Source organism: Streptomyces sp. NPDC051740, assembly GCF_044453165.1.
GTDB classification, from domain to species: Bacteria; Actinomycetota; Actinomycetes; order Streptomycetales; family Streptomycetaceae; genus Streptomyces; species Streptomyces atrovirens.
On the sequence record NZ_JBITCL010000001.1, the window covers coordinates 111962 to 168318 of the forward strand.

General features: G+C 72.4%; 51 protein-coding genes, 1 tRNA gene and 1 riboswitch (2 of these 53 running past the window's edge). Of the genes, 28 read left to right on the top strand and 24 right to left on the bottom strand.

Annotated features, from left to right (window positions below; genetic code table 11):
- From ACIA6T_RS00550 to recQ, 3 genes are all read left to right on the top strand, one after another.
- Positions 1-1028 carry the 3' portion of an NADH-quinone oxidoreductase subunit M gene (locus tag ACIA6T_RS00550; protein ID WP_399444386.1) on the top strand. 544 nt of this gene lie to the left of the window's left edge, so only the last 1028 of its 1572 coding nucleotides appear in the window; the start codon falls outside the window, past its left edge; its stop codon occupies positions 1026-1028.
- Positions 1025-2674: an NADH-quinone oxidoreductase subunit NuoN gene (gene nuoN / locus ACIA6T_RS00555; RefSeq protein WP_399444387.1), complete on the top strand. Its 1650-nt coding sequence runs from the start codon at positions 1025-1027 to the stop codon at positions 2672-2674. The genes ACIA6T_RS00550 and nuoN overlap by 4 nt, the downstream gene beginning before the upstream one ends.
- 174 nt (positions 2675-2848) lie before the next feature.
- Positions 2849-4786 carry a DNA helicase RecQ gene (recQ, locus tag ACIA6T_RS00560; protein WP_399444388.1) on the top strand — a complete coding sequence of 646 codons (1938 nt, stop codon included), beginning with the start codon at positions 2849-2851 and terminating at the stop codon, positions 4784-4786.
- Between the two features lie 179 nt (positions 4787-4965).
- On the opposite strand, the gene ACIA6T_RS00565 is transcribed toward recQ, so the two are convergent.
- A complete protein-coding gene (locus tag ACIA6T_RS00565; RefSeq protein ID WP_399444389.1) occupies positions 4966-5904 on the bottom strand; it encodes a M56 family metallopeptidase in 939 nt (312 codons plus the stop codon).
- A 169-nt stretch (positions 5905-6073) separates the two neighbouring features.
- Positions 6074-7288: a fumarylacetoacetase gene (fahA, locus tag ACIA6T_RS00570; protein WP_399444390.1), complete on the bottom strand. Its 1215-nt coding sequence runs from the start codon at positions 7286-7288 to the stop codon at positions 6074-6076.
- 244 nt (positions 7289-7532) lie between these two features.
- Between fahA and ACIA6T_RS00575 the strand changes: the two genes are divergently transcribed.
- Both ACIA6T_RS00575 and ACIA6T_RS00580 read left to right on the top strand, forming a co-directional pair.
- Positions 7533-8792: a DegT/DnrJ/EryC1/StrS family aminotransferase gene (locus tag ACIA6T_RS00575; protein WP_399444391.1), complete on the top strand. Its 1260-nt coding sequence runs from the start codon at positions 7533-7535 to the stop codon at positions 8790-8792.
- Positions 8785-11496 (top strand): lipopolysaccharide biosynthesis protein, encoded by a 2712-nt coding sequence (locus ACIA6T_RS00580; RefSeq protein WP_399444392.1) that lies wholly within the window; start codon positions 8785-8787, stop codon positions 11494-11496. Before ACIA6T_RS00575 ends, ACIA6T_RS00580 begins: the two co-directional genes overlap by 8 nt.
- A gap of 28 nt (positions 11497-11524) precedes the next feature.
- Here the strand turns inward: ACIA6T_RS00580 and ACIA6T_RS00585 are convergent, their stop codons facing one another.
- The 6 genes from ACIA6T_RS00585 to ACIA6T_RS00610 all read right to left on the bottom strand — a co-directional run bounded on the left by ACIA6T_RS00585 (position 11525) and on the right by ACIA6T_RS00610 (position 18409).
- Entirely contained in the window at positions 11525-12532 is a 1008-nt protein-coding gene (locus ACIA6T_RS00585) for a glycoside hydrolase family 26 protein (protein WP_399444800.1), read from the bottom strand.
- A 155-nt stretch (positions 12533-12687) separates the two neighbouring features.
- Positions 12688-13170 (bottom strand): hypothetical protein, encoded by a 483-nt coding sequence (locus tag ACIA6T_RS00590; RefSeq protein WP_399444393.1) that lies wholly within the window; start codon positions 13168-13170, stop codon positions 12688-12690.
- A 25-nt stretch (positions 13171-13195) separates the two neighbouring features.
- A complete protein-coding gene (locus ACIA6T_RS00595; RefSeq protein WP_399444394.1) occupies positions 13196-15115 on the bottom strand; it encodes a hypothetical protein in 1920 nt (639 codons plus the stop codon).
- A 140-nt stretch (positions 15116-15255) separates the two neighbouring features.
- A complete protein-coding gene (locus ACIA6T_RS00600) occupies positions 15256-16053 on the bottom strand; it encodes a polysaccharide deacetylase family protein (RefSeq protein ID WP_399444396.1) in 798 nt (265 codons plus the stop codon).
- Positions 16050-17324: a glycosyltransferase gene (locus ACIA6T_RS00605; protein ID WP_399444397.1), complete on the bottom strand. Its 1275-nt coding sequence runs from the start codon at positions 17322-17324 to the stop codon at positions 16050-16052. Before ACIA6T_RS00605 ends, ACIA6T_RS00600 begins: the two co-directional genes overlap by 4 nt.
- 14 nt (positions 17325-17338) lie before the next feature.
- Positions 17339-18409 carry a GNAT family N-acetyltransferase gene (locus ACIA6T_RS00610; protein ID WP_399444400.1) on the bottom strand — a complete coding sequence of 357 codons (1071 nt, stop codon included), beginning with the start codon at positions 18407-18409 and terminating at the stop codon, positions 17339-17341.
- A gap of 232 nt (positions 18410-18641) precedes the next feature.
- On the opposite strand from ACIA6T_RS00610, the gene ACIA6T_RS00615 reads away from it, so the two are divergent.
- Positions 18642-19514 (top strand): HAD family hydrolase, encoded by an 873-nt coding sequence (locus ACIA6T_RS00615; protein WP_399444401.1) that lies wholly within the window; start codon positions 18642-18644, stop codon positions 19512-19514.
- On the opposite strand, the gene ACIA6T_RS00620 is transcribed toward ACIA6T_RS00615, so the two are convergent.
- Positions 19478-19972, bottom strand: coding sequence for a transglycosylase SLT domain-containing protein (locus tag ACIA6T_RS00620; RefSeq protein WP_399444402.1), 495 nt, complete (start codon positions 19970-19972; stop codon positions 19478-19480). The genes ACIA6T_RS00615 and ACIA6T_RS00620 overlap by 37 nt on opposite strands.
- A 5-nt stretch (positions 19973-19977) precedes the next feature.
- A riboswitch (cyclic di-AMP (ydaO/yuaA leader) is annotated at positions 19978-20145 on the bottom strand.
- A 574-nt stretch (positions 20146-20719) separates the two neighbouring features.
- Here ACIA6T_RS00620 and ACIA6T_RS00625 point away from each other — a divergent pair.
- From ACIA6T_RS00625 to ACIA6T_RS00640, 4 genes are all read left to right on the top strand, one after another.
- Positions 20720-21730, top strand: a complete 1011-nt coding sequence (locus tag ACIA6T_RS00625) for a polyprenyl synthetase family protein (RefSeq protein WP_385045644.1) — start codon at positions 20720-20722, stop codon at positions 21728-21730.
- A gap of 241 nt (positions 21731-21971) precedes the next feature.
- The gene (locus tag ACIA6T_RS00630) at positions 21972-23204 is read left to right on the top strand and encodes an outer membrane lipoprotein carrier protein LolA (RefSeq protein WP_399444403.1); all 1233 of its coding nucleotides are present in this window, start codon (positions 21972-21974) and stop codon (positions 23202-23204) included.
- Between the two features lie 40 nt (positions 23205-23244).
- Positions 23245-24219: an ABC transporter ATP-binding protein gene (locus tag ACIA6T_RS00635; RefSeq protein ID WP_399444404.1), complete on the top strand. Its 975-nt coding sequence runs from the start codon at positions 23245-23247 to the stop codon at positions 24217-24219.
- Positions 24206-25078, top strand: a complete 873-nt coding sequence (locus tag ACIA6T_RS00640; RefSeq protein WP_399444406.1) for an ABC transporter permease — start codon at positions 24206-24208, stop codon at positions 25076-25078. The genes ACIA6T_RS00635 and ACIA6T_RS00640 overlap by 14 nt, the downstream gene beginning before the upstream one ends.
- Before the next feature lie 128 nt (positions 25079-25206).
- On the opposite strand, the gene ACIA6T_RS00645 is transcribed toward ACIA6T_RS00640, so the two are convergent.
- The 3 genes from ACIA6T_RS00645 to ACIA6T_RS00655 all read right to left on the bottom strand — a co-directional run bounded on the left by ACIA6T_RS00645 (position 25207) and on the right by ACIA6T_RS00655 (position 27570).
- Positions 25207-25791 (bottom strand): flavodoxin family protein, encoded by a 585-nt coding sequence (locus tag ACIA6T_RS00645; protein ID WP_399444801.1) that lies wholly within the window; start codon positions 25789-25791, stop codon positions 25207-25209.
- Between the two features lie 115 nt (positions 25792-25906).
- Positions 25907-27079 carry an amidase gene (locus ACIA6T_RS00650; protein ID WP_399444407.1) on the bottom strand — a complete coding sequence of 391 codons (1173 nt, stop codon included), beginning with the start codon at positions 27077-27079 and terminating at the stop codon, positions 25907-25909.
- A complete protein-coding gene (locus ACIA6T_RS00655) occupies positions 27076-27570 on the bottom strand; it encodes a DUF6668 family protein (RefSeq protein WP_399444408.1) in 495 nt (164 codons plus the stop codon). The genes ACIA6T_RS00650 and ACIA6T_RS00655 overlap by 4 nt, the downstream gene beginning before the upstream one ends.
- Before the next feature lie 159 nt (positions 27571-27729).
- Between ACIA6T_RS00655 and ACIA6T_RS00660 the strand changes: the two genes are divergently transcribed.
- Positions 27730-28929, top strand: a complete 1200-nt coding sequence (locus ACIA6T_RS00660; protein WP_399444409.1) for a tetratricopeptide repeat protein — start codon at positions 27730-27732, stop codon at positions 28927-28929.
- Positions 28930-28977: 48 nt separating this feature from the next.
- Here ACIA6T_RS00660 and ACIA6T_RS00665 read toward each other — a convergent pair whose 3' ends face one another.
- The 3 genes from ACIA6T_RS00665 to ACIA6T_RS00675 all read right to left on the bottom strand — a co-directional run bounded on the left by ACIA6T_RS00665 (position 28978) and on the right by ACIA6T_RS00675 (position 31528).
- Entirely contained in the window at positions 28978-29451 is a 474-nt protein-coding gene (locus tag ACIA6T_RS00665) for a VOC family protein (RefSeq protein ID WP_399444410.1), read from the bottom strand.
- Positions 29452-29490: 39 nt separating this feature from the next.
- Positions 29491-30510: an EamA family transporter RarD gene (gene rarD / locus ACIA6T_RS00670; protein ID WP_399444411.1), complete on the bottom strand. Its 1020-nt coding sequence runs from the start codon at positions 30508-30510 to the stop codon at positions 29491-29493.
- 163 nt (positions 30511-30673) lie between these two features.
- Positions 30674-31528: an SDR family oxidoreductase gene (locus ACIA6T_RS00675; protein WP_399444412.1), complete on the bottom strand. Its 855-nt coding sequence runs from the start codon at positions 31526-31528 to the stop codon at positions 30674-30676.
- 99 nt (positions 31529-31627) lie between these two features.
- On the opposite strand from ACIA6T_RS00675, the gene ACIA6T_RS00680 reads away from it, so the two are divergent.
- Complete coding sequence (locus tag ACIA6T_RS00680; protein ID WP_391790362.1) at positions 31628-32008, top strand: winged helix-turn-helix transcriptional regulator; 381 nt, start codon at positions 31628-31630, stop codon at positions 32006-32008.
- A 34-nt stretch (positions 32009-32042) separates the two neighbouring features.
- On the opposite strand, the gene ACIA6T_RS00685 is transcribed toward ACIA6T_RS00680, so the two are convergent.
- From ACIA6T_RS00685 to ACIA6T_RS00705, 5 genes are all read right to left on the bottom strand, one after another.
- Complete coding sequence (locus tag ACIA6T_RS00685; protein WP_399444413.1) at positions 32043-33101, bottom strand: 2-oxoacid:ferredoxin oxidoreductase subunit beta; 1059 nt, start codon at positions 33099-33101, stop codon at positions 32043-32045.
- On the bottom strand, positions 33094-35022 hold the full coding sequence (locus tag ACIA6T_RS00690; protein ID WP_399444414.1) for a 2-oxoacid:acceptor oxidoreductase subunit alpha: 1929 nt from the start codon (positions 35020-35022) through the stop codon (positions 33094-33096). The genes ACIA6T_RS00685 and ACIA6T_RS00690 overlap by 8 nt, the downstream gene beginning before the upstream one ends.
- Positions 35023-35155: 133 nt before the next feature.
- Positions 35156-35827 (bottom strand): LuxR C-terminal-related transcriptional regulator, encoded by a 672-nt coding sequence (locus ACIA6T_RS00695; protein WP_399444415.1) that lies wholly within the window; start codon positions 35825-35827, stop codon positions 35156-35158.
- 270 nt (positions 35828-36097) lie between these two features.
- A complete protein-coding gene (locus tag ACIA6T_RS00700; protein ID WP_399444416.1) occupies positions 36098-37462 on the bottom strand; it encodes a sensor histidine kinase in 1365 nt (454 codons plus the stop codon).
- 110 nt (positions 37463-37572) lie between these two features.
- Positions 37573-38844, bottom strand: coding sequence for a sensor histidine kinase (locus ACIA6T_RS00705; RefSeq protein ID WP_399444417.1), 1272 nt, complete (start codon positions 38842-38844; stop codon positions 37573-37575).
- Positions 38845-39075: 231 nt separating this feature from the next.
- Here ACIA6T_RS00705 and ACIA6T_RS00710 point away from each other — a divergent pair, with 231 nt between their 5' ends.
- The 13 genes from ACIA6T_RS00710 to ACIA6T_RS00770 all read left to right on the top strand — a co-directional run bounded on the left by ACIA6T_RS00710 (position 39076) and on the right by ACIA6T_RS00770 (position 51436).
- A complete protein-coding gene (locus ACIA6T_RS00710) occupies positions 39076-39468 on the top strand; it encodes an NADH-quinone oxidoreductase subunit A (RefSeq protein ID WP_030860845.1) in 393 nt (130 codons plus the stop codon).
- The gene (locus ACIA6T_RS00715) at positions 39459-40076 is read left to right on the top strand and encodes an NADH-quinone oxidoreductase subunit B (protein ID WP_399444419.1); all 618 of its coding nucleotides are present in this window, start codon (positions 39459-39461) and stop codon (positions 40074-40076) included. The genes ACIA6T_RS00710 and ACIA6T_RS00715 overlap by 10 nt, the downstream gene beginning before the upstream one ends.
- On the top strand, positions 40073-41617 hold the full coding sequence (locus ACIA6T_RS00720; protein ID WP_399444420.1) for an NADH-quinone oxidoreductase subunit C: 1545 nt from the start codon (positions 40073-40075) through the stop codon (positions 41615-41617). The genes ACIA6T_RS00715 and ACIA6T_RS00720 overlap by 4 nt, the downstream gene beginning before the upstream one ends.
- Positions 41614-42582: an NADH-quinone oxidoreductase subunit H gene (locus ACIA6T_RS00725; RefSeq protein ID WP_399444421.1), complete on the top strand. Its 969-nt coding sequence runs from the start codon at positions 41614-41616 to the stop codon at positions 42580-42582. The genes ACIA6T_RS00720 and ACIA6T_RS00725 overlap by 4 nt, the downstream gene beginning before the upstream one ends.
- A 2-nt stretch (positions 42583-42584) precedes the next feature.
- Complete coding sequence (locus tag ACIA6T_RS00730; protein WP_359980047.1) at positions 42585-43136, top strand: NADH-quinone oxidoreductase subunit I; 552 nt, start codon at positions 42585-42587, stop codon at positions 43134-43136.
- Entirely contained in the window at positions 43133-43765 is a 633-nt protein-coding gene (locus ACIA6T_RS00735; RefSeq protein ID WP_385058383.1) for an NADH-quinone oxidoreductase subunit J, read from the top strand. Before ACIA6T_RS00730 ends, ACIA6T_RS00735 begins: the two co-directional genes overlap by 4 nt.
- On the top strand, positions 43765-44172 hold the full coding sequence (nuoK, locus tag ACIA6T_RS00740; RefSeq protein ID WP_399444422.1) for an NADH-quinone oxidoreductase subunit NuoK: 408 nt from the start codon (positions 43765-43767) through the stop codon (positions 44170-44172). Before ACIA6T_RS00735 ends, nuoK begins: the two co-directional genes overlap by 1 nt.
- Entirely contained in the window at positions 44169-46166 is a 1998-nt protein-coding gene (locus tag ACIA6T_RS00745) for an NADH-quinone oxidoreductase subunit L (RefSeq protein WP_399444423.1), read from the top strand. The genes nuoK and ACIA6T_RS00745 overlap by 4 nt, the downstream gene beginning before the upstream one ends.
- A 6-nt stretch (positions 46167-46172) precedes the next feature.
- On the top strand, positions 46173-47747 hold the full coding sequence (locus tag ACIA6T_RS00750; RefSeq protein ID WP_399444424.1) for a NuoM family protein: 1575 nt from the start codon (positions 46173-46175) through the stop codon (positions 47745-47747).
- Positions 47744-49243, top strand: a complete 1500-nt coding sequence (locus ACIA6T_RS00755; protein WP_399444425.1) for an NADH-quinone oxidoreductase subunit N — start codon at positions 47744-47746, stop codon at positions 49241-49243. Before ACIA6T_RS00750 ends, ACIA6T_RS00755 begins: the two co-directional genes overlap by 4 nt.
- A gap of 263 nt (positions 49244-49506) precedes the next feature.
- Positions 49507-50370, top strand: coding sequence for a zinc metalloprotease HtpX (htpX, locus tag ACIA6T_RS00760; RefSeq protein ID WP_399444426.1), 864 nt, complete (start codon positions 49507-49509; stop codon positions 50368-50370).
- The gene (locus tag ACIA6T_RS00765; RefSeq protein WP_385058373.1) at positions 50367-50762 is read left to right on the top strand and encodes a YccF domain-containing protein; all 396 of its coding nucleotides are present in this window, start codon (positions 50367-50369) and stop codon (positions 50760-50762) included. The genes htpX and ACIA6T_RS00765 overlap by 4 nt, the downstream gene beginning before the upstream one ends.
- 107 nt (positions 50763-50869) lie before the next feature.
- Entirely contained in the window at positions 50870-51436 is a 567-nt protein-coding gene (locus ACIA6T_RS00770) for an SMI1/KNR4 family protein (RefSeq protein ID WP_399444427.1), read from the top strand.
- A gap of 133 nt (positions 51437-51569) precedes the next feature.
- Here ACIA6T_RS00770 and ACIA6T_RS00775 read toward each other — a convergent pair whose 3' ends face one another.
- Positions 51570-52826 (bottom strand): APC family permease, encoded by a 1257-nt coding sequence (locus ACIA6T_RS00775; protein WP_399444428.1) that lies wholly within the window; start codon positions 52824-52826, stop codon positions 51570-51572.
- Between the two features lie 93 nt (positions 52827-52919).
- On the opposite strand from ACIA6T_RS00775, the gene ACIA6T_RS00780 reads away from it, so the two are divergent.
- On the top strand, positions 52920-53186 hold the full coding sequence (locus tag ACIA6T_RS00780; protein ID WP_399444429.1) for a GlsB/YeaQ/YmgE family stress response membrane protein: 267 nt from the start codon (positions 52920-52922) through the stop codon (positions 53184-53186).
- Positions 53187-53315: 129 nt separating this feature from the next.
- On the opposite strand, the gene ACIA6T_RS00785 is transcribed toward ACIA6T_RS00780, so the two are convergent.
- Positions 53316-53804: a YajQ family cyclic di-GMP-binding protein gene (locus tag ACIA6T_RS00785; RefSeq protein WP_024883143.1), complete on the bottom strand. Its 489-nt coding sequence runs from the start codon at positions 53802-53804 to the stop codon at positions 53316-53318.
- A 235-nt stretch (positions 53805-54039) separates the two neighbouring features.
- Between ACIA6T_RS00785 and ACIA6T_RS00790 the strand changes: the two genes are divergently transcribed.
- Both ACIA6T_RS00790 and ACIA6T_RS00795 read left to right on the top strand, forming a co-directional pair.
- A tRNA-Tyr gene (locus tag ACIA6T_RS00790) sits at positions 54040-54121 on the top strand.
- A 109-nt stretch (positions 54122-54230) separates the two neighbouring features.
- Positions 54231-54443 carry a hypothetical protein gene (locus tag ACIA6T_RS00795; RefSeq protein ID WP_399444430.1) on the top strand — a complete coding sequence of 71 codons (213 nt, stop codon included), beginning with the start codon at positions 54231-54233 and terminating at the stop codon, positions 54441-54443.
- Here ACIA6T_RS00795 and ACIA6T_RS00800 read toward each other — a convergent pair.
- Positions 54440-55096, bottom strand: a complete 657-nt coding sequence (locus ACIA6T_RS00800) for an NAD(P)H-binding protein (RefSeq protein WP_399444431.1) — start codon at positions 55094-55096, stop codon at positions 54440-54442. The genes ACIA6T_RS00795 and ACIA6T_RS00800 overlap by 4 nt on opposite strands.
- Before the next feature lie 63 nt (positions 55097-55159).
- A protein-coding gene (locus tag ACIA6T_RS00805) for an amidohydrolase family protein (RefSeq protein ID WP_399444802.1) crosses the window boundary here: on the bottom strand, positions 55160-56357 show its 3' portion. The gene runs 125 nt beyond the window's last position; 1198 of the gene's 1323 nt are visible here — the last part of the coding sequence; its start codon lies beyond the right edge, outside the window; the stop codon is at positions 55160-55162.

Genomic DNA, 56357 nt, shown 5'->3' on the forward strand with positions numbered 1-56357 from the left:
CGGCGGTGAAGTTCCTGCTCTACAACCTGGCCGGCGGTCTGATCATGCTGGCCGCGGTGATCGGGCTGTACGTGGTCGCCGGGAACTTCTCGCTCACCGAGATCGCCGAGGCGCGGGCCAACGGCTCGCTGGACATGGCGACGAACACCGAGCGCTGGCTGTTCCTCGGCTTCTTCTTCGCCTTCGCGGTGAAGGCGCCGCTGTGGCCGCTGCACACCTGGCTGCCCAACGCCATGCAGGAGTCCACCGCCCCGGTGGCCGTGCTGATCACGGCGGTCGTCGACAAGGTGGGCACCTTCGCGATGCTCCGCTTCTGCCTCGGGCTGTTCCCGGAGGCCAGCAAGTGGGCGACGCCCGTCATCCTCGTACTGGCGGTCGTCAGCATCATCTACGGCGCGCTGCTCGCGGTCGGCCAGCGCGACATCAAGCGGCTGATCGCGTACGCGTCGATCTCGCACTTCGGCTTCATCATCATGGGCATCTTCGCGATGACCAGCCAGGGCCAGTCCGGGGCGACGCTCTACATGGTCAACCACGGCATCTCGACCGCCGTGCTGATGCTGATCGCCGGATTCCTGATCTCGCGGCGCGGCTCCCGGCTCATCGCCGACTTCGGCGGTGTGCAGAAGGTCGCCCCGGTGCTCGCCGGCACCTTCCTGATCGGCGGGCTCGCGACCCTCTCGCTGCCGGGGCTCGCGCCCTTCGTCAGTGAGTTCCTGGTCCTGGTCGGCACGTTCACGCGCTATCCGGTGATCGGCATCATCGCCACCTTCGGCATCGTCCTCGCCGCGCTCTACACCCTCGTCCTGTACCAGCGGACGATGACCGGCCCGGTGAAACCCGAGGTCTCCGCGATGCCCGACCTGCGGGTGCGGGAGATCGCGGTGGTGGCGCCGCTGGTCGTGCTGCTGGTCTTCCTGGGCGTCTACCCGAAGCCCGTCACGGACGTCGTGAACCCGGCGGTGAAGCACACCATGTCCGATGTTGAGAAGAAGGACCCCCGGCCCGAGGTGGAGGCGGCCAAGTGAGCGCAACAGCCGTCCACAGCCTGTGGACAACGGCGGCCGATCCGATCTCGAAGATCGACGCGCCGAAGATCGAATACGGGCAGCTCGCGCCCACCCTGATCATCGTCGGCGCGGCGGTCGTCGGGGTGCTGGTCGAGGCGTTCGTACCGCGCAGGACCCGCTACTACGCACAGATGTTCCTCTCCGTGGTCGCGCTCGTCGCCGCCTTCGCCGCGGTCGTGGCGCTCGCCGCGGACGGCTACGGCACGACCAAGGCGGGCATCGCGGCGATGGGCGCCATCGCCGTCGACGGGCCGGCCCTGTTCCTGCAGGGCACGATCCTGCTGACGGCCCTGGTCGCCCTGTTCACCTTCGCCGAGCGCAGGCTCGACCCGGAGGCGCACGGCAACCGGGTGGACTCCTTCGCCGCGCAGGCCGCGTCCGTACCGGGCAGTGACAGCGAGAAGAAGGCGGTCAAGGCCGGGTTCACCACCACCGAGGTGTTCCCGCTGCTGCTCTTCGCGGTCGCCGGCATGCTGGTCTTCCCGGCGGCCAACGACCTGCTGACGCTGTTCGTGGCGCTGGAGGTCCTCTCGCTCCCGCTGTACCTGATGTGCGCGCTGGCCCGCCGCAAGCGGCTGATGTCGCAGGAGGCGGCGGTCAAGTACTTCCTGCTCGGCGCGTTCGCCTCCGCGTTCACGCTGTTCGGCATCGCCCTGCTGTACGGCTACTCGGGCTCGATGTCGTACGCCACGATCGCCCAGGTCGTCGACGGCACCGTCCCGGAGGTCACCCCGGCGCTCGCCGACACCATGGGCAACGACGCGCTGCTGCTGGTCGGCGCCGCGCTGCTGGTCATGGGCCTGCTGTTCAAGGTCGGCGCCGTCCCCTTCCACATGTGGACGCCCGACGTGTACCAGGGCGCCCCGACGCCGGTGACCGGTTTCATGGCGGCGGCGACCAAGGTGGCCGCATTCGGCGCGCTGCTGCGGATCCTGTACGTCGTGCTGCCGGGGCTGCGCTGGGACTGGCGGCCGGTCATGTGGGCCGTCGCCATCGTCACCATGCTGGCCGGTGCGATCGTGGCGATCACGCAGACCGACATCAAGCGGCTGCTGGCGTACTCGTCGATCGCGCACGCGGGCTTCATCCTCGCGGGTGTCATCGCGACCACGCCGTCCGGCATCTCGTCCGTCCTCTTCTACCTGGCGGCGTACTCGTTCGTGACGATCGGCGCGTTCGCGGTGGTCACGCTGGTCCGGGACGCCGGCGGCGAGGCGACGCACCTGTCGAAGTGGGCGGGCCTCGGCCGGCGCTCCCCGCTGGTGGCGGCGGTGTTCGCGGTGTTCCTGCTGGCCTTCGCGGGCATCCCGCTGACCTCCGGTTTCGCCGGGAAGTTCGCCGTGTTCAAGGCGGCGGCGGAGGGCGGAGCGGCCCCGCTGGTCGTGGTCGGTGTGATCTCGTCGGCCATCGCGGCGTTCTTCTACATCCGCGTGATCGTCCTGATGTTCTTCAGCGAGCCGCGCCCCGAGGGCCCGACCGTCGCGGTGCCGTCACCGCTGACGATGACGGCGATCGGGGCCGGCGTGGCCGTCACGGTGGTGCTGGGCGTCGCACCCCAGTACTTCCTGGAGCTGGCGGGGGACGCGGGGGTGTTCGTGCGCTGACCCGGCCCTCACCGGCACGTCGGCGACGGCCCGGCACCCTTCGGGGGTGCCGGGCCGAAGTCGTCGGGTGAGCGGCCTGTGGATAACTCCGGGGCTGTCGGTGTGGACCCCTATCGTGGAGGCAGTGGTCGAGGGACGGCTCACGGGGGCACGGTGATGGGCGGTAATGGCGGGATGACAGTGACGGAGAGCGAGGCGCTGGCCACGCTGCACCGGGTGTTCGGGTACGACGCCTTCCGCGGTGAGCAGGAAGCGGTCATCGAGCACGTGGTCACGGGCGGCGACGCCGTCGTGCTCATGCCGACCGGTGGCGGAAAGTCGCTCTGCTACCAGATTCCGGCCCTGGTCAGACCGGGTACGGGCGTCGTCGTCTCCCCGCTCATCGCGCTGATGCAGGACCAGGTGGACGCGTTGCGGGCGCTGGGCGTGCGGGCCGGGTTCATGAACTCCACGCAGGACTTCGACGAGCGGCGCGTCGTCGAGGCGGAGTTCCTCGCCGGCGAGCTGGACCTGCTGTACCTCGCACCGGAGCGGCTGCGGCTGGACAGCACCCAGGACCTGCTGTCACGCGGCAAGATCTCCGTCTTCGCGATCGACGAGGCGCACTGCGTGTCCCAGTGGGGGCACGACTTCCGGCCGGACTACCTCATGCTGTCGCTGCTCGGCGAGCGGTGGCCGGACGTGCCCCGCATCGCGCTCACGGCGACGGCCACGCACGCCACGCACCGGGAGATCACCGAGCGGCTGGGCATGCCGGACGCCCGGCACTTCGTGGCGAGCTTCGACCGGCCCAACATCCAGTACCGGATCGTGCCCAAGGCGGACCCCAAGAAGCAGTTGCTGAGCTTCCTGCGCGGGGAGCACGCCGGGGACGCGGGCATCGTCTACTGCCTGTCGCGCAACTCGGTGGAGAAGACCGCCGAGTTCCTCTCCCGCAACGGCGTCGAGGCGGTGCCGTACCACGCGGGCCTCGACGCGGGGACGCGCGCCGCGCACCAGGCGCGGTTCCTGCGGGAGGAGGGCCTGGTCGTGGTGGCGACCATCGCGTTCGGCATGGGCATCGACAAGCCGGACGTCCGCTTCGTCGCCCACCTCGACCTGCCCAAGTCCGTCGAGGGCTACTACCAGGAGACGGGCCGCGCGGGACGCGACGGGCTGCCGTCCACGGCGTGGATGGCGTACGGACTCAACGACGTCATACAGCAGCGCAAGCTGATCCAGTCCGGTGAGGGCGACGAGGCGTTCCGGCGGCGGGCGGGCCAGCACCTGGACGCGATGCTCGGCCTGTGCGAGACCGTCCGGTGCCGGCGCGGTCAGCTCCTCGCCTACTTCGGCCAGGACCCCGACCCGGCGGGCTGCGGCAACTGCGACACCTGCCTCACCCCGCCGGAGACCTGGGACGGGACCGTCGCGGCGCAGAAGGTGCTGTCCACGGTGGTGCGGCTGCAGCGGGAGCGCGGGCAGAAGTTCGGCGCGGTGCAGATCGTCGACATCCTGCTGGGGCGGCGCACGGCCAAGGTCATCCAGTTCGACCACGACCAGCTCTCCGTGTTCGGCATCGGCGAGGAGCTGACCGAGGCGGAATGGCGGGGCGTGGTGCGCCAGTTGCTCGCCCAGGGGCTGCTCGCCGTCGAGGGGGAGTACGGCACGCTGGTGCTGACCGAGGCGAGCGGGACGGTGCTGCGGCGGGAGCGGGAGGTGCCGCTGCGCAAGGAGCCGAAGAAGCCGGTGACCTCCCGGTCGGGCGGGACGGGTTCGGGGCGGGGGGAGCGCAAGGCCAAGGCCGCCGCTGCCGAGCTGCCCGAGGAGCTGCAGCCCGCGTTCGAGGCGCTGCGCGCCTGGCGTGCCGAGCAGGCGCGGGAGCAGGGGGTTCCGGCGTACGTCATCTTCCACGACGCCACGCTGCGGGAGATCGCCACGGTGTGGCCCACGTCGGTGGGCGAACTCGGTGGGATCAGCGGGGTGGGGGAGAAGAAGCTGGCGACGTACGGGGAAGGGGTGGTGGCGGTGTTGGCCGGGTTGACGGCGCCGGGGGACGCCGGTGCCGGGTCCGGCCGTCCTGACGGCCCGGACGACTGGCCCGAGGAGGAGCCGGAGCCCGACTGGACATAGGTGGCCGCGTGGTCGGGCTGGGCGGGGGTGTTGCGCGGCCCGGCGTCTGCGGGGTGCCTCCCCCACTCCCGGCTCCGCTCGAGCGGGAGGGGCCCACCACCCAACCGTGCCGCCCCGGGGTACCTCCCAGGCCGTTCAGGCACTGGGGGAGGCACGACTGCCCGCAGCGGGCGTCCGGGTCACGGCAGTGCCGTCAGGCCCGGGGCGAAGGTGATGAGCAGCGGGACGAGGGGGACCAGGGCCGCTGCGGCCGTGGTCAGGGCGCGGTGGTGGCGGTCGAGGCGGGGCGGGGGCTCCAGGAGGCGGTCGACGCGTTCGCCGAGGAGGCGGTGGCTGGAGGCGCAGGACAGGACGCCCCGGTGCTGGTTGAGCTCGATCAGCGCCAGCGCCGTGGTCAGGTGGCCGCAGCGGCGGGAGGCCGTGTCGTCGGCGGACAGTTCGACCAGGCGGTGGGTCTGGTCGCAGAAGTGCGCGAACAGCGGGACGCGGGGGAAGCCGGTGGCCAGCGCGGTGGAGAGGTGCAGCAGCCAGTCGTGGCGGGCGCGGGCGTGGCCCCGCTCGTGGGTGAGGACGGCGTCGAGCTGGTGGTCGGTGAGGCGCTGCAGGGCGCCGGTGGTGACGATCAGCTGGGGCGGGCTGCCCGGCATCCACCAGGCGTCGGGGTACTCGTCCTCCAGCACCAGCAGGGGGCCACGGGCCGCGGGGAGTCCGGCGGGCAGGTCGGGGGCGCGTTCCCGCAGATGCTCCCGGGACCGGGCGCGCCGGCGGCGGGCCTCGACCAGTTCACGCACGAGCATGGCCGTCGTCCAGGCCGCCCCGGACGCCAGCAGCGCGGTGAGGGCGATGGTCCAGGACGAGGCGGCGGACAGGTCGTACGCCGCGGTGACCGCGGGCGGGGCCGGAGCGAAGAGCTGGGCGCGGACGGTGCCGAAGACGGCGGCGGCACCCAGGGCGAGCGCCGTGACGCAGCACAGCAGGACGGTGGCGACCAGGCACTGCCACACCCACAGGGCGACCACAGGTTCCCGTTCCGGCCACTTCGCCCGGGTCAGCGCCCGGGGGACGGGCACGGCGGCCGTCACGGCGACAACGCTCAGCAGGAGCAGGCAGACGGTCATGCCACGGGCTCCGGATCCTGTCGGAAGAGGGCGGCTTCGGGTCGTGCTGGGGGCGTGCGGGAAGTGCGAGGGGAGCGCGGCGCGAACGCACACACCGCCCGACGCCAAGTATGACGGCGAAGGGCGGTGTGAGTCAGGGGTCGTCGGAGATCGGTGAGGGCCGGGCGGGTCAGCCCGTGGAGACCACCCGTCCCGTGACCTCGCCGAGGCCCACCCGGACGCCGTCCGGGCCCGGCGCCCAGGCCGACAGCGTCACCACGTCACCGTCCTCCAGGAACGTCCGCTTGCCGTCGGGGAGTTCGAGGGGATCGCGGCCGTTCCAGGTCAGTTCCAGCAGCGAGCCGCGTTCCCGCCCGGTGGGACCGCTCACCGTGCCGGAGCCGTACAGGTCGCCGGTGCGCAGACAGGCGCCGTTGACGGTCATGTGGGCGAGCTGCTGGGCGGCCGTCCAGTACATGGTGGAGAAGGGGGGCTCGGAGACGACATGACCGTTGACGGTGACGGTGATCCGCAGGTCGTAGCCGCCGGGTTCCTCGGCCGCGTCGTCCAGGTAGGGCAGCAGCTCGTGCGTGCGCTCCGGCGGTGCGACGCGGGCCTCGTCCAGGGCGTCCAGCGGGGTGATCCAGGCCGACACCGAGGTGGTGAAGGACTTGCCGAGGAACGGGCCGAGGGGGACGTACTCCCAGGCCTGGACGTCGCGGGCGGACCAGTCGTTGAGGAGGCAGAGCCCGAAGACGTGGTCCCGGAAGTCGCCGAGCGGCACCGGCCGGCCCAGCTCGGACGGTACGCCGACCACGAAGCCGACCTCGGCCTCGATGTCCAGCCGGACGGACGGCCCGAAGACCGGGGCGGCGTCCGTGGGCGCCTTGCGCTGACCCGAGGGGCGTACGACGTCGGTGCCGGACACCACGACCGTGCCCGCGCGGCCGTGGTAGCCGATCGGCAGATGCTTCCAGTTGGGGGTCAGGGAGTCGGCGGCGTCGGGGCGGAAGATCCGGCCGACGTTCCGGGCGTGGTTCTCGGAGGCGTAGAAGTCGACGTAGTCCGCGACCTCGAAGGGGAGGTGCAGGGTCACCTCGGACAGCGGGTGGAACAGCGGCTCGACGGTCTCCCGGTGCGCCGGGACGGTCACCCACGCCGTGAGCGCCCGCCGCACGTCCGACCAGGCCGTGCGGCCCGCCGCCAGCAGCGGGTTGAGGGTCGGACGGGCGAGCAGGGAGGCGTACGGCGAGCCCAGGGCGTGTGCCGCCGCGCCGGCGTCGAGGACGTGGTCGCCGAGCCGGACGCCCACGGTCCGCTCCGACGAACCGGGGGGCGAGAAGACGCCGTACGGCAGGTTGTGCGGGCCGAAGGGATCGCCCTCGGGGACATCGAAGGGGGGCATCGGGTGCTGCCTCGCTTTCGTGTGCGCAGGTGCTCCACGTGTCCGTGGCCGTGCCACACGTTACGGGTGGGACGGCGGTCTTGGGCAGAGCCGACGTGGTGGCGCACCCCGCTTCCCCTTGCGTACCGGAAGTCATCCACAGAACGGGAGGCAATCTTGACGGAGCGGTGCGAACGGGGCGACTCTGGGCAGGTGCCGGAAGGCCTCGGGGAGGGGGCGTTTCCGAAGGCACACTGGGGGGCGGATGGCCATCGGGGAGGCCGGCCCGCGCTCGGCGCGCTCGGGATCGCAGTCGAAACGGCTGGAAGAGACCATGCGCGGCCGGCTCGGCCGGGAATGCGTGTACGTGCCGTCATGCAGGTTCGGGCTGTTCGTGGCGTTGCGCCACTGGTGCCCGCCGGGCGGCAGGGTGCTGATGTCGCCGGTCAACGACGACGTCATCTTCTTCGTGGTGCTGGCGGCGGGACTAAGGCCGGTGCAGGCGCCGTTGAACCCGTTCGACGGGACCGTCGACATCGACGCCGTGCCCGGGGAGACATGGGGCTCGCTGTCCGCCGTACTGACGACGAACCTGTACGGCAACCCGGACCCGGCGCCGGAACTGCGGGCGCGCTGCGACGCGTCGGGCATTCCGCTGCTCGAGGACGGGGCGCATGCGATCGGCAGCGAGGTCGGCGGGCGGCCGGTCGGGGCCTGGGGCGAGGCCTCCGTCTTCAGCCTCTCCAAACATGCCGGCGCCCAGGCGGGCGGCATCCTCGCGCTCGCCGACCCGAGCCTGGCCGAGGCGATGCGGGCCGCCTGCGACGAGTTGCTCGCCCCGCCCCGGGCGGCGTCCGAACTCGCCTATGTCCTGAGGCCCTACGCCGAGGCGGCCGTACGGGGGCTGGGGCTGCGACGGGCCGCCTGGGCGGTGCTGGGACTGCTGGGGCTGACGGAGCGCGACGGGATCAGGATGCCGTTGCGTCCGGACGCGCTGGCCGCGGCCGTCGGCGCGGCCCCGGACCTGACCGCGCACGACCCCTGGGTCCGCGTCGACATGCACACCTACCGCCTGCGGTCAGGACCGCTGCGGCTGCGGCGGATCCGGCGCAGGCTCGGGCGGCTGGACGAGGTGCTCCAGGCGTGCCGGGACGGCACCGAACTGCTGCTGTCGACCCGGTGGGCCCGGCCGGGGGAGGGGAGCCGGGCGCAGCCGCTGTTCCGGGTGCCGCTGCTGGTGGCGGACCGGGACGCGGCGATCGCGGCACTGGCCCGGCGCGGGATCGTCGTCGGCTACCTCTACGACCCGCCCCTCGACGACTACGCGGGGAAGGCCTTCACGGACCCGTCGCCCGCGCCGGAGGCGGCCCGCTGGTTCGCGCGGCACGCGCTGCCGGTCGACCCGCTGCGGGCGAGGGAGGCCGTCGACGCGCTGGAGCGGTCCGGTGTCCGGCCGGCCGAACCGCCGGAGGACCTGACACGGCCGGGGACACCGGCCGATGGGCCGGGGCCGGCCCGTGACTGACACCCAGGTGCACGAGCCCGCCGCGGCGCGCGCCGACGGCGGGCCCCGGCCCGCCGGGAGCCCGTCCGGCTCCGACTCCCTGTTCAAGAACGCCTACTTCCTGATGCTCAGCACGGGCGTGTCCGCCGTCCTCGGCCTGGGGTTCTGGCTGGTGGCCGCCCGCTACTACTCCGAGGACGCCGTCGGCCAGGGCTCCGCCGCGATCGCCGCGATGCGGCTGCTCGCCGGCATCACCGCGACCACGATGATCGGCGCCGTGGTCCGCTTCGTACCGCGGGCCGGCCGCGAGACCGGACGCCTGGTGTGGGGCGTGTACCTGGCGAGTTCGGTGGTCGTCACCCTGGCCGCGGGCGTCTTCCTGCTCACGCTCGACCAGTGGGGCCCCTCCTACGCACCCCTCGGCACCCCGATGGCCGGGGCGCTGTTCGTCGCGGCGTGCGTGGCGTGGGCGCTGCTCACCCTCCAGGACGGCGTGCTCACGGGGCTGCGCAAGGCCGAGTGGGTACCGGCCGGGAACGCGGTGTTCTCCGTCGGGAAACTGGCCCTGCTGGCCGCCTTCGCGAGCACACTGCCCGTGCTGGGCATCTTCGTGTCCTGGGCCGTGGCCATCGCGTTCTCCACACTGCCGCTCGGCTGGCTGATCTTCCGCCGGCTCATCCCGCGCCAGGCCGCCGCCGACCACGACGTGGAACCGCCCGGCCTGCGCTCCATGGGCCGCTTCCTGGCCGGCGACTCGCTCGGCGCGCTGTTCAGCCTCTCCATGATCAATCTGCTGCCGGTGATGGTCGCGGTCCGCTTCAGCGCGGCGGAGAACGGCTACTTCTACGTGGCGTACACCGTCGGCGGCACGATGGAGTTCATGGCCATCAACATGGCCTCGTCGCTCACCGCCCACGCCTCGCACGATCCGCGTCAGCTCGCCGACGGCGTGCGCGGGGCGCTGCGCAGGATGACGCTGCTGCTGGTGCCGGTGGTCGCGGTGCTGGTCGTCTTCGCGCCCCGGATCCTCACGCCGTTCGACGCGGACTACGCCGAGCACGGCTCGACCGTGCTGCGGCTGCTCGCGCTCGGCGCGCTGCCCCGCGTGGTCGTGGAGCTGTACATCGGGGTGCTGCGGGTGCAGGGGCGCACCGGTGTGCTCGCCGCGCTCCAGGGCGCGATGTGCACGCTGGTGCTGGGCAGCGCGGCCGTGCTGTTCACCCCGGCGGGGATCGCGGGGGCCGGCTGGGCGGTGCTGATCAGCATGACGCTGATCGCGGCCGTCTCGGTGTTCGGGCTGCGTGCGGCGCTGCGCGAGAAGACCGGCGGGCCCGTGGAGCGGTCCGCCGCCGTTCCCGACTACGGCACGCGCTGGGCCCGGCTCAACGCCACCGCCGGGTACGGCACGAACTGGGCGCGCCGGGCGGCGTACGAGCACAAGGACCCGGAGGACGACGAGGAGACCGTCACGCTGTTCACCGGCCGCCCCGGCTACGAACGGGAGGCCCTCCAGGCGGACACGGTGGCGTTCATCGTGCGGCCGCCGGCCCCGGACGAGCGGGGGGACGACGCCGGCGGCGAGGACCGGCCGCCTCACGAGGGGACCGGTATCCGGGGGGAGACGTCGGGGGAGCCGGACCGGGGCGAGGGCCCGGTGGAGGACGGGGAGAACCGCGCGCACCCGGCCGTGTCCTCGGGGGAGAGGCAGGCACCGGCGGAGGCGAGCGGCACGCCCTGGGCCACCGAGGCGCCCCCCAACGCCCCGCCGCGGGCCGGACATCCGAGCCCTGCCGGGCTATCGAGCCCCGCCGGGCCGCTGAACTCCGCCGGGCGGCCGGGCTCTGCTGGGCCGCTGGGCTCCGCTGGGCTATCGAGTCCCGCCGGGCCGCCGAGCCCCGCCGGGTATCTGGACTCCGCTGGGCGGCCGGGCTCCGCCGGGCCGCTGAACTCCGCCGGGCGGCTGGGCTCTGCTGGGCGGCCGGGCTCTGCTGGGCCGCTGGACTCTGCTGGGCTATCGAGTCCCGCCGGGCCGCCGAGCCCCGCCGGGTATCTGGACTCCGTCGGGCCGTCGGTGGCCGGTACCGATCCCGGTCGCCGGATCGCGGGAATTCTCTGGGCCCTGCTCGCGCTCGCGACCCTCGTCTTCTGGTTCTCGATGCGCGGGCTCCCTTGGTCCGACGGCGCGGGCGAGCCCACGGGGCGTCGGATACCGGAAGACCTCCCGCTGTCCGCGTCGGCCGCGGGAGGAGTGCTGCTCCTCGTCTTCGTCGCCTCGGTGACCTTGTTCGGGCGGCCGGTCCCCCGGCTCTCCGGTCTCGCGCTGGGTTCCGCCCTGCTCGCCCTGCACACCGCACCCGTCGCCCTCGGGTGGCGGCCCGAGCCGGTGGACGGGGCGCTGTACACCGACGCGGCCCGCTCCCTCGCGGAGGCGGTGGGGCTCGACGGACCCGGCGCCGTGCTGCGGTGGGCCCCGTTGGTGTTCCAGCCGCTGTGCCTCGTACCGCTGTGGCTGCTGCTCGCACGCGCGGGCGGACGGCTGACGTGGCCGGTCCGCTGGGGCGTGCTGTATCTCGTCGGGGTGGCCGGCTGGGTGTTCCGGGAGGCACTCGCACCGGTCGCGCCGTCCCTGCTGGTCGCGCTCCTGGGACTGCTGCTGCTCAGCCGCGCGGTGCCGGCGGCGCGGCTCGCGCTCCGTGACGGACGGAACGGCCCGCCCGGCCACTGAACGGCCGGGCGGACCGGCCGGGCACCGCTCAACGGGGCGGCACAGGCTGCTGGAAGTACCCGTTCCGCCCCGCTTCCCGGTAGCCCTCCAGCCCCGGACCGGCGTTGACGGTCAGATCGCACTCGGGCTTCTCCGAGGTCGGCCGGTTCCAGTGCACCAGGGCCTTCACCTCCGGAAGCTTCTTCACGGCGCCGGGGATCCCGGCGTACCAGTCGCGCTGGCGCCCCGGGTCGTCGGCGTCGGGCGCGGTGGCGAACTCCGCGAGCATCACGGGCTTGTCATCGGTGACGTTCGCGCGCAGCCATGCGTAGCTGGGCCGCTGGCTGCGCAGGAAGTCCTTCCAGTCGGTGGTGTCGTGGCAGCCGTAGTAGTTGTACTGGTCCATCGCGATCCAGTCGACGTACTCGTCCCCGGGGTAGAGGGCCTTCATCTCCTTCGCGCTGCCGAGGTAACCGGAGACGGTCCACACCCACACGACGTTGTCGGCGCCCAGTTCACGGAACCGGTCGTGGAGATGGCGGTACGCCGCGACGAACTCCGCCGGGGTGCCGGCGCCCTCCTTGATGCGGGCGTCGGTCTCCTGGTCGAAGGAGAAGAAGACCCGTTTGCCGTAGGCCTTGAGGCGCCGGATCTGCGGGTCGATGATCTCCTCGTCGTACTTCCCCGAGGCGATGTTCTTCCAGCCGAGCTGGGTCTCCGTCCAGTTCTCGTGGTGCGGCTCGGTCCAGACGGTGGACTCCCAGGCCAGCATGAGCAGCCGGTCCCTGCCGAGCTCCTGCTCGTCGGGGGTGAGCAGCTGCCCGTCGAGCTCGGTGCCCGACATGTCGTGGTAGTTGTAGACGAGGTCGAGCCTGCGGCCGATCCGCTCCTCGAAACCGAGCACGGCGTCCTTGAGCGAGCCGTTCGCCGCGTACGGCACGTACGCCCCCCACCAGGCGCCGCAGGGCGGAACCAGTGTGCCGGTGGGGGCGCAGGGGCCGGTGGGCAGCTCGCCGGAGGCCGCGTTGCCGGGCAGGCCCCGACCGGAGGGGCCCATGTCATCGGGACGGCCCGCCCAGAATCCGAGCCCGGTCAGCAGTGCGGCGACGGTCACCAGGACGACCGCCGTGCGACCGCGCCTCGCGCGCACCGCCTCCTTCAGCCCGCGCCACCTGGACCGTTCGCGTGGCTCGCGCGGCCGGTGCGGCCCCGTCATGTGCCACCGCCGTCCGCGGGCCTGTGCCTGACGCGCTCCACCGCGCCGCGCCGGGCCGCGGGCAGCGGCAACCCCGGCAGGGCCGCGACGACCGTGGTGAAGACGGCGAGCGAGACGAGGAAAGAGGTCGCCGAGAACCCCTCCACCAGGAACAGCGAGGTGGCGGTGAGCACACCGAGCGACAGACTGATCGGCGCGGCGAGCGCGACGGCCTCCAGCCTGGCGCCGGTGGCCGGCCCGTCCGGCTGCGGATACAGCGCCGCCCAGCCCGGACCGAACAGGGTGAACACCAGCACCGGGATCCAGCGCAGCGGCGAGGGGCCGGGGACGGCGGTGGCGGCCAGCGCGAGCCAGCCCGAGGCGCCTATGAGGACTCTGACGTGCGTCTCGGTCACCCGCGGGCCTCTGAGGCCACGGGCCGCGCCGGTTCCGGAGGAACCCGCGGAGTCGGTGGAGTGCGAGGAGTCGATGCTGCTCATGGGATGGCCTTCGACGTCACTTCGATCACCTTGTGGTCGTTCCTCGGGCGGCCGGACGGTACTCCAGCACGACCCCGTACGCATGGCTTTCGACGGTCCGGAAGAGAGGTGAGGCGGAGAGCTCCGTGCGCAGCGTCTCGAAGCCGCCGGCCGGCAGCAGGCCCTCGCCGGCGGTGTAGATGTCCTGGGTGCGGGTGAGGACGACGTACGTCCGGGTGCCCGGCGGGATCCCGTCGGCGAGGTAGCGGGCCGGGTCCTTCAGCATCCGCTCGTTCTCGGGCAGTTCCTGCTCGGCGAAGAACCAGTGCTCCAGGCGGTCGTACCGGTGCAGCGCCTGCGGGAAGGAACCGCTGGTGGAGAGGATCAGCGAGCCGTCGGGGGCGTTGTCGAGGGCCCGGGTGACCAGTGCGGTCTCCTCGGGCGGTGTGTAGTACATCTTCTCCTTGCCGTAGTACGACGGCAGGAAGCCGGCCAGGAGCACCAGCAGGACGGCCGGCAGGGCGACGGCCGCGGCTTTGCGCCGCAGCACCCTCGCCCGGCCGCCGCGGGTGCCCGCGGCGGCGGGCACGAGCGCGGCGGCGGCGAAGAACGCCGCGCCCGGCAGGCCGAACAGGTAGACGCGGAACAGCATCTCGCCGCCGTAGTCGTTGACGGCGAAGAGCGGAACCGGGGCGGCGGAGACCAGCAGCAGCGGCAGCGCGCCGCGGACCAGCCGGCGCCGCAGCACGAGGGCGGCCCCGGCGAGCGCGGCGACCGCGAGCACCATCAGCACGTTGGCGGTCCCGGCGAGTTCGGGTCCGGGCCCGGTCAGCTCACCCGCGTACCCCGCGCGGGAGTTCTGCGTCAGCTCGCCGATCGACTCCTTGAGGGTGGACAGCGTCTCGACGAACAGCGGCCGCCCCATGGTCAGGTCCCAGGTGAGCATCAGCAGCACGGCGACGGCCAGCAGCCCGTGATTGCGGTAGCGGCGGGTGAGGCTGAGCGCGAACAGGCAGATGCAGAGCATCACCGGGGTGAGCTGGTGCGTGGCGTTGACCGCGGCGATCAGCGGGGCGAGGATCACCACGCAGACCGCGCGCTGCCGGGTGCCCGTGGGCGCCGGCACGCCGGCGGCGGCCGGGTCGAGGACGGTGCGGTCGCGCAGCCGCCCGGCGGAGCCGGGGCGTACGAAGTGCCGCAGCACCACCGCGATGACCGCCAGGTGCAGCAGGTAGGCGAGCCCTTGCGGGGCGAAGTAGTCCTGGCCCACCCAGTTGGCGAGCTGGAAGATCCACACGGCGGTCCACACCAGCCGCCAGTCCTGGCAGAAGGTGCGGTAGATCAGGACGAGCACCGGCATCATCAGCAGGCCGAGGACGATCGGCGCCCAGTTGGCGTACGCGGCGGCGCTCTCCACGCCGAAGGCGCGCACCAGCCCGGCGTCGAGCGTGAAGAAGCCCGGCCACTGGTCGTACGCGGACATGTTGCCCGACAGTGCCGCGCCGGGCCGCAGTTCACCGTTGGCGAGCAGGGTGTCGACGACGGCGTCGTGCTTGGAGGCCCACGGGTAGCGCACGGCGTCGTACAGCATCGCCGGTGGCGCCTTGAGCGCGAACAGCAGCGCGGCGCAGTGCGCGGCCGGCCACCAGGGCGCGGTGCCCGCGCGCCGCAGGCCGATGACGAAGCCGGCGGTGAGGACCAGCAGCGACAGGTAGTAGGAGGCCGGGAGGCGGTCCAGCAGGCCGTAGTCGCCCATCTCCCGGAAGCCGATGCGGGGCAGTGCGTAGAACCACAGTCCGGCGGCGAGCAGCAGCGTCAGCAGCCCGGCGTCGGGCGGACCGCTCGGGACCGGCCAGGATCTGCGGCCACCGCCGGAGTTCCCTCCCGGTTCCGTCGGGCCGGTGGCCGGCTCGGGGCTGGGCAGCGCGCTGCTCTCAGTGGTCGGTACGGGCACATGTCGTGGCACGCCGAGACTCCCCTCCCCCGCGACGAGTATAGGAATTACCTCTGCTTTTCACACCAAAAACGTCTGACTCGCCTGCGAAGCGGCAGCTGTCCGATACCTCCCGCGCGACCCGTCCCGCCGTCACGTCCGCCCGTCCCTCCTCAGCCTGCGAACACGGGCCGGCCGCGCAGGACGGTGCGGGCCCGGCGGTACCACCGCCAGCCGACGGTCCTCGGACCGTCCCGGTACGGGGCGATCCGCGCGCCGTCGCCCGCCAGCCAGGCCTCGACATCGGCGACGGTGTGGCCGCGCCGGACGATCAGACGGGCGATGCGGTAGCGCTCGTCCCGCTCCGAACTGAGCGCGTGCCGCACGGCGGTCGCCGTCCGGTAGCCGGCGCGGGCGGCCATGGCGCGCACCCGGGGGCTGTTGTAGCCGTGCGGATAGGCGAGGTGGGGGACGGGGTGGCCGAGGGCGTCCTCCAGCACGGCCTTGGAGTCCAGCAGTTCGGCGCGCAGCTGCCTGGTGGCCAGGGTGTCGAGCTGGGCGTGGGTGACCGTGTGGCTGCCGATCTCCATGCCGGAACGTTCCAGCTCCACCGCCCGGTCCAGGGTCATCATCGGGGCGGGCGGCAGCAGACTGCTGCCGCCCGGGGCGATGGCGCCGGTGGTGAGGTACGCGGTCGCGGGCAGCGCGCGCCCGGCCAGGGCGTCGGCGGTGGGGCCGGGCAGGTCGGCGAAGCCGTCGTCGAAGGTGAGCAGCACCGGCCGGGGCGGCAAGGGGGCCCGCCCGGCGAGGTGCTCGGCGAGGGTGCTGATGGTGACGGGTGTGCGGCCGCTGTCCACGACGGCGTCGAGGTGGGCCGCGAACTCCTTGGGGGTGACGGTGAACTCGGCGATCCAGTCCGGCGGATCGTCCATCACGGCGTGGTAGAGGAAGACGGGTATGGCCGCGGTCATCCCCTCCCCCTCCCCGGTGCCCGCCGCGCCCGCAGATATCCGAGCGGCCCGTACAGCATTCCCCTGCGCTGCAGCCGCGACAGCCGGCGTGGCCAGGGGTGCGTGCGGGTGTCGTGCGCCCCCGGCGCACCACCGCCGCCGTCCGTGTCGCGCACCTCCGTCAGCGCGCGGGCGTGCGCGAGACCGCGCGGCAGCCGGGCGAGGAACGCCGGTAACAGCGCGGGCCGGCTGACCAGGAGCGCGGTGAGGTAGGCGGTGAGGCCGGCGCCGTAGCCGTACGCCTGGGTCTCCAGGTCGGCCCAGGTCTCCCGGTGGTGGTGCCACACCAGCGCGTACGGCGTGTAGCGCAGCCGGTGCCCCTGGGCGAGGACGCGGACGAACCCGTACAGGTCGTCGCCGCCCTGCGCGGGTGTCCCGGCACCGGTGGCCGGGTCGAAGCCGCCGACGGCACGCAGCACCTCCGTACGGAAGGCCATGTTCGCGCCGGAGCCGAAGCGACCCGCGGTGAAGGGGAACAGCGGCTCGTCGCGGGGCGGGTCGCCGGGGTCGTACGTCGTCGGCGTGAAGCCCTTCGCGAAGCCGCCGTGGCTCTCCAGCAGGACCTGGGCCGGGGTGCGCAGCCGGGCGGGCAGGATCAGGCCGGTGGCGCAGCCGAGCCGGGGGTCGGCGGCGAAGGGGGCGGTCAGTTCGGTGAGCCAGCGGGGATCGGCGACCACGTCGTCGTCGGTGAACGCGATCACCTCGCCCCGCGCCGCCGCCAGCCCCCTGTTGTGCGCGACGGCGAGTCCGGGGACCGGCTCGCACACGTACCGCACCCGCTCGCCGTACTTGCGTTCCACCAGCTCACGGGTCTCGTCGGTCACGGGCGCGTTGTCGACGACGACCACCTCGAACCGCGGGTGCTCCTGCGCGAGCAGCGAGTCCAGCGCCCGCGCGAGCTGTCCGGCCCGCTCCCTGGTGGCCACGACGACCGAGGCGTACGGCGGCTCCCCGCCGCCCGTCACCTCCACGGCCTCCGCCGCCACCGCGGAGGCGGCCTCCGTCAGCACCGCCCGCGGGTCCGCGCCCTCCGGTACCCGTGCCAGCAGGGTCCCCGCCGGGCGGCCCGCCCGTCTGACCAGCAGGAACACCTCACCGTGGGTGATCGGTGGGCTGCCCGGGCCGGGTCTCGGCGCGGCCTCGTCACCGTCCAGGTCGATCTCGGCGACCTGCACCGCGCCGATGGCCAGGAACCGCCGTATCTCCTCCTGCGTACGCGCTCTTCGGGACACCCGTCCTCCCCTCCTCACGACCGGCGCAGCCGTGCCGCGCCCTTCAGGGTCCGCGCCGCCAGCGCCGCCAGGCGCGGACGGGCGCGGACGAAGCCGTGCGCGCGGCGCGCGGGCTCGCGGCTCAGCCGGTGCAGCGCGGCGCCCACGCCCGGACGGGTCACCGCCCCCTCGTAGACGGCGAGTTCGCCGGTCTTCAGCGAGTCCTTGTACTCGGCCGGACCGCGCCCCATGTCGAGCAGGCCGATGCCCTCGGCCGCCGCCGTCTCGGCCATCCGCAGATGCAGCACCAGACCCGGCGAGTACTTCGCGAACTCCGGGTCGTACGCCGGGAACCAGCAGGCCAGGACGGACGCCGAGCGCAGCCCGAAGTGCGCGGCGACGGGGCGGTCCCCGGCGTACAGGACCGACAGCGTGCCCGTGCACTGGGCGGCGCGGGTCTCGGCGAGCCGGCCCACGAGCCGGGCGATCCACTCCTGTGCGAACCGGTCGCGCCGCCCGGTCCTGCGGTACTGCGCCGACTTCCACCCCACCAGCGCGCGCAGCGCGGCCGGGTCGCGCTCGTCGAAGACGAACCGCACGGTCCCGGCCTGGCGGCCCAGCCTGCGCTCCTTGGCCAGCGTGGTCTTCAGGAACTTCGGCGACTGGGCGCGCAGCACCGACTCGTACGTCTCGTAGCCCTTCTCCACGTCGATGACGTAGGTGGCGTGCTCCTCGGCCGCGTACGGCACGAACAGCCGCTGGTCCGCCTCCAGGTTGTCGAAGGCGAAGCTCGACACCGAGCAGCCCCGCAGCAGTTCGTCCGTCTCCAGGGCGACACCGGGGCCCAGGACCGCGCCCTGGCAGTCCGACACCCCGAGCCCGATCGCCCGGCCCTGCCCCAGCACACCCCGCTCGTACGGCAGGAAACCCACCGGCTGAGCGCCCTCGTACAGCACGGCGACCCGGGCCCGCGGACGCACCCGGGCCACGGCGACGCTGAACTCCGGTTCCATGAACGGGTTGCGCGGTGCGTCCGTCGCGGCGCGCAGTTCCCGCCAGCGCTCCCGCTCCCCCTCGCCGAGCTCCCCGGGCCTCAGCACACGCATGCGTCCACTGCTCACCTGACCCCCCGATCAAGTCCCCCCCTGGACCCTTGGAAGGTACCGCCCCGGACCGGGCGGACGGTAGATAGCGGACCATGTTCTTGCCAAACGGGGAAAGAGACCTGAACCGGTCCTTACCCGGCGTCGAGAGAAGTCGAGAGAAGGGAACCGCACTCAAAGCGAGCGCAAACGGGCACGGTGAATCGGACCGTCGGCTTGTCCGTATTCTCTGATCATGGCCGCACCCACCGCGTACTCACTCATCGCCACCGACCTGGACGGGACGCTGCTGCGCGGCGACGACACCCTCTCCGACCGGTCCCTCGCCGCGCTCGCGCGGGCGGAGCGGGCCGGCGCCCGGCACCTCGTGGTGACGGGGCGCCCGGCCCCCAGAGTGCGGCCGCTCCTGGACGACCTGGGCTGCACGGGGCTCGCGGTGTGCGGACAGGGCGCGCAGGTGTACGACGCCGGCGCGCACCGGCTGCTGTGGTCCGTCACGCTGGACCGGGAACTGGCGGAGACCGCGCTCGGCAAGATCGAGGCCGAGGTGGGGGAGGTGTACGCCGCGGTCGACCAGGACGGGGCCGACGGGCTGACGCTGATCGAGCCCGGCTATCTGATGCCGCACCCGACCCTGCCCGCGGTGCGGGTCGAGCGGCGGGCCGAGCTGTGGGACCGGCCGATCAGCAAGGTGCTGCTGCGCCATCCGGACCTGTCCGACGACGCGTTGGCGGCGGCGGCCCGGTCGGTGGTCGGGTCACTGGCCACGGTCACCATGTCGGGGCCGGGCACCGTGGAGCTCCAGCCGTGCGGGGTGACCAAGGCGACCGGGCTGGCGCTGGCCGCCGAGCACCTGGGGGTGAGCCCGGCGCGGACGATCGCCTTCGGCGACATGCCGAACGACGTCCCCATGTTCGCCTGGGCGGCCCACGGCGTCGCCATGGCCAACGCGCATCCCGAACTGAAGGCGGTGGCGGACGAGGTCACCACGTCGAACGAGGACGACGGCGTGGCCGTCGTCCTCGAGCGACTGTTCGGCGGGGCGATGACGCTCGCCCGTCAGCGGGTGGCTCAGTACGCGCCGAAGACGTTGTCGATGGAGCCGTAGCGGTCGGCCGCGTAGTTGCAGGCCGCCGTGATGTTCGCGACCGGGTCGTACGGGTCGAAGGCGGTGCCGGGCACGTGGTAGGCCGCGAAGGTCGGGTCGATGACCTGCAGCAGGCCCTTCGACGGGGTGCCGGCGGCGGCGTTGGAGTCCCAGTTGTTGATGGCGTACGGGTTGCCGGAGGACTCGCGCATGATGTTGCGGTGGATGGCGTCGTAGCTGCCCGGGATGCCCTGCTGCGCCATGATGTCCAGCGACTCGCGGATCCAGCCGTCGAGGTTGTCCGGGTACGCCGTCACGGAGGCGGCGGTCGTCGGCGCCGTCGGCTCGGTGGTGGCCGCGGAGGCGCCGGTCGCGCCGAACAGCGGCAGGGCGACCACGGCGACGCCGGCGCCGGCGACGGCGAGGGAACGGGCGAGGCGGCGGTTGCCGAAGCGGTTGAGCTGACCGAAAGCAGGCATGTCTGGGTTCCTCTCCTACGCCTGCGAGGTGAGCTGTCGGGTTCGGGCGGGAGAGTGCCCGGCCGTGCCCCTGCGGGCATGGCTTCACCCCTAGCCGTCCCGGTGCGAAGTCCGGTGCGGCGGCTTACCTGGGTCCCCCACTCCTGCCGTCTCGAGTTCGTCGTCGGGTGTGATGCGGGCGGCGGCAGGATTAGGCGTCCACCCGGCAGGCCCGGAACGTATGCGAGAGCACATGTCGGGAACAAGCGCGGGCATCACAGAAGGTGCCGTTTGATCTTGTGATGGGGGTTTTGGGACGCTTGATCCTTTGCTGCTGCCAAGGGTCAACTCGGCGCCGGGGAAAGGCGAAAGGCGAGTGGCGACGGGCGATGGGGGCGCCGGGTCGCGCGTGACCCACTTCACTGGGGATTACCTGTGAGCGCATTTTTCGCCAAGGTGAATTAGCTCTTCATTTGCGGCAAATCGGACGCCGGGGCGGGCAGGATGGTTCGCGTGGCGAGGCGGGGCCCGGCAGGCGGGTCCGGAGCCGGGTCGAGGAGTGGATTGCTACGTCCGGGAAAGCCGAAGAATGTCCGTTGTTATCAACCGATCAAAAGCACTCCGTTCCTGATCCCGTACCGCCCTGCCCGTAACGCCGGGCGCTGGCGGTGATCGAAACATGACCGGATACGCTGACTTGAGTGATGGCAGCGACCTATCGACATTCCGTGTAACCGCCAGTGGACACCAGCAGACAGGAGACCCCTCGTGACCGTCGTCGGGCCGTTCGGGCTGAGCGTGCGGGACCAGGCTCTGGAAGCCGATGTCCAGGCCGGAATGACGGCTGTCGAGGAAGGGCTGCTCGAGGCCACCAAGAGTGAGGTCCCCTTCATCACGGGAGCCGCCCAGCACCTGGTGCGGGCCGGCGGCAAGCGGTTCCGTCCGCTGCTCGTGATGCTCGCCGCCCAGTTCGGCGACCCCTACGCGCCCGGCGTCGTGCCCTCGGCCGTGGTCGTGGAGCTCACCCATCTGGCCACGCTGTACCACGACGACGTGATGGACGAGGCCGAGGTGCGGCGCGGCGTCGACAGCGCGAACGCCCGCTGGGGCAACTCCGTCGCGGTCCTCACCGGCGACTTCCTCTTCGCGCGGGCCTCGCACATCCTGGCCGACCTCGGTCCCGAGGCCGTGCGGGTGCAGGCCGAGGCGTTCGAGCGGCTGGTCACCGGGCAGATCCTGGAGACCGCGGGACCGCAGGACGGCCGCGACCCGGTCGACCACTACCTGGACGTGCTCGGCGGCAAGACCGGCTCGCTGGTCGCCGTCGCCTGCCGGTTCGGCGCGATGATGTCCGGCGCCGACGAGACGGTCGTGGACGTGCTGACCCAGTACGGCGAGCGGCTCGGCGTCGCCTTCCAGCTCGCCGACGACGTCCTGGACATCGCCTCCGACTCCCACGAGTCCGGCAAGACCCCCGGTACCGACCTGCGCGAGGGCATCGCCACCCTGCCCGTGCTGCGGCTGCGCGAACGGGCGGCCCGGCTCGGGCTCGCCGACGACATCGCCCTGTGCGAGCTGCTCGACTCCGACCTCACCGACGACGCCCGGCACGCCGAGGCGCTGCGGCTGCTGCGCGCCCACCCCGCGCTGGAGCAGGCCCGCCGGGACACCGTGCGCTACGCCGAGGAGGCGCGCGCGGCGCTCGCCCCGCTGCGGGAGTGCGAGGCGAGGACGGCACTCGTGCAACTGTGCGACGCGGTGGTGCACCGCGCGGGCTGAGCCGGCCCGGACTCCCCCCGACCCCTACGGGGCGGGGGAGGAAACCGCCCTCCGTGTCATACCCCAGCAGTACGTGGAGTTGCGTCCGGGGTCTGACGAATCCGCCTGCCGGATTTGGTCAGATGGACCACGACGGACAACACCACTTCTCACCGATTCGGGTGAGAATGGCGGCTCGGGGTGAGACCGGTGCGAGGTCACGAGACGACAAGCCGCCGCCGACCACGGAGGTAGGGCACACATGGCACCGTACGAATCCGACGACATGACGACCGCGCGGGAGGCCGACGAGCCGCGCACGAGGCGGCGCAGGGCCGCGCGGTACGTCGTCCCGGTCACGGTGATGGGGGTGGCGGCCGCGACCATCGGGCTCGTCCCCGCGATCGCCAGCTCAGGCGACCCCGACCTGCCGGAGATCACCGCCGCGCAGCTCCTGGAGAGGATCGCGCAGTCGGACGTGGAGCAGCTGTCCGGCACCGTGAAGATCACCACGGACCTCGGTCTGCCGGACCTCGGCGGCCTGGAGAACAGCCTCACGTCCGGCGCCATGGGGCAGGGCGAGGACGGCGGCTCCTCGGCCGACCCGTCCACCAGGCTCACCGAACTGGCCTCCGGCACGCACACCCTGCGGATCGCGGCCGACGGCCCGGACCGGCAGAAGGTGTCGCTCCTGGAGAACGCCGCCGAGTACAGCCTGATCCACAACGGCAAGGACGTCTGGGGCTACGACAGCGGCTCCAACGAGGTCTACCACAGCACCGTCGACGCCTCCGGCGAGGACCGGGGGCAGCAGCCCCCGGCCACCCCGGAGGACTTCGCCGAAGAGGCGCTGAAGGCGGTCGACGACACCACGTCCGTGACCGTCGACGGCACCGCCCAGGTGGCCGGCCGGGACGCGTACAAGCTGGTCGTCAAGCCCAGGCAGTCCGGTTCCACGGTCGGCGCGATCAGCATCGCGGTCGACCACGAGACCGGTGTGCCGCTGAAGTTCACGCTCACCCCGTCGAGCGGCGGCGCGGCCGTCGTGGACGTCGGCTTCACCAAGGTGAGCTTCGACAAGCCGGCCGCCTCGACGTTCGACTTCACCCCGCCCAAGGGCGCCGAGGTGACCGAGGACGGCGAACTCGACCGGGGCCGGGAGCACTCAGGGAAGCCGGAGAACGCCCCGAAGTCCGAGGAGGACCTGGCCAAGGGCCTCGACGGGCTGAAGATGCTCGGCGAGGGCTGGAACACCGTCGCCACCTTCGACACCGGTGGCGAGGGCGGCCTGCCCACCGACCTGCCCACCGGCGGGACCGGCGGTGACCTCGACGGCTTCATCGGCTCGCTCGGCGACCAGGTCAAGGGCGGGTTCGGCACCGGCACGGTGTTCAGCACCCGCCTGGTGAACGCCCTGATCACCGAGGACGGCAAGGTCTACGTGGGCACCGTCACCAAGGACGCGCTCGTGAAGGCGGCCGACGCGGGGAAGTAAGGCCCCGGGACCTTACGACGCGACAGGGAACGAGGGAGCGATGGGCGAGGCGTCCGCCGGCGAGCCGGACGGGGTGCACGCGGGTGGGGGAGTCATCACCACCCGCGCGCTCACCAAGCGCTACCGCGGCGGACAGCTCGCCGTCGACGGTCTGCACCTGACCGTCCCGGCGGGCAGCGTCTTCGGCTTCCTCGGCCCCAACGGCTCCGGCAAGACCACCACCATCCGCATGCTGATGGGCCTGATCGAGCCGACCTCCGGCACGGCGCACGTCCTGGGGCGCCCCATGCCGCGCTCCGCGCGCGCCGTGCTGCCCCACGTCGGCGCCCTCATCGAGGGCCCGGCCCTGTACGGCTTCCTCTCCGGCCGCGACAACCTCCTGCGCTACGACGCCGCCGACCCGACCGCCGACCCGCGCACCCGGCGTGCCCGCGTCGCCGCCGCACTGGACCGGGTGGGCCTCGCGGCCGCCGCCGGCAAGAAGGCGAAGGCGTACTCCCTCGGCATGAAGCAGCGCCTCGGCCTCGCGGCCGCCCTGCTCCAGCCGCGCCGGCTGCTCGTCCTGGACGAGCCCACCAACGGCCTCGATCCGCAGGGCATGCGGGAGATCCGCACACTGGTGCGCGAACTGGCCTCGGACGGCACCACCGTCTTCCTCTCCTCCCACCTCCTCGACGAGATCGAGCAGGTGTGCACGCACGCCGCCGTGATGGCCCGGGGCCGGCTGATCACCCAGGGCCCGGTCGCCGACCTGGCCGCGGGCGCCCGGGGCCGGCTGGTGGTGACCACACCCGACCCGGCGGACGCCGCCCGGGTGCTCAAGGAGCAGGGGGTCGCCGATGTCGTCGTGGCCGGGGAGCAGGTCACCGGCGAGGTACCCGAGCGCGACCTCGCCGAGGTGAACGCGGCGCTGGTGACGGCAGACGTCCGGGTACGCGGCTTCGGGGTCGAACGGGCCTCGCTGGAGGACGCGTTCGTGGCGCTGACCGGGGAGGGATTCGATGTCGCGGGCTGAAGCGGTGCGTGAGGTGAACCCGCTGTGGACCCTCGGACTGTTCCGCAGCGAGCTGCTCACCACCTTCCGGCGCTGGCGCACCCTCGCCCTGCTCGGGGTGCTGGCCGCCGTACCGGTCCTGGTCGGCATCGCCGTACGGATCGAGACCGGCGACGGCTCGTCGGCCGGTGGCGGGGGCGGCGGGGGAGGACCGGCGTTCATCTCGCAGATCACCAACAACGGCCTGTTCCTGGTCTTCACCGCGCTCGCCGCCACCCTGCCGTTCTTCCTGCCCATGGCGATCGGGGTCGTCGCGGGCGACGCCGTCGCCGGCGAGGCGAACGCCGGCACCCTGCGCTACCTCCTGGTCGCCCCCGCCGGGCGGACCCGCCTGCTGCTCACCAAGTACGCGACGGTCATGGCCTTCTGTCTGGTCGCCACCCTCGTGGTCGCCGTCTCGGCGCTGATCACCGGCGCGCTGCTGTTCCCGCTGGGCGACCTCACGACCATCTCGGGCACCCGGATCAGCTTCTCCGAGGGGCTGGCCAGAGCGCTGCTGATCGCCCTGGTCGTCGCCGTGTCACTGATCGGGGTGGCGGCGCTCGGCCTGTTCGTCTCGACGCTGACCAACAGCGGCATCGCGGCGATGGCGACCACGGTCGGGCTGCTGATCACGGTCCAGATCGTCGACCAGATCCCCCAGCTGCACGCCCTGCACCCCTACCTCTTCTCCCACTACTGGCTGTCCTTCGCCGACCTGATGCGCGAACCGGTCTACTGGGACGACCTGATGAGGAACCTCGGCCTCCAGGCCCTCTACACGGCCGTGTTCGGCTCGGCGGCGTGGGCGAGGTTCACGGCGAAGGACATCAACGCGTAGGAAATGCGGTGGCGGGGGCCGGCCGGGGCGTGTGACGGTTCGGGCCATGGGCACCTCACGGGCGTACCCCGTCCTGCGGACCACCGGCGTGGCCGAGGAACAGCTCGGCCGGTGAGGCGGTGCCGGTGTCAGCCGGCCTCGTACGGGAAGCGGGCGAGGGGCGCCTCCCGGGCGAAGAACGTCTTGGCGCGCGCGAGGGCCTCCGTGTCCTTGAGCACGTCGCCCGGCTTGCTGCCGTTGCCGAGCAGCACCCCGCCGAAGCGCATCCCCATGTACGCGGCCGAGTTGTTCAGGGTGCCGACCAGTGGGTCGGCGACCTCCGGCTCCTCGTGCGCGAGCGCGGTGACGCCCCACAGGGTGCGCCCCGCCAGGGTCGCCTTGAAGTCCAGCCCCGGGGTGCGCAGCCAGCCCGACCAGTGGTCCAGGTAGCGCTTGGTCTGGGCGGAGACCGAGTACCAGTACAGCGGTGAGGCGATCACGATGTCCGTCGCCGCGAGGGTGGCGTCCAGCAGGTGCGCCACCGGGCCCTCGGTGGGGCGGACGTGGTCGCTGTCGTGGCGCAGGTCCTCGAAGTCGGGCAGGGGACGGGCGGCGAGGTCGATCCACCGCTGCTCCACGTCCGGGGGCAGCTGTTCGGCGGCCCGGCGGGCCAGCAGTTCGGTGTTGCCGTCGGGGCGGGCGCTGCCCAGGACGAAGAGGAAACGACGAGTCATGATCATCCCCAGATGCTCGGCGTGCATCAATTACAGGCATCTGCATCATATGTGTGTGCATCTATATGTCAAAGGGGCGGCATGCCGGAAGGGACGGCATGGCTCCACGGGCTGCTCAGCCGGTGGTGATGACCCCGCGCCGCTCCGCCTCCCGCGCCACCGCGAGCAGCAGGTCCTCCCGCCCGCGCGGTGCCACCAGCTGGAGCCCCGCCGGGCAGCCGTCGGCGCCGAACCCGGCCGGGAGGCTCAGCGCGGGGTGCCCGCTGACGTTGAACGCCCAGGTGAGCGCGGTCGAGTAGACCTCGCCGGGGCCGTCGTGACCGTGCGGTGCGGTGGGCGCCGTGGGGGTGAGCAGCAGGTCGGCACGGGCGAAGAGGGTGCTCAGGCGCCGGTCGTTCTCCGCCCGGATCCGGTGGGCGCCGGCGGGGTCGGCACCGGGGGTGCGCAGGGCGAGCCAGGCCGGGGCGGGATCGAGGAGCTCCGGCGGTGACGAGGGCCGTACGAGCCGTACGAGCCCGGTGTCGGCCAGCCGGTCGACCGCCGTACGGGCCAGGGCGACGGGTTCCGGGTCGGGGCCGGCGAAGCCGAGGCCGGGGGACCAGCAGGCCGGGACGGGAAGGGGAGCCGGGGTCTCGTCGGCGATGGACCGCCCCGACACCACCCGCCACCAGGCCGCCGCGTCCGAGGCCGTGCGGGTGAGGACCCCGGGCGCCGCGAGGCCCGTACGGTCGGCCGAGGGGAGACGGCCGTTCGTGACCTTCAGCCCGACGACCCCGCACCACGCCGCCGGGATCCGCACCGAGCCCGCGCCGTCGCCGCCCGTCGCCAGCGGCACCAGCCCGGCCGCCACCGCCACCGCCGCCCCGGCCGAGGAGCCGCCCGGCGTACGGTCCGCCCGCCACGGATTGACGGTACGGCCGTGCGCCCCGAGCCCCCAGGTCTGCCAGGGCGTTCCCGGACCGGGCACCGACGTGGCACCCACGGCGACACCACCGGCCGCGAGCAGCGGCTTCGCCGCACGCAGCCCGTGCCGTCCCTTGACCGCGACCGGCACCCCGGCCAGCGGCAGCCGCTCACCGGCGGCGACCCGCGTGTCCACCTCGTCCGCCCGCCGCAGCGCCTCCTCGCCCCACACCTCGAGGAACGCGCACAGTTCCGGATCGGCCCGCCCGATCCGTTCCAGCGCCTCCGCGACCACGTCCACGGCCCGCAGCCGACGCCCGCGCACGGCGGAGGCGATCCCCTCGGCCGAGACGGACGTACGGGGGCCGTCCTCCCGGCCGCTCAACGCGTCGCGCCCGCCAGGCGGGCCAGCGGTTCCGTCCCACGGGGCGGCCGGCCGGTCAGGTCGCCCAGGCGCCACTCGTTCACCCAGGGCACGCGGTACACGTCGATCACCGACTCGACGAGCCGGATCCGGTGGGCGAGGGGACGCGGCAGCCGTCCCGGCGCGTCCGCCACCAGGACCACGGCGTCCAGGTCGAGCCCTTGCGGTGCCTCGCCGCGCCGGACCGTGTCCACCGCCGGGAGCACCGCGTCCAGTCCGGCCGCGTGGGTCCGGGCGACGAGCAGCACCGACGGCGGACCGGCGGGGCCGGGCCAGGCACGTCCGCTGTCATGACCGCCGTAGACCGCGGCGAGCGTGGAGACGCCCGCGCCACCGTGCAGGCCGACCCAGGAGAAGCGCCGGGCCGTCGCCCGTGCGGGGGCGGGCTCCGGCGGGGCCGCCTCCGGCACCGCCACCGGCCCTCGGATCCAGATCTCCGGTCCCTGTCCCATGTCCCCACTCCTGCTCACCGGCTCGGTCTTCATGCCGCCGGGCGGACGGGAAACCCGCGCGGGCGGCCGTTGGGACGAGCCTGTGACAACGCGGTGACGTGAGAAGCGCGGGCGAGCGGACAGACTCGACGGTAGGTGTACGACCCGAATGAGGGAACGATGTCTCGACTCAGCCGCGAGAAGAAGCGGGAACAGCAGCAGGCCGCACATGCGGCGAACCTTGCGGCGGCGCCGATCGACGTCCATGTCCCCGTGGGCGGGGCGGGCACGCGCGGGGCGTCGGTCGGCGGGGTGACGGTGATCGCCGGGCCCGGCGAGGAGATCCAGCAGGCGGTGCTGAACCGCCTCCACCGCATCGCCATCGCCTCCGGGCACGCCGTCCTCGCCACCGTGCGCGACGAGCGCATCGGCTGCGTCGTCCCGCTCCGGGTCGACCCGGACGGCTCCAGCCACTTCACGGCGCAGCCGGTCCTGACGGCACCGGCGCGGGAGTCCGACGCGGACCGGCCGACACACCTGCTGCGCCCGGTACCCGAGCCGGCGCCTGAAAAGACGTCCGGACCGGATCCCGTACGGGACGCCACCCCCACCTTCAAGCTGCGCCCCGTACCCGAGCCGGAGGCTCCGCGGGACGCCGTACCGACGTTCGGGCTGCGGGCCGTACCCGGGTCGGCGGAGGTCACGCCGCCCGGCACGGTCGCGCCCCCGACGGGCGAGTTCGGCCCGCCCCCGTCCATGGACGCGAGGCCGCACCCCGCCCCCGGGACCGACCGGCCCCGGGCGCACGAGACCGCACCGCCCCCCGAGCCCGTGCTCGACCCCGACCCCAAGCCCACCCCGCCCCGCGGTTTCGACGCCGTGGCGGAGGCGGTGCTCGGTGACGAACCCCCCGCCACCGGCGAGAGCCGGCTCGCCGAACCCATGGCCCGGGTCAACGACGCCGTCCGGACGGGCAGGATCGACACGGCGGCCCGGCTGGCCGAGGAGACCGTCGCGGACGCCTCGGACACCCTGGGGCCGGAGCACCCGGAGGTGCTGCGGCTGCGCGAACTCACCGCGTACGTCGCCTACCTGGCCGGTGAGCCGCTGCGCGCCTTCCGGATCTCCCTCGACCTCGCCGTGATCTGCCGCCGCGCGGGGGACGCGGAGGCCGCCTACGGCAACGTCCGCAGCGCGGCGACCGCATGGCGCGCGGTGCGCGACCCGCTGCTCGGACTGGAGCTCGGGCACGAGCTGATCACCCTGTGGACCGGGCTCACCGCCGAGGACGGACCCGCCGCCGACGAGATCGAGGAGCTGGAGTCCGCCCGCGCCCGCATGGGCCGGCTGACCGGACGCGCCCGCGCCCAGCGGTCCTGAGGAGCCTCCGCCCCAGGAGGGCATCGGGGGGAACATCGGGCGAAACCCCTAATGCAGGCAGAACTCATTGCCTTCCGGGTCGGCCATCAGGAGCCATCCCCCGGAAGGCTCCTCCACCCGCCGCAGCACCCGCGCGCCGAGCCCCTCCAGCCGTGCGAGCTCCTCCTCGCGGCGTCCCGCACCGGGGTGCAGGTCGAGGTGGAGCCGGTTCTTGACCGTCTTCTCCTCCGGTACGCGCTGGAACAGCAGCCGCCGCCCACGGCCGGTGCCGCTCTCCTCGTCGTACGGGTCGTCGGGGTGCCGTACCGCAGCCAGGTCGCGCCAGGCCCGGCGGTCGTGGGACCCGACGGTCAGCTCGGCCGGGACGGCGCCCGCAGCCAGCAGTTTCTCGATGAGCGCGCTGTTGTCCTCCACCACGTACCGGAGGGCGGCGGCCCAGAAGTCGGCCTGCGCGTGCGGGTCGGCCGCGTCGATGACGACCTTCCAGTGCACGGGGGCGGCCGGTGTCGGTGTCTGCGTCATGCCACCAGTTATAAGACCGGGCACTGACAACGCCCTGTCCTACGGCTTGGCCTCCAGCGTCCCCGCCTCGGCCGCGGCGGACGCGCTGGAGGCGGCCGGAGCCGCGTCCGCCGCGCCGGCCGGAACGCTGCTCCCGCGCACGCCGGTCTCCCCGGCGAGCGCGCGGGCGGTCCGGCGGGCGGTGCGCAGCGCGTCCCAGGTGAGGAGGACGAGCGCCAGCCACACCAGCGCGAAACCGGCCCAGCGCTCGGGCGGCATGGCCTCCTTGAAGTAGAGGACCCCGAGCAGGAACTGGAAGACCGGCGCCAGGTACTGCAGCAGGCCCAGCGTGGACAGCGGCACGCGGATCGCGGCGGCGCCGAAGCAGACCAGGGGGAGCGCGGTGACGATCCCGGTGGCGGCGAGCAGCGCGGCGTGACCGGCCCCTTCGGCGGCGAACGTGGAATCGCCCCGGGCGCTCAGCCACAGCAGGTAGCCCAGGGCGGGCAGGAACTGGACCGCGGTCTCGGCGGCCAGCGACTCGACGCCACCGAGGTTGACCTTCTTCTTCACCAGTCCGTACGTGGCGAAGGAGAAGGCGAGGCAGAGCGAGATCCACGGCGGCTGGCCGTAACCGACGGTGAGGACGAGCACCGCCGCGGCGCCCACCCCGACCGCCGCCCACTGCGCGGGCCGCAGGCGCTCCTTCAGCAGCAGCACGCCCATCGCGATCGTGACCAGCGGGTTGATGAAGTAGCCGAGGGAGGCCTCGACGACGTGCCCGGAGTTCACGGACCAGATGTAGACGCCCCAGTTCACGGTGATGACCGCCGCGGCGACCGTGATCAGCGCCAGCCTGCGCGGCTGCCGCAGCAGCTCGCCGAGCCAGGCCCAGCGGCGTATGAAGAGCAGGGCGGCGGCCACGAAGAACAGTGACCACACCATTCGGTGGGCCAGGATCTCCACCGCCCCGGCGGGCTTGAGCAGGGGCCAGAACAGCGGGACGAGCCCCCACATCCCGTACGCCGCGAAGCCGTTCAGCAGTCCTACGCGCCGCTCTGCGGCCGACTTCCCGGTCACGGGCCCCTCCTTCGTGTCCGACGCGTGTCCTGTCTCCCGCGATGCCCGCGCACGCGCGCGCGGTGCTCGCCGGACGACGGTAACGCCGGACACCCCCGCGTGTCATGCCCGTACCGGCATACGGTCATGACGCGCGGGGGTGCGGGGGCGGTGGCCCTCCGGGTCAGCCCTCGAGCGCGGCGGCGACGACCTCGGCGAGCGGGGTGGTCGGGCGGCCGGCCAGCCGGGACAGATCGCCGCTGTCGACGACCAGTTCCCCCTTCTCGATCGAGACGTCCACGCCCGCGAGGACCGCGGCCATCGGCTCGGGCACCCCGGCGCCTGCCAGGATGCCGGTGAGCGCCTCGGGCGTGACCTGGTTGTAGGCGATCTCCCTGCCGGTCCGCCGGCTCAGTTCGGCCGCGTACTCGGCGAGGCTCCACGCCTCGTCGCCGCCCAGCTCGTACGTCTTGTTCTCGTGCCCCTCACCGGTGAGCACGGCCACGGCGGCGGCCGCGTAGTCGGCCCGCGAGGCGGAGGAGATCCGGCCCTCACCGGCGGCGGCCACGACGGCGTTGTGCTCCAGCACCGGGGCGAGGTTCTCGGTGTAGTTCTCGTGGTACCAGCCGTTGCGCAGCAGCACGTACGGCACGCCCGAGCCCAGCAGTACCTCCTCGGTGGCGCGGTGGTCGTCGGCGAGCGCGGCGGTCAGGGAGCCGGGGGCGCTGGTGTAGGCGAGCAGGGCGACACCGGCGGCCTTGGCGGCGTCGATGACGACCCGGTGCTGACCCACCCTGTCCTTGCCGACCTCGTTGCCGGAGATCAGCAGGACCTTGTCGCCGGCCGCGAACAGCCCGTCGAAGGTCTCGGGGGCGCTGTAGTCGGCGACCGCGATCCGCACCCCGCGCCCGGCGAGGTCCGCGGCCTTCTCCGCGCTGCGGACGACGGCGGTGATCCGCTCGGCCGGGACCTTCTCCAGCAGCTGGTCCACGACGTGACGGCCGAGGTGCCCGGTGGCGCCGGTGACGACGATGCTCATGGTTCGGAACTCCTGTGGGGGTGCGTGTGCGGGTATGTCACTCACCCTAGGAGTTACGCTAACTAATGGAAAGTGCCCACTTTGAAGTAAGGTACTGGCATGGCGGTAAGTGATGGTGTCCGGTGGACCGACGGCGAGGAGATGTGCCCGCACCGGCTGGTCCTGGAGCATGTGACCAGTCGCTGGGGCGTGCTGGTGCTGATCCAGCTCCTGGAGCGCTCGTACCGCTTCAGCGAACTGCGCCGGGCGATCGGCAGGGTCAGCGAGAAGATGCTCACCCAGACCCTCCAGACCCTGGAGCGCGACGGTCTGGTCCACCGCGACGCCAAACCGGTCATCCCGCCCCGCGTCGACTACTCCCTCACCGGCCTGGGCCGCGAGGCGGCCGAGCAGGTGCGCGACCTGGCGCTGTGGACCGAGAAGCGCATGGCCGACGTCCTCGCCGCCCGGCAGGCGTACGACGAGACCCGGGCGCCGTAGGGCACCCGGGCCTCGTCCCGGCTCTTGGCGGGGGTCAGCCCACGACGGTCCAGGTGTCGCCGCCGGTGAGCAGGGTGGCGAGGTCGCCCTTGCCGTGCTGTTCGACGGCGGTGTCGAGCTGGTCGGCCATGAGGGTGTCGTAGACGGGCCGGTCGACGGAGCGGAAGACGCCGATCGGGGTGTTGTGCAGGGTGTCGGGGTCGGCGAGCCGGGACAGCGCGAACGCGGTGGTCGGGGAGGCGGCGTGGGCGTCGTGGACGAGGATGTCGGCCTGGTTGTCCGCCGTCACGGTGACGACCTTCAGGTCACCGGTGGTCCGGTCGCGTACGACGCCCTTCGAGTTGTCGGCGCCGAAGCGGACCGGCTGCCCGTGCTCCAGGCGGATCACGGCCTCCTCGGCCTGCTGCCGGTCCTTGAGGACCTCGAAGGCGCCGTCGTTGAAGATGTTGCAGTTCTGGTAGATCTCCACCAGCGCCGTGCCGGGGTGGTCGGCGGCCTGGCGCAGCACCTCGGTGAGGTGCTTGCGGTCGGAGTCGACGGTGCGGGCCACGAAGGACGCCTCCGCGCCGATCGCCAGCGACACCGGGTTGAAGGGCGCGTCCAGCGAGCCCATCGGCGTCGACTTGGTGATCTTGCCGACCTCGGAGGTGGGGGAGTACTGGCCCTTGGTCAGACCGTAGATCCGGTTGTTGAACAGCAGGATCTTGAGGTTGACGTTGCGGCGCAGGGCGTGGATGAGGTGGTTGCCGCCGATGGAGAGGGCGTCGCCGTCGCCGGTGACGACCCAGACGGACAGGTCGCGCCGCGAGGTGGCCAGGCCGGTGGCGATGGCGGGGGCGCGGCCGTGGATGGAGTGCATCCCGTAGGTGTTCATGTAGTACGGGAAGCGGGAGGAGCAGCCGATGCCGGAGACGAAGACGATGTTCTCCTTCGCCAGACCGAGCTGGGGCATGAAGCCCTGCACGGCGGCGAGGACGGCGTAGTCGCCGCAGCCGGGGCACCAGCGCACTTCCTGGTCGGACTTGAAGTCCTTCATGGACTGCCGGCCCTCGGCCTTGGGCACGAGCTGGAGAAGGGCGTTGGGGTCAGTCATCGATGGCCTCCTTCAGCGCCGTGGCGAGCTGCTCCGCCTTGAACGGCATGCCGTTGACCTGGTTGTACGATTCGGCGTCGACCAGGTACTTCGCCCGGACGAGGGTGGCGAGCTGCCCCAGGTTCATCTCGGGGATCACGACACGCTCGTAACGGGCGAGCACGTCACCGAGGTTGTGCGGGAACGGGTTGAGGTGGCGCAGATGCGCCTGCGCGATCCGGCCGCCCTCCTTGCGGATGCGGCGCACGGCGGCCGTGATCGGCCCGTACGTCGACCCCCAGCCCAGGACCAGGGTCTTCGCCCCGTCCGGGTCGTCGACCTCGATGTCGGGGACGTCGATGCCGTCGATCTTCGCCTGCCGGGTGCGGACCATGAAGTCGTGGTTGGCCGGGTCGTAGGAGATGTTGCCCGTGCCGTCCTGCTTCTCGATGCCGCCGATGCGGTGCTCAAGACCCGGCGTGCCGGGGATGGCCCAGGGGCGGGCCAGGGTCTGCGCGTCCCGCTTGTAGGGCCAGAACACCTCGGTGCCGTCGTCCAGCGCGTGGTTGGGCCCCTGCGCGAACTGCACGGCCAGGTCCGGCAGCTCCTGAAGGTCCGGGACGCGCCAGGGCTCGCTGCCGTTGGCGAGGTAGCCGTCGGAGAGGAGGAACACCGGAGTGCGGTAGGTCAGGGCGATACGGGCCGCCTCCAGGGCGGCGTCGAAGCAGTCGGCCGGGGTGCGGGGCGCGACCACCGGGACCGGTGCCTCGCCGTTGCGGCCGTACATGGCCTGGAGCAGGTCCGCCTGCTCGGTCTTGGTCGGCAGGCCGGTGGACGGACCGCCGCGCTGGATGTCCACGATCAGCAGCGGCAGCTCCAGGGAGACCGCCAGGCCGATGGTCTCGGACTTCAGCGCCACCCCCGGACCGGAGGTGGTGGTCACCGCGAGGGAGCCGCCGAAGGCCGCCCCCAGCGCCGCGCCGATGCCGGCGATCTCGTCCTCCGCCTGGAAGGTCCGCACACCGAAGTTCTTGTGCCGGCTCAGCTCGTGCAGGATGTCCGAGGCCGGGGTGATCGGGTAGGAGCCCAGGTAGAGCGGCAGGTCCGCCTGGCGGGACGCGGCGATCAGTCCGTAGGACAGGGCCAGGTTCCCGGAGATGTTGCGGTAGACACCGGGCGGGAACGCCTTCGCCGCCGGGGCCACCTCGTAGGAGACCGCGAAGTCCTCCGTCGTCTCGCCGAAGTTCCACCCCGCCCGGTAGGCCGCGATGTTGGCGGCGGCGATGTCGGGCTTCCTGGCGAACTTCGACCGCAGGAACTTCTCCGTGCCCTCGGTGGGCCGGTGGTACATCCAGCTCAACAGCCCGAGGGCGAACATGTTCTTGCTGCGCTCGGCCTCCTTGCGGGTGAGGTCGAACTCCTTGAGCGCCTCCACGGTCAGCGTGGTCAGCGGCACCGGGTGCAGGCTGTAGCCGTCCAGCGAGCCGTCCTCCAGCGGGCTGCTGTCGTAGCCGACCTTCTGCATCGCCCGCTTGGTGAACTCGTCCGTGTTGACGATGATCTCCGCGCCGCGCGGCAGGTCCCCGATGTTGGCCTTCAGCGCGGCCGGGTTCATCGCCACCAGCACGTTCGGCGCGTCGCCGGGGGTGAGGATGTCGTGGTCGGCGAAGTGGAGCTGGAAGGACGAGACACCGGGCAGGGTGCCGGCGGGCGCGCGGATCTCGGCCGGGAAGTTCGGCAGCGTGGAGAGGTCGTTGCCGAAGGACGCGGTCTCCGAGGTGAAACGGTCACCGGTGAGCTGCATACCGTCACCCGAGTCCCCCGCGAACCTGATGATCACCCGGTCGAGCCGGCGGACGTCCTTCGCACCCGCCGCTGCGCGCTGCTCCCCTACGACTGTTCCGTCGGCCTGCTCCGCTGTGCTGCTGACCTGGCTGGTCACTGAACTGGACCTCCTCGAGGGCGGCTGTCCGGGACGGCCTTCCCACAGGCCATCCCCGCATAAACCCTACGTCCGTAAGGGTCGCCTTCCCTGGGTCATTCGCATGTTGGACACGACTTCGAGACGTCCCCGCTCAGGAGTTGAGGTAGGTGAGAACGGCCAGCACCCGCCGGTGATCGCCGTCACTCGGGGACAGCCCCAGCTTCAGGAAGATGTTGCTGACGTGCTTCTCCACGGCACCGTCGCTGACCACCAGCTGCCTGGCGATCGCCGAGTTCGTCCTGCCCTCCGCCATCAGCCCCAGGACCTCCCGCTCCCGTGGGGTGAGCCCCGCGAGCACGTCCTGCTTGCGGCTGCGCCCCAGCAGCTGCGCGACCACCTCGGGATCCAGAGCCGTACCGCCCCGGGCGACGCGCACCACCGCGTCCACGAACTCACGGACCTCGGCCACCCGGTCCTTGAGCAGATAACCGACGCCACGGCTGGAACCGGCGAGCAGCTCCGTGGCGTAGCGCTCCTCCACGTACTGCGACAGCACCAGCACACCGACGCCCGGATGCGTCTTGCGCAGCTGCACCGCGGCCCGCACCCCCTCGTCCGTGTGCGTCGGCGGCATCCGCACGTCGGCCACCACGACGTCCGGGAGCTGGTTCTCCTCGTCCAGCTCGGTGATGGTCTTGATCAACGTGTCACCGTCACCGACACCGGCCACGACCTCGTGCCCACGGTCGGTCAGCAACCGGGTCAGGCCCTCCCGCAGCAGCACCGAATCCTCGGCGATGACCACCCGCACCCTGTCCTCCACGTTCCTCGGCCCCCATGCCCTCGAATGCCCCTGACCCGCGCCCACCCTCGTGGCGGGCCCGGTCGTCAGGTCCAGCATTCCAGCATCCGGTGGGGGATGGGGCAGGGCGACGCGATCGGGGGGCCATCGAGGCGGGTGGGTGCGAACCCGTGGCTCGCACCCACCCGCCGGTTCCGCCGGTTTCTTCTGTGGAGCCGGTCCGCCGGTCCGCCGGTCCGTCGGTCCGTCGGCCTGCCGGTCTCAGCCTGTTCTCCCGGTCTCAGCCCGTTCTCATCGTGTCCGCTCCGCCCGCCACGGCAGTTCGGCGGTCACCCGCGTCGGGCCGCCCGCCGGGGAGTCCACCACCAGGACCCCGTCCACCGCGTCCAGCCGCTCCGCCAGCCCGGCCAGTCCGGAACCCTCGGACACATCGGCGCCGCCCACGCCGTTGTCCACGACCTGGAGCATCAGCCGGTTCTCCGTCCGCCACACCTCCACGGCCGCCCAGGTCGCCCGCGAGTGCTTGCTGATGTTCTGCAGCAGCTCCGAGACCGTGAAGTAGGCGATGCCCTCGATGGCCGGCGCGGGCCGCTCCGTCAGGTCCACCTCCACCTGCACCGGCACCGTGCAGCGCGAGGCGACCGAGGACAGCGCCGCGTCCAGCCCCCGGTCGGTCAGCACCGCCGGATGGATGCCCCGGGCCAGGTCCCGCAACTCCTGCAGCGCCGTCTTCACCTCACCGTGCGCCTCGTCCACCATCCGCGCCGCGACCCGCGGGTCCTCCCGCAGCTTCTCCTTCGCCAGCCCCAGATCCATGGCCAGAGCCACCAGCCGGGCCTGTGCCCCGTCGTGCAGATCGCGCTCGATGCGCCGCAGGTCCGCCGCCGCCGTGTCCACCACGACCCCGCGGTCCGACTCCAGCTCCACCACCCGCGTGGCCAGCCGCGACGGCCCGAGCAGCCCGTGCACCATCACCCGGTCCACCATCGTCAGCGCCCGCACGATCCACGGCGTGGCGAGGGTGAACAGCAGGCCCACTCCCGCGGTCACCGTGACCTCGAACGGGTTGTCCAGGTAGACCCGGTGGTGCTCGTCGCCGTACAGCTGTATGCCGTCCTGCCCGCCGTACATCGGGAAGACCCAGAACCACAGCGGATACGTCAGCAGCGACCAGCCCACCGACCAGACGGTCACGGTGACGACGAAGGAGAGCACCGCCCACGGCAGCTGCAGCACCGCGTACAGCAGGGCCCGCCAGGAGGCGCCGCTCTTGAGCACGGCCCCGATCCACGCCATGAACCCCTGCCGCCTCATCCGCAGCGGCTCCGGCTCGGCCACCTTCAGACCCAGCAGCCCCCGCGCCCGCGCCCGCTCCACCGCCCCGAACCCGCGGCAGCCGGCGAGCGCAGCCGCCAGCACCGGGACGCCGAGGAACGTCACCAGCAGGCCCGCCCCCAGCGACACCATCGTGATCGCGTAGGTGAACAGCAGAACGCTGATCGGCAGGCTCAGCAGCACATACCCCAGCTCGCGCCAGGTGCGTCCCCCGACCGGCGCCCGCAGCGCGGCCGGCAGCCGGTGCCGCCGTCCCCCGGCGTGCCCGGGATACCCGGACTCCGTGGAGAGCCCGTAGCCCTGTCCGTACTCCGTGCTCATCGGCGTCGTCCTTCTCCTCGTCCGGCGGCTGTGCTGTCGTACCTCCAGACTGCTCCGCCGCAGGTCGGCGGACCATGGAGTCCGTCGCAGTCTTGGGCGGGGGGTTTTCCCTACCCCCGGCCGCGGACGGACGCCTCCTTGGGCACCCTCTTGGCCCTGCCCGGGCCCTCGGCCAGGGCACCGGAACGGTCCCGCCACGGCAGCTCGGCCGTCACCGTCGTCGGACCGCCCTCCGGCGACTCCACGACGAACAGACCGTCCACCGCGCCCAGCCGGTCGGCGAGACCCCGCATACCCGTCCCGCCGTCCAGGCTCGCGCCCCCGCGCCCGTCGTCCCACACCTGTATGAGCAGTCGGCCCTCCGACCGCCACACCTCCACCGCGGCCGACCGGGCCCGGCTGTGCTTGCTGATGTTCTGCAGCAGCTCCGAGACGGTGAAGTAGGCGATGCCCTCGATGGCGGCGGCCGGCCGCTCGTCCAGGTCGACCGTCACCTGCACCGGCACCGTGCAGCGCGAGGCGACCGAGGACAGCGCCGCGTCCAGACCCCGGTCGGTCAGCACCGCCGGATGGATGCCCCGGGCGAGATCCCTCAGCTCCTGCAACGCCAGCTTCACCTCGCCGTGCGCCTCGTCGACCATCGACGCCGCGGCGTCGGGATCCTCCAGCAGCTTCTCCTTGGCCAGGCCCAGGCCCATCGCCAGATTGACCAGCCGGGCCTGTGCCCCGTCGTGCAGATCGCGCTCGATGCGCCGCAGGTCCGCCGCCGCCGTGTCCACCACGACCCCGCGGTCCGACTCCAGCTCGGCGATGCGCCGCTCCAGTTCGTCGGAGGGCGACAGCAGACCGCGCACCATCGCCCGGTCGGCGTTGGCCAGGCCCCGCACGACGAACGGCAGCACCGGCCACAGCACGAACAGACCGGCCAGCGTGACGGCGAAGGTGAGGACGCCCCACGGCAGCCGTATGAGCTCGTACAGGACGGTGCGCCAGCCCACCGGGTCCTTGACCGCCATCCACAACTGCGGCCAGAACCCGCCGGAACCGCGCATCGGCAACCGGCTCGGCTCCTCCACCCGCACCCCGAGCAGCTTCCTGGCCCGCACCCGCTCCATCCTGCCCAGCAGCCGGGAACCCATCAGCCCGAGCGCGAGCAGCGGGAACCCGATCACCGTGACGGTCAGCCCGACGCCGGTGAACAGCATGGTCACCGTGTAGACGAAGCCGGCCAGTGACACCGGCAGGTTCGCCAGGAGGTGGGCGATCTCCTTCCAGGTGTGCGCGTCGTACGCGAAACGGGCCGGTGGCGGGCGGTCGCCGCGCTCGGCCGGCTCCGGAAGTGCCGTCACGGACGTGCCCGGATTCGGGAATGGTTCGGTCATGGGCACAAGCGTGCCCGGAGCCGGGGGCCGGCGCCATGAGGTGGACCGCCAGGACGCACTGAGGAAAACCCCACCCCCGCATGCCGAGCGGTGACGGGCTGCTTACGGTGCATTTATCAGGGCCTAGACTCCCGTGCGTACGGATCGTCGAACCGTGACGTTCACCGGCACGGATCAAGGGCACGGCACAGGCATGGGCCAGGGCGCCGATCAAGGGAGTGAGGGGCGGACGTGCGGGAAACGACCGTCGTCGCGGCGGACTACTTCCAGTCCTACTCGGTCGTCGGACTGCTCGCCGTCGTCGGCCTGCTGTTCGTCGCCGTCGCCTTCGGGGCGGGACGCCTGCTGCGGCCGGTGGTCCCCACGCCCGAGAAACTCCTGACGTACGAGTGCGGGGTCGACCCCGTCGGCGAGGGCTGGGCCCACACCCAGGTCCGCTACTACGTCTACGCCTTCCTCTACGTGATCTTCGCCGTCGACTCGATCTTCCTCTTCCCCTGGGCGACCGTCTTCGCCGCCGACGGCTACGGCGCGACCACCCTCGTGGAGATGTTCATCTTCCTCGGCTTCCTCGCCGTGGGTCTGCTGTACGCATACAAGAAGGGCGTCCTGACATGGACGTGAACCCTGCCGCCCCCGAGCCCGTCCTGCTCCCGGAACCGAAGCGGCTCGGCGCGCTCGCCCGGCTGGCACCCGAGCCGATGAAGGTGGTCCTCAACTGGGGCCGCCGCTACTCGCTGTGGGTCTTCAACTTCGGCCTCGCCTGCTGCGCGATTGAGTTCATCGCCGCGTCGATGGCCCGCCACGACTTCATCCGCCTCGGCGTCATCCCCTTCGCGCCGGGGCCGCGCCAGGCCGACCTGATGGTCGTCTCCGGCACGGTCACGGACAAGATGGCGCCCGCGGTGAAGCGCCTGTACGAGCAGATGCCCGAGCCCAAGTACGTCATCTCCTTCGGCGCGTGCAGCAACTGCGGCGGCCCGTACTGGGACTCCTACTCCGTCACCAAGGGCGTGGACCAGATCATCCCGGTCGACGTCTACGTCCCCGGCTGCCCGCCCCGGCCCGAGGCGCTGCTCCAGGGGATCCTGAAACTCCAGGAGAAGATCGCACGGGAGTCGCTGGGGGAGCGGTACGGGTCCGCCTCCGGCGGGGGGCGGCCGTCGGCGGCGGCGCTGCAGAGCGGGCTGGTCCGGCCGCCGGCGCCGTCCGACGAGGGGGAGGGCCGATGACCGCGGTCGGCTGGCTCCCCGCCGGCGTCGAGGAACTGTTCGGTACGGAGGCCACGGCGGAGGAGTCGTACGGCGTCCTGACCGTCGACGTACCGCCCGCCTCCTGGATCACCGCGCTGGAGGCCGCGCGCGACCGGGTCGGCTGCACCTTCTTCGACTGGCTGAGCGCGGTCGACGAACCCGGCACCGGGTTCCGCGTCGCCGCGCACGTCGCCGCCCTGGCCCCGGTACGGCGCCTGCTGCTGCGCACCACGGTGCCGCACGAGGCCCCCACGCTGCCCTCCGCCGTGGACGTCTACGCGGGTGCCGCGTGGCACGAACGCGAGACGCACGAGATGTTCGGCGTCGACTTCACGGGCCACCCGGGCCTGGACCACCTGCTCCTGCCGGACGGTTTCGAGGGCCACCCCCTGCGCAAGGACTTCGTCCTCGCGGCCAGGGTCGCCAAGGCCTGGCCCGGCGCCAAGGAACCCGGGGAGTCCGAGCACGGCGGCCCCAAGCGCCGCCAGATGCTTCCCCCCGGCGTCCCCGATCCCAACGAATGGGGCCCCCTCAAGGGCCAGCTCCCCCCGGCCCCGGCCCGCCCGGCCCGGGGCACGGGCAGAACAGCGGCAGGCGCGACACGAGCGACAGGAGACCGCCCCCGCCGTACCCGTACGGCTGGGGAGGGTTCCGCGAGTCAGTCGGCCGCTCCGGAGGCGTCCGCCCAGCCCGCGACCCCACCCCGCCGCACCCGCACAGCGGCGGAAGGTTCCGCGAGCCAGGCGGCCGCCGGGTCTTCCGCCCAGCCGCGCCGTACCCGTACGGCTGTGGAGGGCTCCGCGAGCCAGTCAGCGGAGGTGCGTCCCGAGTCGGCTGCTCCGTCCGAGACGAGCGCTGCCCCCGCACGACGTGCGCGGAGCGCGAGTGAGGGGTCGGCGTCGCAGCGTTCCGGTGCCCCCGCGGCCGGCGGACCCCGCCGGGCGCGTACCGCGTCCGAGGGGCCCGCGAGCCTGCGCGCCGCGTCGGGGGCTCCGGAGTCGTCCGACGAACCCGCGGCAGCGGGTGACGAATCCGCCCCCGTGCCCACCGAGGACCGCCGGGACCAGAAGCCCCCCGCCGCTCCCCGCAGCCCGGACGCCCCCTGGCACCACGCCCGCCCCGCCTTCGCCCAACCCGGGACGGAGGCGGAAGCGGAGGCGAAGCCCGAGGCCGGTCCGGGCCGCGAGGCCCGGGAGGACGCGGCTCCGGATACCGGATCGGAGCCCGACGCCGACGCCGAGGCCGGCTCCAGGCCGGCCCCCGAGGCCGGCTCGAAACTCGAAGGCGAGCCCAAGTCGGATCGCGGACCGGCCCATGAGACCGGGGCGGTTCCCGAGGTCGGCTCGGAGCCCGAAGGCACCGCCGAGCCGGAGCCTGGTCCGGTCCGAGAACCTGCCCCCGACGCCGAGGCCGAGGCCGACGCCGACGCCGAGGCCGACGCGGTCCCCGAGACCGGCTCGGAGACCGGAAACGGCCCCGAGATCCCCACCCCCGAAGACCACTCAGGAGGCCCGCGGTGAACGACGTGCTCGACGTCGCCCTGCGACTCCTGGTCGTGTTCGTCGTCTTCCTCACCTTCCCCCTGATCGTGGGTCAGACCGAGCACAAGGTGATGGCCCACATGCAGGGCCGCCTCGGCCCCATGTACGCCGGTGGCTTCCACGGCTGGGCCCAGCTCATCGCCGACGGCGTGAAGTTCGCGCAGAAGGAGGACGTGGTCCCGGCCGGCGCGGACCGGCGCATCTTCCAGCTCGCCCCAGCCGTCGCCCTCCTGCCCTACCTCCTCGTCCTGCTCGCCATCCCGATCGGCCCGGGCGAGGGCGCGGTCGGCCAGGTGATCGACGCGGGCGTGTTCTTCGTCCTCGCCGTCATGGGCGTCGGCGTCCTCGGCTCGCTCATGGCCGGCTGGGCCTCCGCCAACAAGTTCTCCCTCCTCGGCGGCCTGCGTACCGCCGCCCAGCTCCTCGCCTACGAACTCCCGATGCTGCTCACCGCCGCCTCGGTGGCGATGGCGGCCGGCACGGTCTCCCTCGTCGGCATCCTCGACGCGTTCGAGTGGTGGTGGGTGCCCTGGCAGATCACCGGCGCGCTCGTCTTCTTCGTCGCCGGCCTCGCCGAACTCCAGCGCCCGCCCTTCGACATGCCGGTCGCCGACTCGGAGATCATCTTCGGCGCGTACACCGAGTACACCGGCCTGCGCTTCGCCCTGTTCCTCCTCGCCGAGTACGCCGGGATCGTCGTCCTGTGCGGCCTGACCACCGTCCTGTTCCTGGGCGGCTGGCACGGCCCCTGGGGTGCCGACGGGCTCGGCTGGGTCTGGACCCTGCTGAAGTCCGCGGTCCTCGCCTTCGTCGTCATCTGGCTCCGCGTCACCTACCCCCGCCTGCGCGAGGACCAGCTCCAGAAACTCTCCTGGACCCTCCTCGTCCCCCTTTCCCTCGCCCAGATCGCCCTCACCGGCATCGTGAAGGTGGTGATCCGGTAACCATGGCTCCCATCCCCGGCTCCGGCCTGGCCAAGGGCCTGGCCGTCACCCTGCGGACGATGACGAAGAAGTCCGTCACCGATCAGTACCCCGACACCCAGCCCGACCTCCCGCCCCGCACCCGCGGTGTGATCGGCCTGTTCGAGGAGAACTGCACGGTCTGCATGCTGTGCGCCCGCGAGTGCCCGGACTGGTGCATCTACATCGACTCCCACAAGGAGACGGTCCCGGCGGCGGCCCCCGGCGGACGCGAACGCAGCCGCAACGTCCTCGACCGCTTCGCCATCGACTTCTCCCTGTGCATGTACTGCGGTATCTGCATCGAGGTCTGTCCCTTCGACGCCCTGTTCTGGTCCCCGGAGTTCGAGTACGCCGAGACCGACATCCGCGACCTCACCCACGAGCGCGACAAGCTCCGCGAGTGGATGTGGACCGTCCCGGCCCCGCCCGCGCTCGACCCCGGCGCCGAGGAGCCGAAGGAACTCGCCGCCGCCCGCAAGACCGCCGACAAGCTCGCCGCCGCCCAGGCCGAACCGCAGGAGGAGGAGTCGTGATCCTCGCCGCAGCGGCGGGAACGGCCGCGCACGCCACGACCACCACCGCCGCCGGGACGCACGGCTTCCTCTCCCCGACCGGCGTGGAGATCGCCTTCCTCCTCGTCGGCCTGGTCACCTTCGGGGCCGCCGTCGTCACCGTCACCACCCGGCAGCTGGTGCACGCCGCCCTGTGGCTGGTGGTGGCCCTCGGTGGTCTCGCCGTCGAGTACCTCCTGCTCACCGCCGAGTTCATCGCCTGGGTGCAGGTCCTCATCTACGTCGGTTCCGTCGTCGTCCTCCTCCTGTTCGGGCTGATGCTCACCAGGGCCCCCATCGGCCGCTCACCGGACGCCGACTCCGGCAACCGCTGGGTCGCCCTCGCCGTGGCCGTCGCCGCCGCGGCCGCCCTGGTGTGGGTCGTCGTCGACGCCTTCCGCACCACCTGGATCGACCTGGACGGCGCCCCCGCCGGCTCCACGGACGTCACCGGCGCGAGTCTCTTCCAGCACTGGGTCCTCCCCTTCGAGGCCCTCTCCGTCCTCCTCCTCGCCGCCCTCGTCGGCGCGATCGTCCTGTCCCGCAAGGCGAAGGCCGACGCCGCGTCCGACGCGACGGACACCCGGCGCGACACGGAAGGGGCCCGCTGATGCACCTCGCCTATCCCGCCGTTCTGTCCGCCCTCCTCTTCTGCACCGGCCTGTACGGCGTCCTCGCCCGCCGCAACGCGATCCTGGTCCTGATGTCGGTCGAGCTGATGCTCAACGCCGTCAACCTGAACCTGGTCGCCTTCGACGTCTGGCTCAGCCGGACCGCCGAGGAGACCCTGCACTCCGGTCAGGCCCTCACCCTGTTCACCATCGCCATCGCCGCCGCCGAGATCGGCATCGGTCTGGCGATCGTCCTCGCCGTGTACCGCAGCCGCGGCACCTCGGACATCGACAAACTCCGTGACACCGCCGAGGGCCACGAGCCCGACGGCCCCGACAACGACACCACCGGCCGCGCAGTCCCCGGGTCCCGGACGGCCGGCGAGAAGGCCGAGGCCACCGCGTGACCACGACCACCCTCGCCGTCCTCGTCCCCCTCCTCCCGTTCCTCGGCGCGCTCGCCGGGCTGCTCCTGGGCCGCACGGCCCCCGGCTTCGTCCGCCCGCTCGCCGTCCTGCCGACGCTCGCCTCCCTCGCACTGGCCGCCACGGTCGCCTGGCGCCAGGGCGGGGACCAGACCGTCGACGCCGCGACCGAACTCACCCCCACCGGCTCGGTCCCGATCGAACTCGCCCTGCACATCGACGGCTTCGCCGCACTGACCGCCGTCCTGGTCACCGTCGTCGCCGGCTGCGTGCAGATCTACTCGACGGGCTACCTGCGCGACGACCCGCGCTACCCCTCCTACGCCGCCCTCGTCTCCCTGTTCACCTCCGCGATGCTCCTGGTCGTCTACTCCGGCGACCTGATGGTGCTGCTGGTCGGCTGGGAAGTCATGGGCATCTGCTCCTACTTCCTCGTCGGCCACTACTGGGAGACCCCCGAGGCGCGCGCCGCCTCCCTCAAGGCCTTCCTGGTCACCAAGCTCGGCGACGTCCCCTTCCTCATCGGCCTGTTCGCCCTCGCCACCGAAGCCGGGTCCTTCCGCATCACCCGCATCCTCGGCGCCGTCGCGAGCGGAGGCATCGGACACCCCACGCTGATCGCCCTGCTGCTCCTGGCGGGCGTGGCCGGCAAGTCGGCACAGTTCCCGCTGCACACCTGGCTCCCCGACGCGATGGCGGGCCCGACCCCCGTCTCCGCGCTGATCCACGCCGCGACCATGGTCGCCGCCGGTGTCTACTTCGTCGCCCGCCTCCTTCCGCTCTTCGAGGCCTCGCAGGCCGCGATGACCGTCCTCGCCGTCATGGCCGCCGTGACCATGGCCGGCTCGGCGCTCGCCGCGCTCGCCCAGGACGACATCAAACGTGTCCTCGCCTACTCGACGATCGGTCAGCTCGGCTACATGACCGGCGCCCTCGCCGTCGCCGACCGCGGTGCCGCCGTCTTCCACCTCCTGTCCCACGGCGCCTTCAAGGCGCTGCTGTTCCTCGCGGCCGGCGTGATCATCCACGCCGCCGGTACCAACTCACTGGCCGCCATGTCCCGCATGGGCCACCTGCGGGACCGGGTCCCCGACGCCTACTGGACGATGACCGTGGCGCTCCTCGCGCTCGCCGCGATCCCGCCGTTCAGCGGCTTCTTCTCCAAGGAGGCCGTCCTCGGCGTCGCCGAACACGTCGTCACCGGCCACACCGAACACGCCCCCGCCGCGGCGGGCTGGATCGTCCTCCTCGCCGGCCTCGTCACGGCCCTGCTGACCGCCGCGTACGCGATGCGGCTGTGGCTGCTGGCCTTCCGCGGGTACGGAACCGAGGCGCCCGACCACGGCAGGCAGCCGCTGACGATGACCACGGTGCTGTGGGTGCTCGCCGTACCGTCCCTCGCGTTCGGCGGGTTCGCCTACCGCGTACTGCCCGACTGGTTCGACGGCCACGACCTCACCCCGACACTCACCACCTCCGTGCTCGGCACGGGCGTGGCCTTGGTCGGCGGCATCATCACCTACGCCACCTGGCGGCACACCACCGCACACACCGCCGCCCGTGTCCCCCTCGGTGCCGTCGCCGCCCACCCCGAGGGCGACGCCGGACTGGTCGAGGCGGAGGCCATCGCCAGCCACGAACCGGCCTACGGAGACATCGCGTACGCGCCCGACCCGTCGGACCCCGGACGGCTGCTGCTCGGCCCGCTGCACCGCCACGCGGCCGCCGGCTTCCACCTGGACGCCGTGTACACGACCCTCTTCGTCCGCCCGGTCCGGGCCGGCGCGAGCCTCGTCCGGTTCCTCGACCGCGAGGTCGTCGAGACCTACGTACGCGGCGCGGGCACGCTGCCCCGCTGGCTCGGCGCCGCCGTACGACGGGCCCAGACGGGCAATCTGCAGACCTATGTGAGCGCGCTGCTCGCCGGCACCGTCGTCCTCGCGGTCGCCGCCGTCCTCGTCGCCACGGGAGCGTGAGCAGGCGTGATCGATATCAACGAGTCCGTGATGCAGTTCCTTCTGGCGTTCCTCGTCGTCGGCCCGCTCCTCGGCGCCGCCGCCGCTCTCCTGCCGGCCCCGCCCGGACTGAAGGGGAAGTCACCCGACCAGGCGGTGCTCCGCCACGGCGTGACCGTCACCGGCGCGATCCTCATCGCGGCGATCGTCCTCGCGCTCGGCTTCGACCACGACCAGCCGTCGAAGATGCAGGCCACGACCGACATCAGCTGGATCCCCGCACTGGACGTGCGCATCCACCTCGGCACCGACGGCATCTCACTCCCCCTCCTGGTCCTGACCGCGCTGCTGACCTTCCTCTGCGCGCTCCACTCGTACTTCAAGCCGCCCGCGGGCCCGTCCCCGAAGGCCTTCGTCGCCCTGCTGCTCGTCCTCGAGTCCGGCACCCTCGCGACCTTCGCCGTCCTCGACCTGATCCTGTTCTTCCTCGCCTTCGAGACGGTCCTCATCCCGATGTACTTCCTCATCGCCCGCTGGGGCGGCGAGGGCCGGGCCGAGGCCGCCTGGAAGTTCATCCTCTACACGCTGCTCGGCTCCGTGGTCATGCTGCTCGGCCTGCTCCTGATCGGAATCAAGGCGGGCACATTCGACATGGTGGCACTCGCCACTGACAACGGCCGGTCCCTGACCGCATCCGTGCAGGTCATCGCCGTACTGGCGATCGGGATCGGGCTCGCGGTGAAGACCCCGATGTGGCCGCTGCACAGCTGGCTGCCCGACGCCCACACCGCCGCGCCGACCGTCGGCTCGGTCCTGCTGGCCGGTGTCCTGCTGAAGATGGGCACGTACGGGTTCGTACGGATCCTGCTGCCCGCCGCGCCGGACGGTTTCCGCACCTTCGCGCCGTACCTCGCCGCGTTCGCCGTCGTCGGCATCATCTACGGGTCCCTCGCCTGCCTGGCCCTCGCCAAGCGGGGCGCGAAGGGCGACCTCAAACGCCTCATCGCCTACTCCTCCGTCGGCCACATGGGCTTCGTCCTCCTCGGCGTCGCGACCATGACCCCGACCGGCGTCAACGGCGCCCTGTTCGCCAACATCGCCCACGGCCTCATCACCGGCCTGCTGTTCTTCCTGGTCGGCGCCCTCAAGGACCGCACCGGCAGCACCGACCTCGACACCCTCGCGAAGGAGACCGGCGCCGCCCTCTACGGCAAGGCCCCGCGCCTCGGCGGTCTGCTCGCCTTCGCCGCCGTCGCCTCCCTCGGCCTGCCCGGCCTCGCCGGATTCTGGGGCGAGATGCTCGCCCTGTTCGGCGCCTTCGACCCCGCCGAAGGCCTCAGCCGCCCCGCCTTCCTCACCTTCATGGCCATCGGCGCGTTCGGCACCCTGCTGACGGCCGCGTACCTGCTGGTCGTGGTCCGCAGGGTCTGCATGGGCACCGCACCCCGGGACGCCCCGGAACTCACCGACGTGCGCTCCTACGAGTTCGCGGCCTGGACCCCGCTCGTCGTCCTCACCGTCGTCGCCGGCCTCTGGCCCAAGGCCCTCCTCGGACTGACCGACCCGGCCGTGCAGCAGCTCCTCGCAGGAGGCACCCGATGAGCTCCCTCGTCCAGTCCGTCGACTGGCTGGCCATCGCGCCGCCCACCATCACGGCGGTCGTCGGACTCGTCGTCCTCGTCGCCGACCTGTTCGTCGACGAGAGGCGGAAACCGCTCCTGGGCCGGCTCTCGGTGGCCGGACTCGCCGCCGCCACCCTGATGCTGCTGCCCCTCCTCGGCGCCGACCGCAGCACCTTCTGCCTGGTCGGCGACGAAGGCGTGTGCAGCTACACCGCGGACCGTTTCACCCTCGTCATCCAGTTCCTGGTCCTCGGCGGCGCCCTCCTGGCCGCCCTCCTGTCCGTCACAGCCCTGAAGGACGAGGGCAAACGGCTCCCCGAGGGCGAGTACTGGTTCCTGTTCCTCTCCTCCGCGGCCGGCGCCGCCCTCCTGCCCGCCTCCCGCGACCTCGCGACCCTCGTCGTCGCCCTGGAGGTCGCCTCCCTGCCCGCCTTCGCCCTGGTCGGCCTCAGACACGGCGACCGGAAGTCCTCCGAAGCGGCCCTGAAGTTCTTCCTGTCCTCCGTCACCGCCACCGCCGTCAGCCTGCTGGGCATCAGCTTCGTCTACGCCGCCACCGGAACCCTCCACCTCACCCTGGTCGCCGAACGCATCCAGGACGTCGACGGACAGCTCCACACCCTCACCCAGACCGGCGTCGTCCTCACCCTCATCGGCTTCGCCTTCAAGACCGCCGCCGTCCCCTTCCACTTCTGGGTCCCCGACACCTACGTGGGCGCCCCCCTGCCGATCGCCGCCTACCTGTCGGTCATCGGCAAAGCGGTCGGTTTCTCCGGCCTGATCCTCGTCACCGTCGTCGCCCTTCCGTCGTACGCCGACGTCTGGGGCCCCGCCCTCGCCGCGCTGGCCGCCCTCACCATGACCGTCGGCAACGTGGGTGCCCTCAGACAGCAGGCCACGCGCGCGTACAGCGCGGTACGCCTCCTCGCCTGGTCGTCCGTCGGTCAGGCCGGCTACCTCCTGGTGCCGATCGCCGCCGCCGCGTACTCCGGCGACCCCGAGAAGTCGATCGGCTCCACCGTCGCCTACGCCCTCATGTACGGCGCCGTGAACCTGGGCGCGTTCGCCGTGGCCGCCCTCGTCGGCCGCACGCACCGCCTCAACCGCGTCGCCGACTACCGCGGCCTCTACGCCTCCAACCCCCTCACCGCGCTCCTCCTGGGCTTCTTCCTGCTCTGCCTCGCCGGACTCCCGCCGGGCATCATCGGCCTCTTCGCCAAGATCACCGTGTTCTCCGCGGCCGTCGACGCCGGACTCGGCTGGCTCGCCGTCGTCATGGCCGTCAACGTCGTCATCGCGCTGGTCTACTACCTCCAGTGGACGGCCCTGCTGTTCCGTGCCCCCGAGGGCGAACCGGTCGAACACCGGCTCCCCGCCCCGCTCTCCGCCGCCCTCGCCCTGTCCGGCGTCCTCGGCATCGCCCTGTCCGGCGCACCCCAGCTGGTCCTGCGCTTCACCGACACCGGGCTCTTCTGAGCACACCGGGCCGAGCCCCCGCACGCGCGCGTACGGCCACCGCACGGCCACGCGCGCGTGCCGCCCGGGACGCTCCGGACGGCCGTCACCCGGACGGTTGACACGCGCCACCGCGCGCACAAGGGAACTAGTGCCCTTCGCCTGGCGTTGACCGGTACGGGAGGGTCCACTGGACGTGACACCACGAGACCAGTGGACAGCGCAGGTCAGAAGGAAGATCAGCAAGCAAGGGTCCCCCTGCCGCACGACTTGGAGGGCGTACCGTGCACCGTCGGCACAACGGGCTCAGGACAGCGGTCCTCCTCGGGGGACTGTCCGCACTCATCATCGTCATCGGCAGCTTCTTCGGCCGCATGGGGCTCGTCGTCGCCGTCCTGATCGCGCTGGGCACCAACGCGTACGCGTACTGGAACAGCGACAAGCTGGCCCTGCGCGCGATGCGCGCCCGCCCGGTGAGCGAGTTCGAGGCCCCGGGGCTGTACCGCATGGTCCGCGAGCTCTCCACCCAGGCCCGCCAGCCCATGCCGCGCCTGTACATCTCCCCGACCGAGGCCCCCAACGCCTTCGCCACCGGCCGCAACCCGCGCAACGCGGCCGTGTGCTGCACCGAAGGCATCCTGCGCCTGCTGGACGAGCGGGAGCTGCGCGGCGTCATCGGCCACGAACTCAGCCACGTCTACAACCGCGACATCCTGATCTCCTCGGTCGCCGGCGCCCTCGCCTCCGTGATCATGTTCCTGGTCAACTTCGCCTGGCTGATCCCGGTCGGCCGCTCGGACGACGACGACGGCCCCGGCCTCCTGGGCATGCTGCTGATCATGATCCTCGGCCCGCTCGCCGCGTCCCTCATCCAGCTGGCCATCAGCCGCTCCCGGGAGTACGAGGCCGACGCCTCCGGCGCCCAGCTCACCGGCGATCCCCTCGCCCTCGCCGGCGCCCTGCGCAAACTGGAGCACGGCACCAAACAGCTTCCCTTGCCCCCCGAGCCCCGCATCGAGACGGCCAGCCACATGATGATCGCCAACCCGTTCCGCCCGGGCCAGGGGCTCTCGAAGATGTTCTCCACCCACCCGCCGATGGCGGAACGCATCGCCCGGCTCGAGAAGATGGCAGGTCACCACCAGTGAAGACCATCCTGAATCTCATATGGCTCGTCTTCAGCGGCTTCTGGCTGTTCCTCGGCTACCTGCTCGCGGGCGTGCTGCTCTGCATCACGGTCATCGGCATCCCCTTCGGCGTCGCCGCCTTCCGTATCGGCGTCTACGCCCTGTGGCCCTTCGGGTACACGACGGTCGAGCGCCGGGACGCGGGAGCCCCTTCCTTCCTCGTCAACGTGCTGTGGCTGCTCCTCGCGGGCTGGTGGTTGGCGCTCGGCCACATCGTCACCGGCATCGCCCTGTGCGTGACGATCATCGGAATCCCGCTCGGGATCGCCAACTTCAAGCTGATCCCGGTCTCGCTGTTCCCGCTGGGCCGCGAAATCGTGCGGACGGACCAGTCGTTCACACAGCGCGGGTGAGGCGGGAGGCGCCCCCGTCGGTCGCGTCATGACCCGGGCGTTGTCCACAAGCCAGAGGTTGTCCACAGGCCCGCACGGGTGTCAGTGGCGGCACGCATGATGAACCCATGACCGAGCACGAGCAGTTGCTGACACAGGTGGCGGAAAAGGCCCGCAACACCCTCCCATGGGGCTGGCCTTCCCTCCCCGAGCCCATCGACGCGGCCACACTGGCACGCGCCGAGGCCACACTGGGCTTCGCCCTGCCCCCGCTGCTCGCCGAGCTCTATCTGCGCATAGCGGACGGCGGATTCGGCCCCGAGTACGGATTGCTGCCCCTGCTGGACAGCGCGCCCTCCGGTGAACCCGCCGCCGTGGCCCAGTACCTCGCCAACCGTGAGAGCGGCCGCGAGGACCCCGACTGGTCCTGGCCCGAGGGGATGCTGCCCATATCCCACTGGGGCTGCGGCATGTACGCCTGTGTGGACTGCCGCTCACCCCAGGCCACCGTTCTCCTCTTCGAACCCAACCCGGGCGACCCCGACCACGCCTGGTTCCTCGACGCGCCAGGCCTCACGGACTGGCTCCGCTCCTGGGTCCAGGGCACGGGCTGGTACGAGGAGGAGAACGAGGGGGTGGACCTGACCCCCTGGACCGGTTTCACGGGCCGGGGGACATCGGCGCCGGCATCCTGACCGAGCTCGGGGAAGGTCACCGCGGCACCCCGGAAAAACATCCCGGAACTCAAGGCTCGAAAGGACCAGACACACCTGGGAAACCCGCCGCACCTGAGAACACGCCTCACCTCGCACCCGTTACCCGCCACGGCTACCGGCTACCGCTCGCCCCCGACCTCCGCCGCACGCCGTAAGCCGCCACCCCCACCACCAGCACCCCCGCACCCACGGCCACCGAAACCCACGGCAGCGAGAACGCCAGCACCAGGCACCCGGCGAGCCCCACCGCCGGAACCACCCGCGTCGCCGGCCGTGGATCGAGTGTCCAGGCCGACGCGTTGGCCACCGCGTAGTACGTCAGCACACCGAAGGAGGAGAACCCGATCGCGCCCCGCACATCCACCGTGGCGGCCAGGACGGCGACCACCGCGCCCACGGCCAGTTCCGCCCGGTGCGGCACCTGGAACCGCGGATGCACGGCGGCGAGGGCACCCGGCAGATGCCGGTCCCGGGCCATGGCCAGCGTCGTCCGTGAGACCCCCAGGATCAGGGCGAGCAGCGAGCCCAGCGCGGCCACCGCCGCTCCCACCCGCACCACCGGCACCAGCCCGGGAACACCGGCGGCCCGCACCGCGTCGGCGAGCGGCGCGGTGGCGTCGCCCAGCCCCTTCGACCCCAGCACCGAGAGGACGGCCACAGCGACAGCCGCGTACACGACCAGCGCGATGCCCAGGGCCAGCGGGATCGCCCGGGGGATGGTGCGTGCCGGGTCCCGGACCTCCTCACCGAGGGTCGCGATACGGGCGTACCCGGCGAAGGCGAAGAACAGCAGACCGGCCGCCTGCAGCACCCCGCCGGCACCGCCGGAGACCTCGATGCCCAGCCGCCCGGCCTCGGCTTCCCCCGACGTCAGGCACACCACCACCACGGAAGCGAGGACAGCCAGGACCACACCCACGATCGCCCGCGTCAGCCACGCGGACTTCTGGACACCGCCGTAGTTCACCGCGGTCAGCGCCACCACGGCGGCCACCGCCACGGCGTGCGCCTGCCCCGGCCAGACGTACGCGCCCACGGTGAGGGCCATCGCCGCGCACGAGGCCGTCTTTCCGACCACGAAGGCCCAGCCCGCGAGATAGCCCCAGAAGTCCCCGAGCCGCTCGCGCCCGTACACGTACGTGCCGCCCGAGGCCGGGTAGAGGGTGGCGAGGCGCGCCGACGACGTGGCGTTGCAGTAGGCGACCACGGAGGCGACCGCCAGCCCGAGGAGCAGCCCGGAACCGGCCGCGTGCGCGGCGGGCGCCAGGGCGGCGAAGATCCCGGCTCCCACCATCGAGCCGAGACCGATGACCACGGCATCGCCGACGCCGAGCGTGCGCCGCAGCGCGGGACCGGAGGTGTCTGTCATGAGGCCGCACCCTACTGATCACAGGCAACCGGCATGTATACGCGCGGCGTCCTTCAAGGTGCGAGAACAGCGGGAAAGGGGCAGGTGCACGGAATGACGATCATCAGTTGGATCATCCTGGGACTGCTGGCCGGAGCCATAGCGAAGTTCCTGCTGCCCGGCCGTGACCCGGGCGGCCTCATCGGCACGACGCTGATCGGTGTCGCCGGCGCCTTCATCGGCGGCTGGATATCGGCGCGTTGGCTCGACCACCCGATCACCAAGGACTTCTACGACGGCGCCACCTGGGCCGCCGCGATCGGCGGCTCGCTGGTCCTCCTGATCGCCTACCGCATCCTGTTCGGCCACTCACGCGACTGACCGGGCACCGCGCGGCGGTCCCTGAGCCGCGGCCGGCAGGCGAGAAGGGCGGTCACCGCGCGGGTGCCCACCCTTCCTCGTGCCCGTGCGGCGCGCGAACGCCACCGGTCCCGGCGCGGCCGGCCGGACCTACCGGTAGTTCACGAACTGCAGGGCGAAGTCGAAGTCCTTGCCCTTGAGCAGCGCGATGACGGCCTGCAGGTCGTCGCGGCTCTTGGAGCTGACCCGCAGCTCGTCGCCCTGCACCTGGGCCTTCACGCCCTTCGGGCCCTCATCACGGATGATCTTCGCGACCTTCTTCGCGTTGTCCTGGGAGATGCCCTCCTCGATCGACGCGAAGATCTTGTACTCCTTGCCCGAGAGCTGGGGCTCACCCGCGTCCAGGGCCTTCAGGGAGATGCCCCGTTTGATCAGCTTGGACTGGAAGACGTCGAGGACGGCCTTCACCCGGTCCTCGGAGTTCGCCTCCATGAGGATCTTCTCCCCGGACCACGAGATCGAGGCACCCACGCCCTTGAAGTCGTAGCGCTGCGAGATCTCCTTGGCGGTCTGGTTGAGGGCGTTGTCGACCTCCTGCCGCTCGACCTTCGAGACGATGTCGAAACTGGAGTCGGCCATGTCCTGTGGCTCCTTGTATCGGGGTGCGTACCGGGCTGCGCACCGGATGCGTACCGGCGTACGTGAAGCGGCCCCCGAGCCCGGCATCGGTCCCCGGCCGCATCCGGACCAGCCTAGTCACCCCCCGGCCTCCGGGTGGCGATCAATCGGGTGGCGAAGCACCCCTGTCCATCGGGTATTGTTTACGTCGTTGCCAGGGAGCACCGCCGAAAAGCGGTTCGACGGCAGCAACCCAGGCGGTGTGCCCGAGCGGCCAAAGGGAGCAGACTGTAAATCTGCCGGCTCAGCCTTCCCAGGTTCGAATCCTGGCGCCGCCACACTGGGGAAGACCTCCTCCGGACTGCGGAAACGCAGTCCGGAGGGGGTCTCTTCGTGTTCGTGGGCGCATGCTGTTCGCGGGCGGAGGCACCAGGGCACACTGGCCCCATGTCGTCCCGTCGCCGTTCCTGCCCCGAGTGCCGTCGTGAGATCGCCGTCGTCGCCGGGCGGTACGCGCGGCACGATCCGCCCGGCGCCCGGGGGAGCGGGGAACTGACCTCGTGCCCCGGGTCGCGCAGGCAGGCCCAGTTCGGTGCGGAACAGCCCTCGTTGGACGGTTACGCGGTACCGGAGTTCCCGGGGCAGATGTCCCTCTTCTAGTTGCCGGCCACCGACTTCACGGCCACCGACACCGGCGCGGGGCCGCTGATCAGCTCCAGGGTCAGACCGGCCGTCGCGGGGGTGTCCACCAGCTCCGCCAGCACGGCGGCCACGTCGTCGCGCGGGACCGGGCCGCGGCCCGTGTGGGCCTCCAGGCGGACCAGGCCGGTACCGGCGTCGTTGGTGAGCTGACCGGGCCGCAGGATCGTCCAGTCCAGGGCGTCCAGACCGCGTACGTACGCGTCCGCCTCGCCCTTGGCGCGCAGGTACACGTCGAAGACCTCGTCGCCCTCGTGGGCCGGGTCCGCGCCCATGGACGACACGATCACGAAACGCCGTACGCCCGCGCGGACGGCCGCGTCGGCGAAGAGGACCGCAGCCGCCCTGTCCACCGTCTCCTTGCGGCCCGTACCGCTGCCCGGCCCGGCGCCCGCCGCGAACACCGCCGCGTCCGCCCCCTCCAGCCGCTCGGCGACCTCCTCCACCGACGCCGACTCCAGATCGAGCACGACCGGTTCGGCGCCCAGTTGCCGCAGCTCGTCGGCCTGTTCGGGCTTGCGGATGATGCCCGCCGCCTCGTCCCCGCGCGCGGCGAGCAGCCGCTCCAGCCGCAGCGCGATCTGACCATGACCACCAGCGATGACAATGCGCATGCCTCCGACCGTACGCCGGGGTCGCCCCGTCCGCCGCGCAACGCCCCGGGGACCCGCCCGGCTCTACGCGCTGCCCCGGCCCTGCCGGGGCAGTCCCGGTTCCCCCTCCGCCGACGACGTCTCCGCCGACGAAGCCGCCGCCGACGACGCCAACGACGCCGCCGGACCGCAGTACTCCCGCACCGCGCTCGTCCGCGCCACCACCCGCCCCCCGTGCACCACGATGCGGCTGTACCCCAGCGACAGCGCCCCCGGGAGCCCGTCCCCGCGGACCGCCAGCAGCTCGGCCGGGAAACCCGCCTCCACGCGCACCTCGGGCAGTCCCAGGGCCGCCCGCGCCGACGCGCTCACCGCGGCGTAGGCGTCCTCGGCGGACAGCCCGTGGCGGGAGGCCAGCAGGTACGCCGCCTCCAGCGGGTCGCCGCGGCCCACCGGGTTCGACACGTCCCGCAGGGCACCGCTCCCGGCGGCCACCCGCACCCCCGCCGACCGCAGCAGCCGTACCGGTGCCGAGCCCCGGCGGTCCACGGCGCCGCAGCCGCCCTGCGGCAGGCACACCACCGTCACCCCGGCCGCCGCGAGCCTGTCCGCGGTCCGCGCGGCCGGCTCGGCGGGCAGCCGGGCGAGACCGCCGCACGGGCCGAGGACGACCCCCGGCCGCAGTCCGCCCGCCATGGCCGCGAACCGGGCCGTACGGGCGGGGTCGGCGGCGTCCGTGTGCAGGTCGACGGGGCAGCCGTGTTCGGCGGCGACCTCCAGGACCGCCTCCACGTACCCCGTGGGGTCGGGGTCGAGATCGGGGCAGCCGCCCACCACGGACGCGCCCATCTTCACCGCGTCCCGCAGCACCGCGAGCCCGTCCGCCCCGGCCACCCCGGTCAGCACCCGCGGCACCGCCACCGTCGTCAGTTCGGCCAGCCCGCGCAGCGAGCGCTCCGCCCGCAGTACGGCGGTCAGCGCGCCGAGCCCGGCCACGTCGCCCACGCGTACGTGCGCCCGCAGCGCCGTCGCACCGTGCCCGAGCTGGAGCAGCGCCGCCTTCGTCGCGCGGCACTGGACGTCCCGGGGGTCGTACGAGACGGGGCCGCCGGCGTCGGCGGACAGGGCGGTGTCCGCGTGGGCGTGGGGCTCCGCGGGGGCCGGCAGGAGCAGATAGCCGGTGAGGTCGACCTGTGTGCCGCACGCGCGCGTGCCGTCCGCCGCCAGGCTGCCGGCCGTACCGACCGCCTCGATGCGCCCGCCGCCCAGCAGTACGTCCACG

Excerpts from the sequence above, each read along its gene's own strand:
- recQ (WP_399444388.1), top strand. The coding sequence starts at position 2,849 with ATGACAGTGACGGAGAGCGAGGCGCTGGCCACGCTGCACCGGGTGTTC.
- ACIA6T_RS00565 (WP_399444389.1), bottom strand. The coding sequence starts at position 5,904 with ATGACCGTCTGCCTGCTCCTGCTGAGCGTTGTCGCCGTGACGGCCGCC.
- fahA (WP_399444390.1), bottom strand. The coding sequence starts at position 7,288 with ATGCCCCCCTTCGATGTCCCCGAGGGCGATCCCTTCGGCCCGCACAAC.
- ACIA6T_RS00575 (WP_399444391.1), top strand. The coding sequence starts at position 7,533 with ATGGCCATCGGGGAGGCCGGCCCGCGCTCGGCGCGCTCGGGATCGCAG.
- ACIA6T_RS00585 (WP_399444800.1), bottom strand. The coding sequence starts at position 12,532 with ATGGGCCCCTCCGGTCGGGGCCTGCCCGGCAACGCGGCCTCCGGCGAG.
- ACIA6T_RS00590 (WP_399444393.1), bottom strand. The coding sequence starts at position 13,170 with ATGAGCAGCATCGACTCCTCGCACTCCACCGACTCCGCGGGTTCCTCC.
- ACIA6T_RS00600 (WP_399444396.1), bottom strand. The coding sequence starts at position 16,053 with ATGACCGCGGCCATACCCGTCTTCCTCTACCACGCCGTGATGGACGAT.
- ACIA6T_RS00610 (WP_399444400.1), bottom strand. The coding sequence starts at position 18,409 with ATGCGTGTGCTGAGGCCCGGGGAGCTCGGCGAGGGGGAGCGGGAGCGC.
- ACIA6T_RS00615 (WP_399444401.1), top strand. The coding sequence starts at position 18,642 with ATGGCCGCACCCACCGCGTACTCACTCATCGCCACCGACCTGGACGGG.
- ACIA6T_RS00620 (WP_399444402.1), bottom strand. The coding sequence starts at position 19,972 with ATGCCTGCTTTCGGTCAGCTCAACCGCTTCGGCAACCGCCGCCTCGCC.
- ACIA6T_RS00630 (WP_399444403.1), top strand. The coding sequence starts at position 21,972 with ATGGCACCGTACGAATCCGACGACATGACGACCGCGCGGGAGGCCGAC.
- ACIA6T_RS00635 (WP_399444404.1), top strand. The coding sequence starts at position 23,245 with ATGGGCGAGGCGTCCGCCGGCGAGCCGGACGGGGTGCACGCGGGTGGG.
- ACIA6T_RS00640 (WP_399444406.1), top strand. The coding sequence starts at position 24,206 with ATGTCGCGGGCTGAAGCGGTGCGTGAGGTGAACCCGCTGTGGACCCTC.
- ACIA6T_RS00645 (WP_399444801.1), bottom strand. The coding sequence starts at position 25,791 with ATGACTCGTCGTTTCCTCTTCGTCCTGGGCAGCGCCCGCCCCGACGGC.
- ACIA6T_RS00655 (WP_399444408.1), bottom strand. The coding sequence starts at position 27,570 with ATGGGACAGGGACCGGAGATCTGGATCCGAGGGCCGGTGGCGGTGCCG.
- ACIA6T_RS00660 (WP_399444409.1), top strand. The coding sequence starts at position 27,730 with ATGTCTCGACTCAGCCGCGAGAAGAAGCGGGAACAGCAGCAGGCCGCA.
- ACIA6T_RS00665 (WP_399444410.1), bottom strand. The coding sequence starts at position 29,451 with ATGACGCAGACACCGACACCGGCCGCCCCCGTGCACTGGAAGGTCGTC.
- ACIA6T_RS00675 (WP_399444412.1), bottom strand. The coding sequence starts at position 31,528 with ATGAGCATCGTCGTCACCGGCGCCACCGGGCACCTCGGCCGTCACGTC.
- ACIA6T_RS00680 (WP_391790362.1), top strand. The coding sequence starts at position 31,628 with ATGGCGGTAAGTGATGGTGTCCGGTGGACCGACGGCGAGGAGATGTGC.
- ACIA6T_RS00685 (WP_399444413.1), bottom strand. The coding sequence starts at position 33,101 with ATGACTGACCCCAACGCCCTTCTCCAGCTCGTGCCCAAGGCCGAGGGC.
- ACIA6T_RS00700 (WP_399444416.1), bottom strand. The coding sequence starts at position 37,462 with ATGAGCACGGAGTACGGACAGGGCTACGGGCTCTCCACGGAGTCCGGG.
- ACIA6T_RS00705 (WP_399444417.1), bottom strand. The coding sequence starts at position 38,844 with ATGACCGAACCATTCCCGAATCCGGGCACGTCCGTGACGGCACTTCCG.
- ACIA6T_RS00715 (WP_399444419.1), top strand. The coding sequence starts at position 39,459 with ATGGACGTGAACCCTGCCGCCCCCGAGCCCGTCCTGCTCCCGGAACCG.
- ACIA6T_RS00720 (WP_399444420.1), top strand. The coding sequence starts at position 40,073 with ATGACCGCGGTCGGCTGGCTCCCCGCCGGCGTCGAGGAACTGTTCGGT.
- ACIA6T_RS00730 (WP_359980047.1), top strand. The coding sequence starts at position 42,585 with ATGGCTCCCATCCCCGGCTCCGGCCTGGCCAAGGGCCTGGCCGTCACC.
- nuoK (WP_399444422.1), top strand. The coding sequence starts at position 43,765 with ATGCACCTCGCCTATCCCGCCGTTCTGTCCGCCCTCCTCTTCTGCACC.
- ACIA6T_RS00755 (WP_399444425.1), top strand. The coding sequence starts at position 47,744 with ATGAGCTCCCTCGTCCAGTCCGTCGACTGGCTGGCCATCGCGCCGCCC.
- ACIA6T_RS00770 (WP_399444427.1), top strand. The coding sequence starts at position 50,870 with ATGACCGAGCACGAGCAGTTGCTGACACAGGTGGCGGAAAAGGCCCGC.
- ACIA6T_RS00775 (WP_399444428.1), bottom strand. The coding sequence starts at position 52,826 with ATGACAGACACCTCCGGTCCCGCGCTGCGGCGCACGCTCGGCGTCGGC.
- ACIA6T_RS00780 (WP_399444429.1), top strand. The coding sequence starts at position 52,920 with ATGACGATCATCAGTTGGATCATCCTGGGACTGCTGGCCGGAGCCATA.
- ACIA6T_RS00785 (WP_024883143.1), bottom strand. The coding sequence starts at position 53,804 with ATGGCCGACTCCAGTTTCGACATCGTCTCGAAGGTCGAGCGGCAGGAG.
- ACIA6T_RS00795 (WP_399444430.1), top strand. The coding sequence starts at position 54,231 with ATGTCGTCCCGTCGCCGTTCCTGCCCCGAGTGCCGTCGTGAGATCGCC.
- ACIA6T_RS00800 (WP_399444431.1), bottom strand. The coding sequence starts at position 55,096 with ATGCGCATTGTCATCGCTGGTGGTCATGGTCAGATCGCGCTGCGGCTG.